Source organism: Phenylobacterium sp. (assembly GCF_030681155.1).
In the GTDB taxonomy this organism is placed as follows: Bacteria; Pseudomonadota; Alphaproteobacteria; order Caulobacterales; family Caulobacteraceae; genus Phenylobacterium.
In genome coordinates this window covers 1-53,445 of the sequence record NZ_JAUXXE010000022.1, presented here as the reverse complement: position 1 = coordinate 53,445, position 53,445 = coordinate 1, and the positions used below count along the sequence as shown (strand labels likewise).

Genomic DNA, 53,445 nt, shown 5'->3' with positions numbered 1-53,445 from the left:
CTCCTTCTCTTGCAGGTCCGGTCTCGCAGCTGGCGCGCCGGGCTTCGGCCGTGGTTGAGAATCTACGGGACAGCGCGCGGGCTGCGCGGTCTAGCGAGCGCCGCGAACCCCTCTTCTCGATCAGCGAAGCGGCCGAGTTGGTGGGCCGCACCCCGGCAGCAATTCGCGACGCTGAAAAAGATGGGCGACTGCCCGAGCCGTCGCGTACTGAAACCAACCGCAGGGTCGGCTACACGTTGGCGCAGGTCAATGACATGCGAGGTGTTTTCGGGACGCGACCTTGGCGCAAGCCTGAGGATCCCTGTGCGGTCATTGCCGTACAGAACTTTAAGGGCGGGGTCGGCAAGTCCACGCTGTCGGTTCACTTGGCGCAGTACATGGCCATCCAAGGTTACCGGGTTGCACTGGTCGACTGCGACAGTCAGGCTTCGAGCACGACCTTGTTCGGCTATGTGCCGGACCTCGATCTGACCGAGGACCAGACACTCTATCCGTTTCTGCGTGAGGACGACATGCGTTCGCTCGACTACGCACTGCTCGATACTCACTTCGATGGGTTGAAGCTGATCCCCGCTAACCTCCATCTGTTCCAATCAGAGTACGAACTTGCCGCGCGGATGGCGCGAGGGAGCGGGCGATTGCTCGATCGGCTTGCTCAGGGCATCGCCTCGATCGCCGACCAATTCGACGTGGTCATCCTCGACCCGCCTCCTGCGCTGGGCGCCATCTCCCTGTCCGTGCTGCGGGCGGCAAACGCACTGGTTATACCGGTCCCGCCGACGGTGATGGATTTCTCCTCGACCGCCGCCTTCCTCACCATGCTCGACGAGACGCTCAATCAGCTGGCTTCGCGCGACCTCGCGCCCGATCTCAATTTTGTGCGGATCGTGGCCTCCAAGGTCGACGAGAACAAGTCGATGCAGAAGGAGTTACTGGCACTGATGCGGCAGGTCTTTGGTCTAGCCATGATCCGTACGCCGATGAAGGATTCGGCTGAGATCGACAACGTCACTGCGCGTTTGATGACCGTGTATGAAATGAACGGCCCGATGACGAGCAAGTCGGTGCGCGACCGGTGTTTGACTTACCTTAACGGAGTCAACGAGGAGATTCTCCTCGACGTGCGGCAGACTTGGCCCAGTCATGTCGAGCGCCTCCGTAGGGAGGGCCACGCGTGACCGACAAGAATGTGAATTGCACCGGTGCAATTCGAGCAAAAAGGGCGCGCTCATGAGCTCCAAGAACCGTTCTTTCGCTGCCGGATTGATGGGGACGCTCGATGAAGTCGCGCCCCAGCCGGAAGCGCCGATCCGTATGCCGGTCGGCATCCTGGCTAACCGCGAAAACCGAATGGCTGAGTTGGCTTCCGGTGCCGTTGTGGGCCGAGCGATTGAGCAGGTCGATCCAGCCCGCTGTCGGCTCTGGAGTGAGCACAATCGTGACTACGCGGCACTGGATGAGACCCGCTGCGGCGATTTGATCGAGAGTTTCAAGGCACAGGGCCGTCAGGAAGTCCCGGCGATTGTGCGCCGTGTCCGTGGAGTGCCGGACGTCGACTTTGAGGTCATCTGCGGTGCCCGCCGACACTGGACCGTGACCTGGTTGCGTGCCCACAACTATTCCGACTTCCGCTTCCTCGTGGAGGTTCGCGACCTTACCGATGAAGAGGCGTTCCGGATTTCCGATTTGGAGAATCGGGCCCGCGAAGATCTCAGCGACATCGAGCGCGCGCGCGACTATCTGAAGGCCCTCGGCCGCCACTACGGGGCTCGCCAGAAGGATATGGCCGCCCGCCTCAATGTGTCGGAGGCCTGGCTTAGTCGCTATCTCGATCTGGCGCGGTTGCCCGTAGATCTTGTGGCTGCGTTCAATGATCCGCACGAGCTGAAGATTAAGCACGTGACGCTGCTGAAGCCGCTGCTCAAGCCCGACGACCGAGCGCGTCGGGTGCTGGCCGAAGCGGGCATCATTTCAAAGCAGCAGGGGGAGGGGGCTTCCTTGAAGCCACAGGATGTCATCCGCCGCCTCGCGATTGCGGCCGACGCCCCCAAGAAGTCAGGACCCCCCAAGAAGTCAGGATCGGCTGATCCGGTCGTCACGGCGTCGGGGGTTCCGATCCTGCGGATCAACGGGCGGAAGGGCAAGGAAGTGACTCTTACTCTGTTGCCGGCTGGAGGCGCTTCGCGCTCCGAGGTGGAAACAGCTCTTGGTGCAGTTCTCGACGCATACTGGCCTAAACCTCCGGTTTGAGTTGACCGGGATCTTGGATCGCTGCTGCCCGCACGTTGTCGTTGCCACCGAGACCGCCTGACGCCTCCGAGACCTGATAGGGGAGGTGACCAGCGCATCCCGCACTGCGCCGTTAGCCAACCGGCGAGTCCCGGCCCGCCGGTCAGGGGGTAGACGCGTAGAGGGCTCGGAAGGTTGGGCGCTAGCGCTATTTCAATGTTAGGCTTGTGCGACATTAAGAGCTTATAGCGTCAATGTGAGATAACATTATGCCAGCCGCGCACCGCCCTTCCATTGCGACTCGTCGAGCCCTTCGCAAGCTGGGTGAGGACATTGGCAATGCGCGTCGACGTCGCCAGCTGACCATGGAGATCTTGGCAGAGCGGGCCTTTACGACGCGCCAGACCCTGCAGAAGGTCGAGGCCGGCGAGCCCATGGTGGCCATGGGAATCTATGCGGCCGTGTTGCAGGCGCTGGGCCTACTGGGTGGCCTCGGCGATCTTGCCGCGCCGGGCAATGACGAAGTAGGGCTGTCTTTGGCCGACGAGGCGCTGCCCAAGCGGGTGCGCTTGCGGGCTCGGAGCCCGCCCCATGCCTAACATTGAGGTCCATATCGATCGGCCGGGCGGCGTCCAGCGCGTCGGAACCCTTCACCGACAGGCCCGGCGCGGCGGAGAGGCCGTGGCCTTTGAATACCATCCCGACTGGCTGACCGATCCAGACCGGTTCTCGCTGGAACCCGCCCTGACCCTGAACCGCGGCGACTTTGCGCCGGCGGCAGGGCTGGCCATGTTCGGCTCGATAGGCGACTCGGCGCCCGATACCTGGGGACGACGTCTGATGCAGCGCGCCGAACGACGCCGGGCCGTACGGGAGGGCAGGGCGGTGCGCACCCTGGCCGAGTCCGACTATCTGATCGGGGTCGCCGATGTGTCGCGGCTGGGCGCCCTGCGCTTCCGCTATACCGGCGGCGAGATGTTCGAGGCGCAGACGGCGCAGGGTGTTCCTGGCTTGGTCGAGCTTGGCCGCCTAATGGCGGTGACCGACCGGATCCTGCGCGATGAGGAGACCGACGCGGATCTGCAGATGATCTTTGCGCCGGGCTCCTCGCTCGGCGGCGCTCGGCCTAAGGCCTCGGTGATCGATCATCACGGCCGTCTGTCGATCGCGAAGTTCCCAAAGCCCGATGACGACTACAGCGTTGAGCGCTGGGAGTCGGTGGCGCTGACCCTGGCAGGGATGGCCGGTGTCCGGGTGGCCGCCCATGAGCTGATCGAGGTGGCCGGCCAGGCGATCCTGCTGTCGAGGCGGTTCGATCGCGAGGGGGAGAGGCGCATCCCGTTTTTGTCGGCCCTGTCGATGATGGGCCTGAAGGACGGGGAGCGGGGGAGTTATCCAGAGCTGGTCGATGTTCTGGTGCAGACCGGCGCCCAGACAAAGCGTGACGCCGCCGACCTCTATCGCCGGATGGTGCTGAACGTCCTGATCTCCAATGTCGACGATCACCTGCGCAACCACGGCTTCTTGTGGCTAGGGCAGGGGGGGTGGACGCTGTCGCCGGCCTACGACCTCAATCCGACGCCGGTGGACGTGAAGGCCCGCATCCTCACCACGACCATCGACCTTGATGATGGCACCTGTGACCTGGCCCTGGTGCTGTCGGTGGCCGGGTTGTTCTCGCTAAGCGCCGCCGACGCCCGGGACATCGTCCGCGAGGTGGCCCAGGTGACCCGACGGTGGCGGGACGTGGCCGCGGCGGCCGGCGCGCGGCCGGCGGAGATCCGGCGCATGGAGAGCGCGTTTGAGCACGACGATCTGGTCAAGGCGTTGGCTCTGTAACGTCTTCTGGCAGAGGATGTGTGGCGTTGTTTGAGGGGAAGGCCTTCCCCTACGCCTGAGCCCCGATCTCGGCTAACCCCTTCCAGCGGGGGCACCCCCCAATTCCCCTCGAATTCGGATAGCGGCCGGCGGCCGTGCTCGGTCCCGCCGCTGTCGTGGCTCCTACGGGCCCGCTACTGACGGGCGCCTTTTGAGGTGTCATCGCCCTCTTCCGCGTCGTCGGTGAATTCCGTAAGGAGGTGCCGGAAACAACGGGAATCGGCATGACCCTCAGTCGCGGCGAAGCGCTCCAGACAGCAAACAAGCTCCGCCGGACGATGGGTAGCGCGCCTGATCCGCGCCGCCAGGCGCAGACGATTTACTCGGAACTGGCCCGGGTAGAGGATTGGTCGGCGTCCGACCAGCGTCACATCCTGGCGTTCGGGCAATGGCTCGCTACGCGACCGCCGCTCAACGCCCTGAAGGCAAAGGCGGAGGGCTTGCTGGAAGGCCTGGGGTGACCCAACGCGCCGGTTCTGGAGCGCGCGGCAGGGTCCCGGACACGATCTTGTTGTGGTCTTCGCGATCTGGTCGTTCGCCGACTTCGTAGCATTGCGCGCCCCTTGGCCGACGATGCGCAGGGTGCTCAATCGTTGGCGAGCGGCCGTAGGCCGCGACGCCCTGAAAGCTAAAACACCTCATTATTGCGGCGGTGCCAGTCCACGACTTCTTCCTCGCGCCGGCTTCGGTCGTCGGCCTGGCGCTTGGCCGTGGCCTTGGCTTTCGCCGCCGCATTGGCGGCCGGCGCTTGCGCCGGCGTCGGGGCCGGCCCGGTCTGCGCAGACCTGGGGCCGAAAAATGCGGACGCCACCAGGGCGACCACGGCAATGAAGCCTGGAAGGATCGCGCCGGCCATGTCGCCGATCGCCACTGAGACGATGGCGACGATCAGGCAGCCGACGCAGATCCAGCCGAAAAGGAGTGACAACAAGCGGCGCATCTAGGGACGTCCTGAAACGGGAAGGCTGGCGAGGGCGGCGACTGTAAGTATCCCCGGCGGGTCTTGGCGCGGACGAGCCGATCGAGCGCGGCCTGGGCTGACGAGGGTTCGTCAAACCACATCTCCAGTCGCTGCCCGCTTGAGCCGATGCGGCCCCAGCGTCGGACCAGGATGGCCTCGCCAAACAGACTGGCGACGATGTCCAGTGCGTAAAATCTGGACATGTTGCGGGCCGGATCGATGCGGCGCAGAATCTGCATGTTCGCCTCCTTGCGATAGGAGGCCGGTAAACTGCGTCGGCGTCAAAATCGGTTCTAGATCGCGGCTTTGTGGTTGTCAGTATTTGACCAAAGCGTCCCCATTCCGTCTGTTTTCTTCGCATCATCTAACAACCCCGACCTGGTCGGCCGACAGCGCGATCCGGGATAAAACGAAGTCCCGGTAGGCGATCTCGGAGAGGCGGCTAGTAGCGAATGGGCTCGCAGGCCAGACCATCGCCATCGCCGTCCATGTGCTCCCGATAGCTTGGGTCCCAACGAGGTATGTCCTCGCGCCCCGCCGCCCGAGCTTCATCGCAGCCTGAAAAGTGCTGATCGGTTGTCCGGTTCTCAACGAAGGTGTTCACCTCCGCGCGCCCAGGCGCTTTCGGAGCGAGCACATAGAGGGTCGCTCCAAGTGCGATCAAGAAAACCATTCCGGCTTCCAACAGCATCCGTCGAGAGCGTGACGCCATTTCCGCTGCGCGATTCGAGCCTCGCCAACGCCTGCCGAACTCGCCCATGTTGCTAGAGAACAACGGAGCCGGTGAACAATCCGCAAACGGCAAGAAGGCCCGCCCCCAGTGACGAGAGCTGGCCGATGTCGAAGATGCCAGAGTGGCTAGTTCCATGTAGGCAACCAGCTTGTTCATCTACGCTGCCCTCCGCTGTACGGCTACGAATGCGGCATTGAACCTAGACGATGGTGATCAGGTCGAAAGCGACAAGCTGGCGCCAAATCGTCAAGCTCTTGGTTGTAATGAGGGCAAATGCTCGAATTGCGGCGTTGAGGGTGGGCCATGAAAAAGCAGATTACCGACTTAGCGGCGAAGGCCAGTTCTGGGTCTTCGAAGGCCATGACCGTGATTGGCGACCTCAATGGTGACGGCAAGGTCGACAAGGCCGACTGGGAGATCGCCCGCCGGCGAACCAAGGAGGCCGCCGGAGATTTGGCGGAAGAAGCGGCGCGCCTCGGCAAGGCGGTCATGAGAGCTGAGATGACACGGGACGTAGCCACCGGCGCGGCGATCGGCGCTGCTGTCGCGATTCCAGTCCCGATTGTGGGGCCCGCCGCCGGCGCGGTTGTGGGCGCAGGGGTTGGACTCTACAAAAACCTCACGAAATCCGGAGAGCGCCATGCCTCAGCGACTGGGCCTGCTCCGGTGCACGACCCAATAGGTGATTTGGCGCGGCTAGATGATCTTCGCCAGCGAGGCATCTTAACGGAAGACGAGTTTCAGACTCAGAAGCGGAAACTGCTGCGGCAATCATAATCGTGGTTCCCTAATCCAGGCACCTTCCTTCCAAAGGGGGCCTTGCCAAGGCCTGGATGCTGGCCTTGAGCTGCGCCTTTTCGGCCGCGTCGCGCCGCACGAAGTGGACAGCGGCGGCCCCGTCCCGCGTGGCCGTGTAGCTGAGGTCGTAGTCGGGCAAATCGTTGGCGGCGACGATGCGCTTGAGCAGATAGGCGAACTGCTTGAGCGGGCTCTCGCTGCCGGTCTTTTCGTGCAGCACGCTCACCCGGCATACCCAGCCCTGGGGCTGGTCGCCGGCATGCTTGCGCGCGATCCGGTAGATCGCCCGTTCGACCCCGCCAGAGAGAGTGAAGTAGTCGGCGTGGAGGGTCAGGAGCGAACGCTCCTTCATCAGTCCCTCATAGACCCAGTTCGACAAGGTCAGGCTCATACCCTTGGACGCGCCGGTGACCGGGTCGGTCTCAAGGGTGAATTCGTCGAGCCAGCCGAACTGGGCGCGCTTGTTGCGCTTGGGCGCGCGGATCGACGTCTCGATCACCGTCGATTGCAGCCGCTCCAATGCCGCCTGCAATTCCTTATAGCCCTTCCCGCCGGTATCGCGCCGGATCGCGCGCAGCAGTTCATAGGTGCTGGTGTGGATTGTCCGCGGCAGGTCGTTCGTCCCGGTCTCGCGCAAATGGTTCAGACGCGACGTCGCCCAGATCAGGATGTCAGCGTCCCAGATGGTGGCGATCCCGAACCGCGGGTTGGCGCTAACATGCACCCACACCTCGCCATCGGGACTGGTGTATTCGATCGGCTTCAGCCGCTTGCGCTTGCTGAGGGCGAAGAACGGCCGCTCCATGACCTCGCGCTGGTCCTTCAGGCGCAGGTCGCCCATGCGCGGGACGAAGAGGTCGAACTCCTGATTGCGAATCGCGCGCTTGGACATGATGGGCGCCATTGTGCTGCATCCGCGCCCGGAAGGGCAGGGGAGGGGAACTTGCCAATTGGCAAGTTCGCTTCACGGCCCGCAAATCCGCCCGTCCGCCTGTCGCCGAAACCCATGGGATCACGCGCGTCTCTGAAACTTGCCAATTGGCAAGTTCCCGTCTCGCCGCGAGCCGGAGGGGTTTACATGACGCCAAATCCGGAGAACTTGCCAATTGGCAAGTTCGGGTCGGGTGGACTGTCAGGACCCTCTTTGACTGCCTCGACGGCCAACCTCAGGGCCACGGTTTTTGAAACTTGCCAATTGGCAAGTTCGCCCGCGGAGGTCCCTGAGGAAGCCACAGTCGCCGCCGCAGCGTTTCCGGAACTTGCCAATTGGCAAGTTCACAGCCGCCAGGCCCGAAACCGGCTTCTGCCGCTGATCTCCACGACGACGGAACCCAGATCCTCCAGGGAGCGCCGCGCACTCTGCTGCGTGATCCCGAGCCGCTGGGCGATCACCGGGGCGGTCACGACGGGGAGCTCCAATAGTAGCATCATGACGTCGGCGACCCGGGCGTGCGCCCGCCGTCCGGCGACCTGCTGCGCCATGACCTGCCGGGCCAATTCCAGCCGCTTGAGCTCCTGTAACCCGTCCTCCGCCGATTGGGCGATCACGGCCAGCCAGAAGCCCAGCCGCCGCACCACGTCGCCGCCCCGAAATTCGGCGCCGCGTCGGGGCAGGGTCCGCAGACCTACCTCAAGCCCGACGACATGGCTGGTCACCCGTCTCTGGCCTGTGAGCCACAGCCCGGCCAAAACGCCGCCGAGGTAGCGCTGCCGAGGCAGAGGATCGATGATCCACCAGGCCTCCACCAATGCGGCCGCACGCAGCACCGCTGGCGCGGCCGCCGGCAGGCTGTCCATGAAGGCGAACCACTCCTGGATCCCGCCGTCGACGCCCGCGCTGTCGCCGCGCTCCAGGGCGATCAGCTGGCCGGCCAGCTGATCGACAATCCCTGGAGCGTCGGGATCATCGGCGGGGAGGGGAGGGCGCCTGGTCACCGATCCCCCGACAGGAGGCTTACGCCGCCGACCGCTCAACCAACCGGCGCCTTCGATGGATAGCAGGCCGGAGCCGCCGATCGTGGCCTTCCGCCGCGCCAGCACCAGGGCGTGGGCGGCCTGAAGTCCCTGGTTCGGGGCGCGAACGTCCATCCCCTGGTCATGCAGCACCAGGTCTTCCAGCGAGGTGACCGCCCCTTGCGTCCAGCTCCAGGCGACCGCCTCGGCGAAGTCGCGGCGGGCGATGTAGCCGCTGCGATAGGCGCAGGCCCGGACCCGCTCATCAAGTCGGCTCAGGGCGTCGTCCGCCCCCGAAAGGCGGATCAAAAGCCGGTCAGACGACATGGCCGACAGCGGCGATTTTCTCTGCATTATCAATGCCCCGCCACCCGCGACGAACAGTAATTAACCCAATCTTTACCTTACCTTGCGCTTGCCGCAAGGCCGCCGCGGGCCGGAGACCCGCGGCGGGGAGGGGGCTATTCCTCGTCGGACTCGGGATTGGCGTCGGGACGGTCGAGCGACTTCAGTTCGTGCTGAGGCTTGGCCACTATCACCTTGGAGAAGAAACGCTCCTGACCGGTCTGGTCGGTGTGCCGGTCGTGCCGGATCTCGCCCTCGACGAAGACCTTGGCGCCCTTGGCCAGCGGCTTGGACGCCAGCCAATTGACGGTCCCCTGGTTCCAGATCTCGACCTGGTGCCAGGTCGTGTAGTCCTTCCGCTCCCCGCCCTTCTTCGTGTAGCGGCTGGTGGCGACCCGCAGGGTGGCGACCTTCTGTCCGCTGGCGATGGTGCGGATCTCAGGTTCGGCGCCGGTGAAACCGATCAGTTGGACCTTGTTCAGCATTATCTTTCTCCATCCGCCGCCGGGAAGAACCCCGACGGCCCGCGGCCCTGCCGCGATCACGCCGCCCGGAGGCGCGGAGCAAAGGGGATGGCCAAGGCTCGCGAACGCCGGAAACCGGCCTGCACGGCGCGCAGCGAAGGAAGGCCGGAGGGTCCGGCGGCCCGCGCCTCGCCACGCGAGGTCGGCTTTGACCAGACCCGTTCCGCGACAAGGTCAGCGTGAGAGATCGCCCAGGGCCCGCGCAGAACGGGCTAAGCCCTAGAGTGCGGGGAAGAGAGCAGCCGCCAGGTCAGCGAGCCCACAGGCGCGCCTACCGCTCCGCCCATTCCCAGTTTGAGCGCCTCCCGGAACGGCGCCCCCAAGACAAGGGGTCGAAGACCAAACGCCGGCGCCACACTCGAACCAGGACGAGGCCTGCTCAACCGGCCGCCGAGTCATCGTCAGCCCACGTCTGTCGCCCGGGAATAACGCCTGCGCCAGCCTGCCAGCCAGGGCGCTTCAAGGACGAGGTGAAGCCGCGCGCCCTGGAGGGCGCGGCTACCGGGCTAGGATCTCGGCAAGGATGAGCTCGACCCCGCCAGACACTGGTCGCGGTCGTCATGAGCGCCGAGTGGTCGACCACCCCGGCGCAAGAAGGGATAGTGCGCCGGATCAAGCTGCGCCCACGCGGCGGCGACACCGGTGACCAAGGCGAGCGAGAGCTTCGGCCTCACGGACCCGCGAATTAGCCGCGTTCTGGGCCGCCACACCCACCGTGTAGTGAACAGGGCCCGGGCGACTACATCAGTAGGGCGCTCCAGGCGGTCACGGTGATGTCCGCTTGCGAGCAATGACGCTCACGCCACCGGGAAACAACAGGGCGGCTTGTTGTAAGCCGCAGTGATCGACGCGCTTGGTCGACCGTCGAAGACACTCAACGCCAGTGAACGTGATCCACCCGCAAAGATGAAACCGAAAGCCGCGCTGCGAATTGCCTAGGGGATCTAGGAGCCACGACACGGTTGAGGAGGCAGATGCTCAAGACAGAAGCCACCGAGCGGCCGATGCTTCACCCCTTGCACGCCGTGCTTCTCGCTTACCCGATCGCGCTTTTCACCGCGGGATTGGCGTCGGACATCGCCTACCTGCGCACCGCCGAGATCCAATGGTCGAACTTCTCGTCTTGGCTGATCGCCGGCGCCCTCGTGATGGGCGGGCTTGTCCTGGCTTGGGCGATTATCGGCTTCGTCTTTCCTGGCCGCGCCAGCCGCATGATGGCCGGGCTCTATTGTGCGCTGATCGTTCTCATGTGGGGGTCCGGCTTGATCAACGCCTTTCAGCACAGCCGTGACGGCTGGAGTTCGGTGGGTCCGACTGGGATCATTCTCTCCATGATTTCGACCGTGGCGGCGCTCTGCGCCGGGTTCATTGGCTTTTCAAGGCGCGGCTCGCCGAGGACACGTGCATGAGGCGGCTCGGCCTTCCCGCAGCGACCGCGGCGCTGCTGCTGACCGCCTGCGGCGGCGGCGACCCGAGTCTGAACCAGACCGGAGCTCAGCCGCAGCTCCCGGAGCGGGATGAAACCCTTCTGCCTCCCATGAAGATCGCCCGCCCGACAGGATGGGAGGGCGCCAGTCCGACGGTTCCGCAAGGGTTCGTGATCACGCCCATGGGGAGCGACCTTAAGATACCGCGCCAGATCCTGATCCTGCCGAACGGCGACATACTTGTTGCAGAAGGGTCCGGCGGCGCGGCGCCTAAGCTGCGGCCCAAGGATGTGATTGCGGGCTATATCAAGAGCCTCGGCAAGACCAAGGTGAAGGGCGGCGACCGCATCACCCTGCTGCGAGACGCAGACGGGGACGGACGAGCGGAGTTGCAGACGACCTTCATCAAGAATCTGGACGCGCCCTACGGGATGGCGTTGGTGGACGGCGCGCTCTACGTCGCCAATCAGGACGCCCTGCTGCGGTTTGTCTATACTGAAGGTCAGACGCAGATCACCGCGCCGGGCGAGGAGCTGACCAAGCTTCCATCGCAAATCAACCACCACTGGACCAAGTCGCTGACTGCGAGCGCTGATGGCGCCCGGCTCTATGTCGGCATCGGCTCCAACAGCAATGTCGGCGAACGTGGCATGGCCGTCGAGGAGGAGAGGGCGGTCGTCTGGGAGGTCGATCGGGCGACCGGGACTCGGCGGACGCTCGCCACCGGCATCCGCAACCCGACCGCCCTGGCGATCGAACCGCTTAGCGGCGCACTCTGGGCCGTCGTCAACGAGCGCGACGAACTAGGGCCGCAACTCGTCCCTGACTATCTGACCGCGGTGCGAGACGGCGGCTTCTATGGCTGGCCTTACAGCTACTGGGGCAAGAACGTCGATCCCAGGGTGCGGCCGCAAAAACCCAAACTGGTGGCTGAGGCGATCACCCCCGACTACGCCCTGGGCTCGCACGTCGCCGCCCTGGGCCTCAGCTTCGTCACGGACGGCGGCTTTGGCGGAGACTTTGCGGAGGGAGCCTTCGTCGGCGAGCACGGAAGCTGGAACCGGCAGGACCTCGCCGGCTACAAGGTCGTCTGGGTTCCGTTCGTCGGCGGCCGGCCGGCCGGCCCCCCGGCCGACTTCGTCACCGGGTTCATCAATGATAAGGGCCAGGCGCGTGGCAGGCCGGTGGGCGTCGCTTTCGATGCGCGACGCCGCATCCTGCTGATCGCCGACGACCTTTCTAACACGGTCTGGCGGGTCGCGCCCGTCGCCGCCCAGTCGCCACCGCCCGGCTAGACGTCCGTTAGGCAACCGTCGCGGCCAGCTCCGCATTGAACCTCCAGCCCCAGCGAAGAGGGACGCCGCCCGTGCAGATCTGGACGCCCTATTGCGGCGCCGCGCCGCTCCCCGCCGAGCTCGTCGTACGCTGGAACTTCGATCCAGTTCTCATTGCAACCCTCGCCCTTGCGGCGTTGATCGTCGCCGAACGCAAGGGGGAGGTGCGGTGGGCGGGGCTTGCTGGTTTGGCCGTTCTCGCCGTCATCTTCGTCTCGCCGCTTTGCGCGCTCAGCTCAGCGCTGTTCTCGGCGCGGACGATTCACCACGTGCTGCTGGTGGCTCTGGCCGCACCGCTTCTGGCCTGGAGCCTACCGATGTGGCGCAACCAGCGGCTCGCCGGCGCCACCATCGTCCAGACCGTTGTCTTCTGGGCGTGGCACGCACCGACCGCCTACGCCGCGGCGATGGACAGCGACAGCGTCTACTGGCTCATGCAGGCGAGCCTGCTGGCCGCTGCGATCGGGTTCTGGTGCGCGGTCAGATCCGCGCGCGGACCGGCGGCGGCGGCGGGCCTGTTGGCGGCGATGGTCGGTATGGGCCTGCTGGGCGCCATCCTCACCTTCGCAGAGGCACCCCTTTACGCCCCGCACCAGGATTCGACCCTCGCCTGGGGGCTCACGGCCCTGGAGGATCAGCAGGCAGCTGGCCTGATCATGTGGGCCCCTGCGGCCGCGGTCTATCTGCTGGCCTCCCTCGCGACGATGTACAGGTCGCTGGCGCCCGCCCGCCAGGCATCTTCGGCATGATCGATCGGCTGATCGTCAATGTGCTCGCCTGGGCGGCGGGTCATGCCGATGAGGGCCGCTACTCGCCGGTCGCTATTCTGTTCCACTGGACCATGGCCGGCCTGGCGGCTGGGCAGCTCGTCCTGGGCTGGTGGATGGGACGCCTGCCGGTCGGCGCGAGCAAGGTCGGCGCGCACGACCTGCACTACGGCGTCGGCGTCCTGATGCTGGTGCTCATCATCGGTCGGGCCGCCTGGCGGTTGTTCGCCCCGCCGGTCATCAACGACGCTGACAAACCGGGGTGGGAGAGCCTGGCCGCTCATGTCACCCACTACGTATTCTACGCCTGCCTCTTCGGTCTGCCACTGACGGGGTGGGCGATGATCTCGGCCACCGCCCGCGAACAGCAGCTGACGCTGTTTGGCGCGGCGCCGTGGCCGCTTCTTCCGTTTCAGGACCTGGTCGCCGAACGGCGCTGGCAGATCGAGGCGGTGGCGGAGTGGCTGCACTTCGGGTTGGTGGTGGCCCTGGTGCTGCTTATCCCCATCCATGTCGTGGCCGCGCTGAAGCATCACTTCATCGACCGGGACGACGTGTTCCACGGGATGCTGCCAATTGTTCCGCAGCGGCCGCGGCGGCGGACAATCTGGCAGCGTCGCTATAGGGCTTTGGAGAAGCAGGCTGACGCTCTGACCAAACGGCTATTGCGCGCGCTTCGCTCTCCGTCAGACGGGCGATCGCGACCGACATGATCCCGCGCGGGTCATTGCGGCGCGCGCCCGTTCGCCAGCGTTCCATCTGGTCCAGGTGATAGGCTGCAGGTTGTCCCGCCAGGGATGGTGAACCGGGACCAACGCCGCGCCCGTCATCGCCATGGCAGGTGGCGCAGGCGATCAGTCCGCGGGCTGGATCGCCGCGCAGCCAGATCGATGGAGGCGGCGCGGCCCGCCGATCGGCGGGCGGCGGGGTGAGGGCGGCGTAGTAGGTCGCGACCGCGCGGCGATCTTCATGCGAGAGCCAGCGCGTCGCCGCTTGCATGCTTGCGTCCTTACGCAGTCCCGAGGCGTAGTCGTCCAATTGCTTTTGCATGTAGCCCGCGCTCAATCCCGCCAGACGCGGCGCGCTCTGACCGTCGCCTTCTCCTGACAGACCGTGGCAGGCGAAACAGGCGTTAGCCGGTCCGCCGCGGCCACCGCTCATGGCGATCACCTGGCCGTCGGCTGTGAAGGCGTCCTTGCGAGGTTCGGGAAGGGCGCCGCAGGCCGCGATCAGGCCGCTGAGCGGCAGCAAGGCGAAGGCGAAGCGCACGTCATCCTCAACACCGATCGCGCTAAGTGGGTTCCGAAACGGAACCTGAGCCGCCGGCTGATGTTTTCAGGACGGCAAGGGAGGCGAGATGAATGGGCGTGCGACATCGCCTTGGCGGATGGGGATGATGGCGGCCCTGATCGCCTTCCTCTCCGCCTGCTCGGACAAAAGCCGGCCAGCGCGCCAGATTGCGGGCGCCGATCCAAGCCGCGGCCTTGAATTGATCGATCAGGTGGGCTGCGGCGCCTGCCACGTTATTCCAGGTCTGGCCTGGCCGCAGGGGAGGACCGGGGGGTCGCTGGAGGGCTTCGGCGAGCGGCCCTTGATCGCCGGCCGTTTCCCCAACCAACCTGGAACCCTGGTCGCGTGGCTGCGGGATCCGCCAAGCCTGTCGCCCAACACCGCCATGCCCCCGACGCCGCTCAGCGAAGCGCAGGCTCGGGATGTCGCGGCCTACCTCTACAGCCTCGATGAGCGCTGACCCACGAGCTGTCGCGGGCCTGGAAGGATGGCCGCCGCCGGCCCTCGATCCGGCCGGCCCCTTCGCCGAGCCGGTGAGCGTGCTTTCCTGGGTGCTGTTGGCCATGGGCGGGGCGGTGCTTCTCACCGTTCTCCTGGCCTTGGGCTTGGCGTTGTTCGGACCAAGGCGGTGGCGCCGGCGGCTCGGGGGCCCTTGGCTGGTCTGGATCGGCGGCTTGGCGTTCCCCGTGGTCGTCTTGAGCGCACTGCTCATCTACGGCCTCAGCCTCACGGGCGTCCTCAGCCAGGCCCCGGCGCCTGGCGAGATGCGGGTGCGCGTCACCGGAGAGATGTGGTGGTGGCGCGTGGCCTACCTTAACGCCGACGGCCGCGAAGTCATGCAGGACGCGAACGAGGTGCACATTCCAGTCGGTCGGCCGGTCGTCTTCGAACTGGACGCCGCTGACGTGATTCACAGCTTCTGGGTCCCACGCCTGGGCGGGAAGCGGGACATGATCCCGGGCCGGCGGAATGTCCTGCGTCTGCAGGCTGATGCGCCCGGAGTTTATGCCGGCCAGTGCGCTGAGTACTGCGGCGGGCCCCATGCGCTTATGGGGTTCGTGGTCGTGGCGCACACGCCGGAGGCGTTCGAGGCTTGGCGGGCTCAACGTGCGGCGCCGGCTCGTGCGCCGGTCGGGCCGCTGGCCATGCGGGGGGCCGAAGTCTTCGCCTCAGCCGGATGCGGGGCCTGCCACACAGTTCGCGGCTCGGTCGCAAACGGCCTGGCCGGTCCCGACCTCACCCATGTCGGATCGCGTCGCACTCTGGGCGCAGGCATTTTGCCGAACAACCGCGGGACCCTGGCTGGCTGGATCTCCGACAGCCAGGCAATCAAGCCCGGCAATCGCATGCCGGCATATCCGGTGCTGCAGGGGCGGGATCTACAGGCGTTGGCGGCCTATCTTGAGGGGCTCCGATGACGTTGAGGAGGATCCCCATCAGCCTCCTCGACGAGCGGTTCCCCACTAAGAGCCGGCGGCCGGCGGGCGAACTTCCCGAACTGGAAGAGATCTGGTGCCGCCCCAAGGGCTGGGGCTGGTTCACCGCCATCAACAACAACTTCGTCGGCGTCTATTATGTGGGCGCCGCCATGCTGTTCTTCGTACTGGCCGGGGCCCTCGCCCTCCTCATGCGCACACAGCTCGCCCTGCCGCTGAACGGGGTTCTCGGTCAGGAGACCTACAACCAGATCTTCACCGTGCATGGCACCATGATGATGTTCCTCTTCGCGGTCCCCGCGGTGGAAGCGCTGGGCGTCCTCCTGTTGCCGCAGATGCTGGGCGCCCGCGACCTGCCGTTTCCGCGGCTGAGCGCCTATGCCTTCTGGGCCTATCTGATCGGCGGCCTGGCTTTCTTCGCCTCGCTGTTCTTCGGCCTCGCGCCCAGCGGGGGCTGGTTCATGTATCCGCCATTGAGCAGCTCCACCTGGTCTCCGGGCATCAACGCCGATTTCTGGCTGCTCGGCATAGGGTTCATCGAAATCTCCGCAATCGCCGGCGCGATCGAGATCATCGTCGGGGTCCTGCGCACCCGCGCGCCCGGCATGACCCTCGACAAGCTGCCGGTGTTCGCCTGGGCGATGCTGATCTTCGCGGTGATGATTATTGTCGCCTTCCCATCGGTGATCCTGGCGACCACCCTGATGGAGCTGGAGCGGGCTCTGAACTGGCCGTTCTTCGATCCGGCGCGGGGCGGCGATCCGCTGCTGTGGCAGCACCTTTTCTGGTTCTTCGGGCACCCGGAGGTCTACATCATCTTCCTGCCGGCGGCCGGGGCGATGTCGACCATTATTCCAGCGGTCGCCCGGACCCCTCTGGTGGCCTATCCGCTCGTCGTTCTGGCCATGCTCGCGACCGGCTTCATCAGCTTTGGCGTTTGGGCGCACCACATGTTCACGACCGGCATGCCGCGCCTGTCGATCAACGTCTTTTCCGCCGCCTCCATGGCCGTCTCGATCCCGGCGGGAATCCAGGTCTTCGCCTGGATCGCGACCCTGGCCGACGGCCGCCCGCGCTTCACCACGACGGGCCTCTTCATCATCGGCTCCGTCATCATCTTCACGATGGGCGGCCTGACCGGCGTGATGGTGGCCATGGTCCCATTCGACTGGCAGGCCCACGACACGTACTTCGTGGTCGCGCATCTGCACTATGTGCTGATCGGCGGCATGGTTTTCCCGATGTTTGCGGCCATCTACTACTGGCTGCCGATGGTGAGCGCCCGGCCGTTGAGCGAGAGGCTCGGCCGGTGGGTGTTCGCCCTGATGTTCACGGGCGTGCACGTCACCTTCCTGCCCATGCATCTGACCGGGCTGATGGGGATGCCCAGGCGCGTCTACACCTATCTTCCCGGGCGTGACTGGGAGCTCCCGAACCTGATCTCCACTCTGGGCGCTTTCATCTTCGGGATCGCGGTCGCGCTGTGGATCTTCGACATGATCCGCAATTTCCGGCCCTTCGGTGACCGCGAGGCTGGCGATCTGCACCAGAGCCCCGGCCTGGAATGGGTTCCAGCGGGCCTCTACTCCCTTCGATCCATTCCTATTGTCAAAAGCCTCTATCCGCTTTGGGACCAACCCGACCTGAAGGCCGACGTGGTGGCCGGTCGTTACCTCTTGCCGGGTTCAGCAATGGGAGGTCGCGAGACGATCCTGACGAGCGCCATCGAGGCGGAGCCGCAGGCTCTGCTGCGTATGCCCGCCCCCTCTCCGTGGCCCATTTGGGCGGCGGTGTTCACCGCCGGATTCTTCCTGCTGTTGACCGTCCAGGCCTACGCAGCTTGCGTGGTGAGCGGGGTCCTAGGCGTCTACTGCATCATGCAGTGGTGCTGGTCGCTCGACCTGCCCGTCGAGGCGGAGGTCGCCCATATCGGCGGCCACATCCGTGTGCCCACCTATGTCGCCGGGCCGGCCGGTCACGGATGGTGGGCGATGGTGATCACCCTCATCGTCGCGGCCATGGTGTTTGTGATGATGGCGTTCAGCTACGTGTTTCTCTGGAGCCGCAACCCCGCCATCTGGTCGCCGCCGCCCGCGCACGGGGTCCTCTACGTGGGGATCGGCCTCTACGCCGGCGCCGCGCTCGCCGCGCTGACGGCCTGCCGACTGGCGCGCCTCGGCCGCGCATGCGCGCGCTGGAGCGTTGCGGGTCTGGTGCTCGCCGCGGATCTCGTCGCCGGCGCCTGGATACTGGACTTCCAAGCTTGGCGCGACGCCGGTCTGCGCGGCGAGGCGAGCGCCCATGGCGCCATCGTCTACGCCTTCCTGGTGTGGCAGTCGCTGTTCGTCGGCGTGGCTGCGTTGATGGCGATCTACGCCATCCTACGTCTGTTCTTTGGGCTTGTCGCACCCGAGCGTCCGACGACCGGCGACCTGATCGGTCTCTTCCTGATCTACAGCGCAGGGCAGGGGGGCGCTTCGATGCTGATCACCCACCTGTTCCCGGGAGCCTGATCCCATGAGGCCCTGGCTCCTGATGTTGGCGGGCCTTGGAATCTGGGCGCTCCACTTCACGGGCGTCTATGTCGTCGTCAGCCTGCAAGATCTTGCCTGGCCCGAAGAGTCTGGTCGGTGGCGTCTCATCGCTGTGCTGTTCACCGGGTTCTGCGCGGCTATGTGCGCCGCCGCCTTGGCGCTGGCCTTGCGCTACGCGGCCGATCTCGCGCCGGGGCCGCACCAGTTCATGGGATACCTGGGCGCGGCCGGCGCAGCCCTCGCCTTGACGGCCGTCACATGGCAGGGCCTCGCCGTCCTGTTTGCCTAAGGGCTTCGATCGGGCGTGAGCACCATGATGTTTCCCTCGACGCGCCAACTCGCGAGGCGTGTGAGGAAGTTCATGCCCAGAATATCGACCCCGCCAAGCCCCGGTGAGATCACGACCTTCAAATCAGACGCGGTCATCGCCCCAAGCTCGAGTTGTTCCACCGTAGCGGGCCGAGCCTGCACGATTCCGTTTGCGGTCCTCGCGAAGATCGGAGCCACTCCGGCGTCCGGACGCACGCCGGCTTGCTTGGCGGTCTCTACCGAAAGGCCGGTGACGGTCGCGCCGCTATCGACCAACATACGTGTCTCCACGCCATTGACCGTGACCCGAACCCAGAAATGGCCATCCGGCGACATCCGGATCCGAATCTCATCGCCGCTGACTTGCTGGCGTTCGAGCCCGGTGTGCTCCAGGAGCGGCGCCAGCCAAGGCTGAAAAGGCGCCTGCTGCAGGAAGAAGAAGAGGCACAGCGCCAGGATGCCGAAGGAGACCACGCCGCGCAGGGCCTGACCCACATAGGGCAGCCGGAAGAGCAGGGACAGAACGAGGGCGGACCCCAGCGCGTAGAGGGCCAACTGCTGCCAGGATGGTATCGTGCTAAGCATCTTCTCTATCAACGGTTCACTGACTTACGCAGCCTCGTCTCCGAGGCGCCGTGTCAGAAGATTTCTCCGCCGCCCTGCGCCAGATGACCACAACGACCGCAACAAGGCGGACGCCCCATACAGTCTTGGAGGCGTCTTCAGCGAGCTGCGGGCGACCACGTCCCAGGCCAAGCCCCCGCTGACCAGGAGGACGGCGGTGGCGGCGAAAACCGCGAAACTGCGTCTAGTCGTCACGGCCAAGCTTGCGGACACGGCTGATGCCGCCGCCTGTCCGACCAGCGCGCGCCGCGAGGCTGCGATCTTTGGAAAATGCCCGTTCCTGGGGTTCGACGCTCATACCACCCTTGGCGGCGATCTCCCGCCGTCGGTCGGGAGACAGCTTGGCAAACCCACGTAGCTTCTTCGGTTCGTCGGTCATTGAGCGCCTACAGAGCAAAGGATTTTCAGAGCGAGGCTATACAACGCTGGGCTTCGGCCGCTGATCCGATCGCGCCAACGATGGCCCTCAAACCTACCACTTCAGCCTCCAACTGAGCCTTCACTATTCCAACAAGCGCGCAGTGTCGGGAGTGCTCGCGTCTGCGGCGCTGGTGAGCCCAGCGTCTGCCGATCCCGTAAAGCCATCCCCGACCGCGACCCGATGCCGACCTATCTCGTCAAGGGAAGACCTTTAGCGCCCCTTCCGAGCCCGATCCCCGGCCAAAAGCGGCGACAGGTCCGCCTCGCTGACCTCCTCGTCATCGAGGAAATTCACCCGAGCCTCCGGATGCCAGGTCACGGTTTCCCAATCCAACGGCGGGTCCTGCGCCAGTATCGCGGGCTGACCAAAACCGTGAACCAGCAGCGTGTTCATTCCGACGCTGAGCGCCCACCCCCAACGGCCATGGGCGGGGCCGGCGTCACGGGCGATCACCTCGGTCATCTCCAAGTGGAGGACGTGGTAGATCCCGCTCGGCTCACGGCGGGCGAAGGCGAACAGGCCCGCAAGCCGAATGAAGCGCCCGTCACGGTGCGAGAGCGCCAGAAACGGGACGCCGCCAATCAGAATGTCGCTCATGTTAATATCTCCAGTCCGGAACATAAGCAGAACATATGAAGCTTGTGGAGTCCGGATTGACCCCAAGGCGCGAAACGCTGCCGGGCAGCTGTCAGGCAGGACCGGCAGCTAGATTGATCGGCGAGCGGGCAGGGGGCTCTGTGGCGCCCAACTCTTTCTAAAACCTGGCTCACGCGCCCAAATGCCAGAGCCGGGACGTTGCGCGAAGACCCGGCTAGGGCGGGGGCCCGGGCTTGTCCATGCGTTCTCGCCAGCGAAGCTCCCGGCGCCGGTCGAACTCCTGTTTCCAAGACGGGACCTTCTGGCTGCTCGGATCGAACCACAGGATGGCGACGCTCCACCGTGATATCTTGCAGGCCTTGCACACGCCTTTGAGCAGTCCCGCCAAGTCGCTGACCTTGGTGAGCCCGTCGCCCCGGCCGGCCGCCTTAAGCTTGGCGACCACACCTTCGGCATTGGTGACGTGGCTGCGGCCGCACCCCGCACAGCGGATCTCGACCCCGACATAGTCGCGCCGGCACAACTCCCCGATCGTAAGGGGATGCTCCGGCCTCTCTTCGAAAAAGAGCGCGCAGCTGTCCAGGCGCGCGCACCGCAAGGTGTGCTGAATGGTCCTGACGGGAAGCGCGCCCATGCCCTTGGCGATCAGTTCCCCGAGATCGAGATGGCAGGTGCGCCGGCAGTCGCGGGTGTGGCAGCGGCCGCGCACATCGACACGCCGCGCCAGATAGCCGGCCACGGTCGGAATTTCCTCAAGTCGGCCGGAGGTGATGGTCCATCCGGCCGCAGGACGATGACCAGACCCGAACATGCCTCCGGTGAACATATCAAGAACATCAGAGTCAAGCAGCTTAACCAAGGTGCCGAAATCGCCGGTGGACGCCGCCAGCGTTCGGCCGTTCCGCGCCTGGACCGCTAGGGCCGCGTCTTCAAGGCGTGGTGCAGGATCGCGGCCTCGGCGGCCTTGTGTCCGAGATGAGCGCAGGCCAGAAACTATGCCGGTCCATCACTTTAGGTAATATATACTGTACAATATCAAACATCACGTTTGATACGCTGCACGACATCATTTTGTGGGTGCAGATTGAAAATATCATGTGGTGCAATATATCAAGCGAAGAAATAAATGCGCTTGAGAACATCGAATGGAAAATCGAACGGAAAGTCTCATCGCAACGCTCCGCGAGGCGCGGGGCCGAAAAGGTTGGTCTCAACGCGACCTGAGCCAAAGGGCTGGCATGACACAGGCGCATATCTCAAGGATCGAGAACGGCGCGGTTGACCTCAAGCTCTCCACCTTCCTGGAGCTCGCTCGACTGCTGGACCTGGAACCCATCCTTGCCCCCAGATCGGCCCTGTCGGCGCTCAACGCTGTGATCCGGGAGGCTGACGCCAATCGCGAAGCTCGCTCGGTGCGTGGCGCCGCCAATTCGCTGCAACAACTGGTTCGCATCGCCAGGCTCCAGCACCCTAAGGAACCGGCTGTCGAGCGCTTGAGTGAACTGCTCCGGGACCTTCATCCTCTTGAGCCGCTTTTCCGCACGCCGTCTGAGCTTGCCGAGCTCCAGGACATCACCGACCAACTGCAGTCTGCAGGTCGGCATGCGGATCTTGCCAACCTTAAGAAGGCGGTCGACCGCCTTGCCCAGCTGCGTAACCGCCTGGTCCATTCGCAGCCCAAGACCGGGCGCCCCGCCTACAGCCTGGACGATGAGGACTAGCCATGGTCGACATCCTTCGCGTCCGTCTCGGCGAGCGCGCCGTGGGATCCATCACTGGCCTTGGTGGGGATCGCTCGATCTTCACGTTTGACGACGACTACGCGGCAGATCCGCAGCGTCCAACCGTGAGCCTTTCGTTCAAGAGCGCGACCGGTCACCTCATCGACGAGCCGAGAAGCACCCAGACGCGGCTGATGCCGTTCTTCTCAAACCTGCTGCCTGAAGGCCCCCTGCGGAACTATCTGGCCGAACGGGCTGGCTTAACGCCAGCCCGGGAGTTCTTCCTGCTCTGGGCCCTGGGCCCTGACCTGCCAGGTGCGATCACCGTCGCCACCCAGGATGGTCAGCCACTCCCGCCGGGCGCTGGGCCAGCCGGTGAGGACGCTTCCGCAAGACAGTCCAACACGGTTCTGCGATTCTCGCTGGCCGGCGTACAGCTCAAGTTCTCCGCCGTGGAAAAGGCCTCGGGCGGTCTGACCGTGCCAGCGAGAGGTGTCGGCGGCGATTGGATCGTGAAGTTGCCCTCGACCAGGTTCGCCGGCGTTTCCGAGAATGAGTTCTCGATGATGACGCTCGCCCGTCACGTCGGGATAAACGTTCCCGACATCCAACTGCTTGATCTCGATCAGATCGGAGATTTGCCCGACGGCGTAGGAAAACTCGAAGGCGCGGCCTATGCGATCAAACGGTTCGATCGTCTGGCGACCGGCGAGCGAATTCACATGGAGGACTTCGCTCAGGTCTTTGGCGTCTATCCCGAGGAAAAGTACGAGCGCGCCTCTTACAAGAACATCGCACAGGTCGTCTGGCGTGAAACGGGGGAGGCCGGGATCGTCGAGTTCATTCGGCGCATCGTGTTCAATGCTCTCATCGGCAATGCGGACATGCATCTGAAGAACTGGTCGCTGTTGTATGGCGACGGACTCAGCGCGACTCTGGCTCCGGCCTACGATTTTGTCTCCACCATGGCCTATATCCCAGACGACAAGGCCGCGCTGAAAGTCGTCCGCAGCAAGTTCTGGACGGATTTCGATCGGGAGGAACTCGTCACCCTCGCGCGAAGAGCCGGGCTGCCGGAGGCCATTGTTCTCGAGACCGGCGCCCAGACGGTCGCCGCCTTCCGCGCAGCCTGGGCCAGCGAACGCGCCCACCTCCCCGTATCGAAGGACGTCGGCGAGGTCGTCGAAAAACAGCTCAAAGTCATCCCGCTTGCGCAGGTCTGATCACCTGCGGCCTACGAGCCCAAGGATGGCGCTGACGTAAGTCCCGCGCCTGGCTACCGGCTACAAGCGGCTATATTCGCGAAGGTCAGTTCTTCAAGGATGAAGGCTGCAGGGAGCCGCGCACCGCGCGGCGGGACGCGCCGTCGAGCAGCCGGCGACGCCCAAAGGCGCGCCCAGCGGCGCACCCGCAGGAGCAGCGCAGCTGCGGGACCGAGTGCGATCGTCGGCGGCTCTCCACAAGTTTTGAACCAATGGCCACGATCAAAACGACGCCCACCACAATCCATGCGGATCTGATGGATGTGAGGAGCGGATCAAAATAGGGCTGCGGGTCAATGGCGAAGTCGCCCGCCGGTTCGGATATACGGCTCAGGGTTTGATAGACGCAGCAGGCGCGACAGGGCGGGAGACAACCATTTTCATCGAACTCATGGGCGCTTCTGGCGCGAGCTATCGCTTCCGGGCCTGGTCCGACCTCGACCAATCTGCAATGGCGGGGAACTTCGTTGTCGCCGAACCCGGGCGCGATGGGATCAAAGTCCTACTGGCAGGGGTCACCAATGATCTCTCCAAGGCTAACGTCTATGCTCGGGAAGCCGGACTAGCCGATAGACCGCTATTTACCCGCCTCAACGTCGCCAGGCTCACACGCCGTCAGGAGCACGACGACATCCTGGCCCAATACGCTTCGGCCAAGGCGCTCGCCGCCGAAGCTTGAAAGCTCCGGCGGCGCCCTAGGCGCCTAGGGCTCAGCTTGCGCCAATTCCTGCAGCCAAATCGAAGCCTGCGAAGCCTTGCTCGCTGCGGTGAAAATTGCGCGTTTGTCGCTCTTTAGGACCGTGAGCCAGGACTGAATATAGGCCGCGTGGTCACGCCGCGGTTCGGAACAAACGCCTAGATCTGCGCAAAGGAACGCCGCGCCAAGTTCGGCGACAAGTTCCTCCATAGCGTAGGCATGCGAACCAAATCGGCCGCCGAGGTCGCGATTGAGGCGCAGGCTTGCACCGCTCCAATGCACCAGTTCGTGGCAGAGGGTCGCGTAGAAGCTTTCGGTAGGCGAACAGGTCGAACTCCCGACGAAACGCTCGCGGCTCGGCATGAGGATTATGTCCTGGGTCGGAAGATAGCAGGCCATATCCGCGCCTTCCCGGATGTTGGCGCCCACACCGCGCAGCAGGACTTCGGCTCGTGCGAGGGGTTCAAACGTCGTTTCGCTCGCCGGCAGCTCAGCCGTCGGCTCAAAGCCTTCGATCTGGCAGGCGTTGAAGACCCTACTGGCGCGCGCGAACATTCGCCTGCGGCCAGGATCTTCTTCATGATCTTCATCGCGTTCACCCGTCATCTTGTAGAAGACGATGAGTGAGGAGCTCTCGCCTTTGCGCACCTGCGCGCCGCGCGCCTGCCATTGGCGATATGTGCCCCAGACGCCTGAGGTGAAGCCCTGGGCGAGGGCCTCTATCCAGAGCACCAAGACATTGACGCCATTGTAGGGTGCTGACGAGGCGACATTGATCGGCCGGGTCAGGGTCCGACCTGAGCTCTCAATCCAAGGAAGCTTAAAGGCGCCGGCTCCCTCTTCGATGGCGGTGATGATCTTCCTGGTGACTGCTGCATGGACGTCGAAGTGTTCGATGGAAGTTTTGCTGGGCATGTCCGGGTTCCTTTCGCTGATCCTTGAGGACGCGAAGGGCCGGGCTGGGCGGCAGGCGGAAGGTCAGCGCCGCAGGCGCGAAACCGGCGACACGGATAGCGAAGCGATCGGAGCGGGCGGCCGGTTGACCAAACGCCGAGCTCAGACAGCCTCAGCGTCACATCTCAAGGAACGGCGAAGGCGGCCGGTCCCCCACAACGGGATCGATTGTTCACGTTCAGTGATCAGCCAACACAGCGCCAAGAGGCGGACGAGCACCCAGCTGCATGCGCGAGCATGACCGCCGCTAACTGCGCTCCCGGTCTCGCCGTCTTGGATTATGTCGCTCCTTCAGGCCGAACAGGCTCGGCAACAGGTGCAGATCGCCAGTTCGTTCGCGCTCGCACATGGCGCGTAGATAGCCCCCGGCGCTCTTAACCTCGCCGCTGCGCCAGCGGGCCAGCACCGTGGCCACGGCGATCGCCGCCCGGTTTCGCCCGAGGGTTTCGCGCGCTTCGCGCCAGGCGGTCAGATTGATCCCAAGCAGGAGGGCGGCCTTGTAGGCGGCCTCCACGAACTCCTCCCAATCGGCCGCGCCCGGATCGTCGAGATGGTGATGGATCTCGGGCACCGCCTCCAGCACCAGGGAGAGCGGGATCACCTCCTCATTGAACGGCGGCTCCGTATCGCCGTGGAGATCATCTGACCTCGGCCGATCCGCAACTACTTCCCCACGCCAAGCAGGATACGTTGCTGTTTCAGCTTTTGGATCGGTTGTAGGTTCTTTGTGGGCTCGGCTTTCAGAGCCCGTGGGCTCCGATTCATCTGCTTTCCGAGCCACAGTCCAAGCCTTGTCCACAGCCGCGAGCAGCGATCCAAACTCGATTTCAAGCGCCATCAGCTCGGCGAGGCTTGGCGTGCGGGGCAGCCGCCCGCTGGCGCGCTCGATCGCCGCTTCCCAGTCGTATCCCTCGAAGTCACGCTCCAACGCATCGGCGCAGACCGTGCGGATCTCCCGACGGATCTCGCCGACCTTGCGCCTCAGATGGCGCCTCTGGGCCTGCTCGAGGCCGCGGGCTGCGGCGAGGTCGGCGAATTCGTCCCAACGGACCGCGAGCGGCGACAGATCAAAACCGAACGCCTCGACGATCTCGCCGGCGTCGCCCCGATAGCCGTAGCGCTTGCCGTTGCCGCTATCGCGCATGTGCACCAGGCCGGCCTTCACGGCCGCCCGGATCAAACCCTGCACCACGGTGCGCGAGCGTTGCAGTTCTTCACCCAGCATGTAGTTGGACGGCCAGGCGATCGGCCGGGTCCTTCCGATCCAGTCGCGCTCATGGGTGACGCGCACAAGCGCGCGTATCAGGCGCACGAGTCCGTCGCCGATCCCCAGCCGGGGCGCGGCCCGCTCGAACCTGTCGAGCAGCATCGCCTTCGAGACGCCTTCCGGCAGTCCTTCATAGGCCTCGGCGATCCGCGCGGTCGCCCATTGGGCGTCCGCCATGCGGCGCACGTCTCCAGTTCCGTCCTGGACGGTCTGCATTTCTCCGCTCCTCCAAGGAGGCCGCGGGCACACAGGTTCCCGTCACGCGAACGCGCGTTTTTGGATTGCAGCGATGTGGGTGATTCGATAGAAAGAGCGGGACTTCTGTGCTCGGTCGGGTTTGCAGACCCGTCTAGCGAATGACCTGGATGAACCCGGCGCGTTTACGCGAGCCGGGTTTTTCTATGTGTCCACGGCGGGTTTCCTTTCGTGTCCGCCATGACCAAAGAACTCGTTCAACAAGGCGGTCAGCGCCGCGTCGCGATTGGTCAGCCCGCGGGTCCGCTTCAGCTCATCCAGCTCGGCGATGAGGTGGCAGGGGACAGCCGCGTGCAGTGGACGCAATCCCTCGGCGCGCGCCTTGGCGCGCCGCTCACGCTGGTATTGCGCTTGATATTGAAGGTCGCGATCGCTCGTCATGGCGACGCTGATAAGAAGGCGATTCCGACGCCGACAATTAATAAAGGTGAACGGCGCCGGCGGCCGACACTGAAATAACGGGCTTGCTCTGCAGAAGAATCGAGGTGCTAACGGCCATCAAGAGGGGAGACTGGGAGGGCTCCTATGGACAGCGATACGCCGACATCTGTGTGTCCTGTGACAGCTCCTTGCATGGTCTACTCGAGGGCGTGGTCTCGCAGAAGGGTGAGATCTTCGCGTCGAAAAGCGGCCCGCTACTTGCGCCTATGCAGGCCTGAATCGACCGTTCTATCGAGGGGAGCGGATTCCAGTTTGATCTTGGTGCTTGGCAAGCGGGTGTTGACGGACTCAAGGCCAGCGTCCTTAGCAAGATTGCTACTGCAACGCAGGATCATGGGTGATGAGCTGCGCGCGGCAGAGCGCTCCGCGTGGATTTTTGCTGAGAAGTCTTTTTGCACTCCGAAAACCGAGCGTGCTTCGCGTTCTTGAGGATCGTCTTAAGGATAGTCCCTGCGCTGAGAGGGTTGGTGGTTCTAGCGTAGGGAGTCGCGGATTTCTTAGCGTTAGTTTTATCGTAGGTCTCAATCGTACGCCTTTCCGTTCCCAATTGGACGGACCTAAAATAACTTTTGAACGCTATGTCGCTAATAGATTGGACGCTATAAAATCCGCTTTTAGAACTGGCAGGCGAAAATGCATCCACGTTTTGTCGAAGGCCGAATTCGCGAGGCGCTTAAGGATACGCCTGTCGTCGCGCTAAACGGGCCTAGACAGTCGGGCAAGACCACGTTGGCGCGGCTGGTCGCGGAGCAAGACCGAACCTATCTCACGCTCGATGACGCCACTACCCTGGAAGCGGCGCGATCAGATCCTGCGGGGTTCGTCAGGGGGTTAGACACCGCGATCATCGATGAGGTGCAGCGGGCGCCAGATCTGATGTTGGCCTTGAAACGGTCTGTCGATGAGGATCGCCGGCCAGGCCGCTTCTTAATCACGGGATCGGCCAATCTCCTGACCATAAAGGCGGCGCGCGAATCCTTGGCCGGCCGCATGGAGGTCATCACTCTGCTTCCGCTGGCCCAGGCCGAAGTGCTCGAGGCGGCCGAGCCGCTATTCCTGACCCAGGCCTTCACCGGAAAACTCCCGAAGGCGGCCCGACCTCCGCTCGGGGCAGACCTAGTCAACATCGTGCTGACGGGCGGCTATCCTGACGTCCTGGCGCGCGAGAGCGCGCGACGGCGGCGTGATTGGTGCCGAGCCTATATTGACGCCATCGCTGAACGGGACGTCCGCGACATTTCCACGATCGAGAAACCTAGCGAGATCCCGAATCTGATCAGGGTTGCCGCCCACCATTCCGGGCAACTCCTGAATTTCACCACGATCAGCACCGACCTGCGTCTCGCGCGCAAGACCGTCGAGAGCTATCTTGACGTGCTCGAACAGCTCTTCTTGGTTCGCCGGCTCGAGCCATGGCACCGCAACGACCTTAGCCGGCTCATCAAGACACCCAAGCTCCACTTCATGGACAGCGCCTTACTAGCCGCCGCGAGGGGGGTGACGGCCGAAAGAATAACGGCCGAGCGCGCGCTATTTGGTCCGATCCTTGAGACGTTTGTCTTCGCCGAGTTGCAAAGGCTGGCGTCCTGGTCAGAGAGCCGCATGCGGTTCTCCCACTATCGCGACAAGGATCAGTTGGAGGTCGACATTGTCCTCGAGAACGAAGAGGGCGGCATGGTTGGCATAGAAGTGAAGGCCGCAGCCACCGTTACGGCCGCCGACTTCAAGGGCCTCAAACGCCTGGCCGATATCGCTGGCGAAACCTTCCGCCTGGGGGTCGTTCTCTATGACGGCGATCAGACGGTTAGCTTTGGCGACAACCTGCTCGCCGCGCCGATCGCGAGTCTCTGGGCGCATTAGGGGAAAAGGCCGGCGTCCGCTCCTCGCAAGCAGGGTCATTCTTGGATAAGAGCGCGCCGGCGCCGACAATGCCGGCGGGCGTGCAGCTTCAACTAAACCGCTTGAACTACTTGAGAATCGAGGCGCGCGGCGAGTTCTATTCGCGGTCGCGCTGGAAGCCAGCCACTGGATTCGACTAGGCCTCGCCCGCTCGGGAGATTGGACGAGGCCCGCGCCGAGCTCTGGCGTGTCGCCCTGCGACAGGAGGCGATCCCTCGCGGGCTGACCGGCTCAAAACTCACTGCCGGGCCGCCGGTTCCATCCTCTCTGACGTGCGCACGCTCGCCGGCAAACTCGCGCCATGAAGCTCACCCTGGATGGCTGCGGCGCGAACGTGGACAGGGGTTCAATGGTGTGAGACCTCTCCGCTTCCATCGGTTGGAAACACCTGGCCCGCCCAGGCGCAGCGGCCGAGGCGGTAGCCGGCAGTAGGCTGGGCATGGCCGGGTCAGCTAGTCGAAGTTCATGGCGGCGGCGAAAGGCTTCCGAGCCCGCCAAAGCCTTCCTCGCCTTGGCGTCATCGGTCTTTGCTCAGCACCCGCGTACCCGCAGATGCACCTTATGATGTCCGGGCCCGCTGTCGTCGCAGATTCTATATGGCGTCAGGACGCCCCAGAAAAATCGCGACGGCCACCGGTTGCGGGCCCACCTTCTCGATGGCCTCGGCTAGCTCTTCGTGCGTCGCGTCTAAGGCTTGGGCGACTTGCTTGACCTGGGCCGCATCGGCGAGGTCGATGGGCTCGTGCGGGTCGAAATTCTTCGGCTCGTCGGGTCGCATGGCGATCTCCCGGTGATGTCCCCAGCGCCATTGATAGCGCGTGGACGCTTGGGCCGTTCCGACAGGTTGAAGACAAGCATCTTGCTCACCCGCAGGACGCGCTCTGCTTCAAAGGCGGGGAGGGGCTGGTGGCCCGGCGCTTCATGGTGGAAGACCGCAGCCAGGTCTCTTTTGTCCACCGCCTGGCCGCAAGCCTTACAGGCGTAGAGATGAGCGCTCTCCAGGGCCGGCTCGCCGCGCAAGCGCTGACCGACATGACCAAATCTGGGATCGAGCACGGTTCGCTCCTCTTGCTGGGCGATTCGACGCTCGGCGAAGCGATATGGTTCCGAGCATGGAGTTTGCGGAGGGTCGCCCGGCGTGGGACGGTGAGTATGGATCTCAAACAAGGTGCGCCATGAAACCGCGAGAGCCAGACATCCTCGCCAACGTCGTCCCGCACAATGTGGAGTTTTGGCGGAGCCAGCCTCTTGTCGAGAAGGTGGAGGTGCTTCGCCGCGACGTCGGCGCGGACGGCTCGAAAGTTGAACTGGCCATCCGGCTCCGACCAGGCGCGGTCGATGAGCCCTTTGAGATGTCGGTTAGGTCGACTCCGCCAGCCCGAGAGGCTGATCTATCACTCGGCGCTGATGGGCTCTGCGAGGCGAGTTGGTTGTGGGATCGGCTCAAGGGCGTGGAGCACAGCATCTACATGGAGGACTTCGGTCCTGAATGGTGGGCCGTTGAGCTCTGGCTCGATCAGCCAGCGCTGCTTCGCTGACAGCCTCGAAAGTCTCGGTCGATGAGATGGCCGCCGCTCCGGGAGGTGCGGCGGCCCAGGTTTCTATATGGGACGTGAACCGCCCAACTCATCGCGAGCCGCATCAACGCCCGAACGAATGACCGACTCGGCCTTCTCGACGAGAGTGGCTTGCCCCTCCGCGGCGAGGCCTTGGCGATCAGCTTCGCCCTTGGCCGCCTCGAAGGCGGCGTGCCCGGAAGCGTTCAGAGCCTGACCCACGTCGGCTAGCTTCTTTTCTCCAGCGTCGACGAGACTGTCGCGGGCGGCGCCGAAGGTTTTGTCTTCCAACGCGGTGGAGGGGAAGGCCGCGCCAAGCGCGACGCCCGCGGCGAGACCTAACGCGCCAAAGATCAAGGGCTCCTGCTGAAGGATGTCCTCGAAGGAGCGTACGGCTTTTCGCCCGGCGGATCCGGCCTGGGCTCCAAGGTCATGGAGGCCTTGGGACGCGTGATCGGCGGCGCCGCTAGCGGCGTCCCTCACGCCCCCGGCGACTTCACCAACCTTCGCCTTCAGGTTCCCGACGGCGTCGGATAGGTCCCCCGTGCCCGTGCCCGTGCTGGTCGCCGGCGCTACGCCAAGGTCTGAGTTTGTCTGATAGACGCTTGCGGCGGTGTCGGTCGCAGAGCGATCGCTCTTTCCCATCATCAACCAGGCCATCCCGGCCCCGATCATGGCCAACGCCATCGGGTTTTCCCGGACCTGTACGCCGAGGTTTCCCATCAACTCACCGGCCCCGCCGCCCTTAAAGGTTCGGCCCAGTTCGTCGATCAGCTGGCCAGGCGTCATCTTGTCTTTTAGCGCCTCCACTGTGCGATCGAGGTCCTCGCGGGCGGCTTCAACTTCGCGTTCGACGTCTTCGGAAGATCGGGTCATGTGACTTGTTCCTTGGCCAGGTGAGCATCCTTCTCGACCTGCCGAATGCTGCGTTCAGGGGTCAGATGGCTCGGCGCTGCGGCCTTGGCGCCGGCTCGAACAAGCACGACGCCGAGGATCGCCACGGCCACGCCGACGATCAGAGAGGCCCATCCAGCTCCGACCAATTTGGCCAGGGCGATGACGACGGCCTGCAACAGGATGAGCAGAGCGGCCATCAGGCAGATGGCCCCGGCCGCCATCTCACCAGACGCCTTGGCCAACTGCCCCGCCTTCTCCGAAACCTCGGTGCGGATGAGCTCCGATTCCTTGCGCAAAAGACTGGTCAGGTCGTTCGATAGGTCGCCGATGAGTTGAGGTAGGGATCTGTTCTCCACATCAGCCACGGTTAGATCTCCCCGTTGAAGGCGGCGCCAGATTGAGGCGCGCCGCTATCGGAGGCCCTCAAGGCTTCTCCAGTCTGCGAGCTGTCGGCCGGCTGCGAACTGCTTTTGCTCTGGCCGTGCTCGGCCGAACTGCGCGCGAAGCGTCCAATCGCTACGCCAGCGAGGATTGCGCCGGCGAACAAGGCCGTGGGATTGGTACGCCCCAGGTCGCGCGCCGCGTGGAGCATGTCCTCGGGGCTTTTGCTGGCAAGGTTGCGCGTGAACGACTGCAGGCCATCGGCTGCTTGGCTCGCGAGTTTGGCGGCGTAGGTCTGATCTTGTCCGCTAAGCTCGTCGCCCGCCTTACGGATCGCGTCGGCGAATACGCTGAGCGCGTCCGTCACCGTTTCGGTCTTGGTCTCGATCTGGCTGGCGACCTCTTCGCGCGTTCGCTCGGCGAAATGCGCGGCCTCGCCGCGCACGGCCGCGCCGGCTTCTCCTAGCTTCTCACGCGCTTGGGCGACCGGACTGGGGGCCGGTTCACGTTCTGGCCCAGATGAGGGGACCCCGCCCAAGCCGCTTTCAGGATAACTCGACATTTGACTGCTCCGATGGGGGAATTCCTAGGCCAAGCCCAGGAACGAGAGGATCACGAGCACGACCACCACAAGTCCGACGAGGTAGATGATGCTATTCATGCGCACGGCTCCAAACTGACGGAGGTCTCAAGCGATAACAGGGGTTTGGGTTCCTAAGGCCAGGCTTCGGAGTTTCTGATTTTTGGCGGAGCGAAAAGGCCCGCTTAGCTGGATCTCCAGAAGCGATCCGCGAGGCGCCGAAAAGCGGCTTTCCGGCCGAGCTGGCTAGCCCGCCTCCACCGGCCCGGCCCCGCCCACCGGCGAGCGGGAGGATAGAGCGGGCGTACTTTGCCGGTCTTGCGGCGCCTCTGATGAAGAGCGCTCGACGGATACTTGATGCGGATAGGGGAAGCTGAGCCCGCGAGCTTCAAAGCGTTCCTTGATGGCCTTGAGCAGGTCGAAGCGGGTGTTCATCCAATCATCGGACGTGGCCCAGCACCGCAAAGTGACGCTAACGGCGCTGTCGGCGAGAGCGGTCACCCTGGCCCATGGCTTCGGCTCAGCGAGTACGCGGCTATCGCCCGCCGCGATCTCGGTCATGAGCGCCAGGGCGAGGTCGAGGTCGTCGTCGTAATCGACGCCAACCGTAAGCTCGATCCGGCGGCGGCCGGCCTCGGTGATGTTGACGATCAGCTCGCCGAAAATCTTGCCGTTGGGCTGGTAGAGGGTGAGCCCATCGTAGTCGAGAAGCTTGGTGTTGAAGAGATCAACGCCCGTGACCACGCCCTGGCGACCATTGAGCTCGACCTTGTCCCCCACCCGGTAGGGACGCTGCAGCAAGATCATGACGCCGGCGGCCACGTTTCCGAGCGTGCCTTGGAGCGCCAGCCCGATCGCGAGAGAGGCGGCCCCCAGCACGGCCAAGACCGATGTCGCCTGCACGCCGAGCTGCTGAAGCACCGCGATCAGGCCGATCGCGACAATGAGATAGCGCACCAAGGCTGCGGTGAATGTTGCGAGCGTTCGGTCGGCGGGGTGGTGACGGTGGATCTTCTCGACCCCGTGCTCGGCGGCGCGAGCAAGGCGCTTGGCCGCCCAAAGGGTGACCGCGAGGATTAGGCCCGCGACCAGCACTCGCACTGAGAAGGCGACGGCGACGGCGGCGAGGTCGCCAAGCATGACCTGGTCGCCCGAGAACGCGAGCGCCAGGGACTCGCTAACAGCGGGGGAGGGGGCGAGGGGTGTCGACATCGTGATGCTCCGACGACGGGCAGACACAACGGCGCAGGCCTCACTTGGTTCGTCCGGCGGCGGGAAGTCTCCCGCCAAGAACGACGGGCCCATAGGCTACGGCCCACCTCAAAAATGGAGTTGTCTAATCGCCTGGAGCGGAACGGCGCGGGTTTGGAAGCCTTCTGAGCGTATGACCCAGCACCCTGTCACCCCGGATGGTCGCTACTTTGTCGTCCGTGGACGTCTGTGGCGGATGGCGAACCCTGAATTGCCCGAAGATCAGCGCCTGACGCTGGTGAAGGGCTTGATGTCTGCGCGGCGCGCGGTTCGGTCGGCGAAGTTGGCTGGCGACCTCGATACTGAAGACCAGGCGCATCGGCAGGTGGATCATTTCAAGCGGGCCCTGGGCGAACGCGGCCCCGTCTGGTGGACGGATGGCGCCGCAGATCTGAACCGCCATATGGCGCGCACAACCCCGTATGCCGATTGGTTCGCAGCACTGACTAAGAGATCTGCGGGGCGTTCCCCTTGCGTTCATGAGCCCGATTGTTGAGGCGACCGCAGTCTTTCCACAGGATCGGCCGTCGCCATGAAGCGTTCAGCCCCGCACACCTTGCAAAGGATCCCCATGCCAGACCCCGAGATTCTCCCAGACCCCAACGAGGACAACCCGCCCAAGCCCGAGCTTCCCGATGAGGCGCCGGACGGGGATATCCCCGAACTGCCTGGTCCTCGCGATCCGTTGGGAAACGACGTCACCGACGGACCAGATGGTCTGGACATCGGTCCCCAATGACCTGACCCCACAGCCGAAAGTCTGCGCGCCGGCGCATGCTCGGGGCCACTTCGGGGCTCAGGCTGACCCTTGGCGTTGAAGCAAAAAGAAACGCCCGGCCGCCCTCGGCAAGCGCATCGAGCGTCAGCGACCCTGCGCGGAACTGACGGGCGCCGGCGCCGTTCGACTGCAACCATGGCGAACCTTTCCACCCCCCAACGCGCCCGCCTCGCCAAGGCTCTGGCGGACGGCGGCGTCAAGCATGTCACCCACCGGGGCGACGCTAAGCTGGGCGGCGGCCGCGAGGATTTCCATCAGCTGGAGCGGCTCTGCATCGATGGATATCTTCGGCTCAGTCGCATCAGAAGCGACCGATACGACCTGAGTGGAGAGCGCGCGTTTGAGTACCAGCTCACCGAGAAGGGCAAGCGCGAGGCCCGGCGTTCTTGAGCTCATTCTTCGAGCGAATTGCGCAGAGGGTCGGGCGTCCGACAGACGACCAATAGAATTCAACGTCCCATAGCTCAGCCAGTCCGTTGCTGGCGCAGTCCCCCAAGAGCCCCCGTCCAGGCCCGATACTGGACGGGGGAGTTGGTTGGAGATGATGGACCGACCTGATCGCAATCAACGCTCTGAAGGTGCGGACGCGGACGCTCGACTGCGACGCGTGCAGAACCGATGTCAGCGAGCGCGAAGTCGCCAACGCCGGGCTGAATCCAAGCTGCGTTATTTGGGCTCGGTGGCGATAGGCTTCGCCGCGATGCTGATCGGGACGCTTTTCATCGTCGACATCGCCGGACGATGACCAGACGAGCCCTGAAAGGGAACGGCAGGTCCCGGCGGTCGTTGAAAGGGCGCCGGCATGAGCCCGTCGGCGGAAGTCCAAAGGTCCCGTCTCGATGAGTGTCCAGGCGGGACCTGCGGGTCACGGAGGACACATGGCGGACGATAAGAATAACCGCGGCGAGCCCGATCGAAGCCGCGTCTCCGGCGAAGAACCCTACGAGGTGAAGTACTTCGCCGAGAAGCACGGTCTGAGCGTCGCCGAAGCCGAGAAGCTGATCCGAGACCACGGAAATGACCGCGCGACCCTGGATGCGGCGGCCGCTCGGCTTCGCTCATCTTAGCGCCCGCTTATAGCTCCGAGGCTCAGGCGTGCGAGGGGGACTCGGCTGCGACCCCGATGGCTATCCAACTGACAGAGACTAGTTTCGGTACTGGTTCGCCAAGCGTCTGCTCTCGCGCTCGGTGACATGGGCGGGATATGCGAGGTGGGTGCTCCAGTGCCTGCCCCGGCACTTTGGACAGAGGTGCTTCACCGAGCGCGCGACATCGGCCACCGGAGTCTGAAATCCTCCGTCGCGTAACTCGTAGAGGCGGCTGATGATCTTGGCGACGTCATAGCCCTTGACCCATCCGCAGATTTCGCAACCCAGCATGAGTACGCATCCGGGAAACCGCCGGGCGTCTTCGAGCTTGGCCTGGCTCAGGTCGATCTTGTGTATCGGAAGGTCAGGGCTCGGCGTCATCGGCGACCTGCGATGATGAAACTTGGTCTAGCGCCCTTAGCAGACGAGGCCGAGGCTTTGGGCCCACGCTCTAGCCTTGCGAGAACGAACCAAGAACATATCGTCGCGCTGCTCGGGGCGCAAGTCGATGCGCCGCCGGCTCAGGCGATAAACAGGAGGTCCTTGTCGACGATGATTTTCAAAGGCCAGCCGGACCGGACCCTCAGGGTCGGCGCTCTTTGCAGGTCGCGCTCGACGACACGTTGACCTGTCTGGCTGGCGCTCGCCGCCACGCCGCCCGCGGCGTCTTGCAGGACGAGGTTATCGGAACTGCGGGCCAGGCTGTTTTGAGCCGCCGCGCCGCCGATGGAAATCAGCGTCGAAAGCCCGATCGCGCGTGCAAGCCTGGGCAGATGGTCGTCCACCTGATCGGCGAGGCCGACCGCGCCGGCCGCGTCGGCGCCGCTCATGGCCCCGATGCTCAAGCTGCGGCCATCGGGGAAGACGATCCGGGTCCAGACCACCAAGGCTCGATCCTGGCCATGGCTCACCTGGCTGTCATAACGCCCGATCAGGCGGGCTCCCTGCGGAATGAGGATGCGCCGGCCGGTCGCGTGATCGAACACCGGCTCGGTGACCTGTGCGATCACCGGCCCCGGCAGATCCGAACTCAGCCCCGTCACCAGGGCCGCTGAGATCAGGGTTCCGGCCTTGATCTCGAAGGCGGACAACGGAGGGGTCACCAGATGCGGCGACAGGTGCTGCTCGGCCGCGGCCCTGGCGATGAAGCGTTCCTTCGCGCTCCGTCCCTCAAGCTCCGGAGCGCTCGCCTCGACCCGCGGCAAGTCCGGCTGCGCAGCCGGCGTCAACGCCGCGACCGGACCGCCAAAGAACAGCGCGGAGGCGTTGGCGGCGCGGACTTCTTCGAGCCGGCGCGTCTGCTCCGGAGCCGGACCTGCGGCGGGCGTGGGCGGCGCCTGCTGCGCCGCCCCTTCGGCGACCGGGGCCTCGACCCTCTCGGCTGAGCGCAGGGCCAGCGGATCGTCATAGGTCGAGGGCAGGCGCCGATCCAGATCGGCGGCCGCCGCGGCGTTCTCCACCTCGGGCGGCGGCGCGGGCTCCGCGGCCGTCTGGGTCTTCGGGCGCAATCCGACCATGAAGCCGAGCCCGACCAGCAGCAACACGCCCCCCAAGGCAAGGGCGATAACCCACGGCCGGTAGCGCGCGATCGGTCGCTGCGGCGCCGCCAGCAGGCCGACGGCGCGAGACTTGGGAGCGCGGTCGCTCATGAGCGCGCTCGGGTGCGCGTGATCCGCACGATGGTCTGCCGCTTTTCGCCCAGCCGCAGCTCGGCGCGCTCGATCAGCCGATCGACCACATAGTGCCCGCCTTGCAGGCGATAGTTCACCAACTCGGCCTGTCCTTCCGCGCCGACAAGGAACAGTGGCGGGGCCTCGGACGTCGCCAGGTCCGGCGGAAAGGCGATGAAGGTCTTGGCGCCGTCGTCGAACGCCCGGAGCGGCAGCCAGCGAGGCGACCTGCCCCTGATCAGGTCGATGCGGTAGTTGAAGTCGAGGTGATCGAGCAGGACCTCGCCGCCGGCCGGCTTGGCCTCCGCGGCGAGGTGAGCCGCGCGCTGGGCGGCGGCCGCCAGGGCCTGTTCCTGTGGATAATTCCAGCTCAGCACGCTGGTGAAGGTGGGGCTGGCGCTGCTCACCGCGTCCAGCAAATAGGTCCGCTGATCGGTCGTCAGCACTATGTTGGTGCGCAGGTCCGGCCGGATGGGCTTGACGAAGATAATGACCTGCTCCCCCGCTCCGGCGCCGGCCTGTGTCTCCCCCAGCACCCAACGAACGGTGTCGCCCGCGGCCTTGGATATCAGCCGCTCGCCCGGCCGCAGGGCGATGGTGGTCAGGAACCGAGGACTGGTCTGGATCGTGTAGATCCGGCCCGGCTCGTAATCATAGTAGATCGCCGAATTGACGTAGGAGCCTGGACTTGGCCAATCGCGCGCCTGGGCGTTGGCGCGATCGATGGTGTCGAGCGCCTGAATGGCGCCGGGGCCGCGGCGGCCCGACGGCCGCGGCTTGGGCGCGGCGGGCGCCGCAATGGTGACCGGCTTGGGAGCAGCTCGCAGCGGAGCGCCCGCGGCTGGCGGCGCCGGGCCAGGCGCGGACGCAGACGCCGGCGCCTGAGCGCGCGTTTGAGATGAAGCCGGCGCGGTCACGCAGAGACCGATCGCCAGGCTGACGGCAAGCAGGCGGCTCACAGTTCGCGGCTCCATTGAAACGAGGTGATGAGAAGGCCGAGCGGGTTGGCGCGCAGCTGTTCCTCGGTGCGCGGCTGGCGCAGGGTGGTGGTGAACAGCCCGGTCCAGCGGGTCGGCGGGCCGGCGACGCCGTGCTCGAACGTCGTCTCGCGCCACTGCACCTGGTAGCTGTCGCCGCCGCGCGGCAGGACCGAGACGATCTCCACCGTCACCGCCTGCTGACCCAGCCGCGCGAAGGGGTCGTTCTCCCGGGCGTGCCGGTTCAACATCGCCTGGGCGTCGCCGCCGACGAAGCCATAAGCCTTGAGCCAGTTCTGCCGCAACACGACCGGATCGGTGCTCTTGGAACGGATCAGCTGGACGAAGTCGGCGACGAAATAGCCCTTCTCAGCGTCGGCGGGCGCGTAGATGCGATCAGCCGCCTCGATCCGCCCTGGCCGGCCATAACGATCGACGGGCACGATATAGGTCGCGATCTTCGTATTCTGCTGGGCGTAGATCAGCCCGCCGATCGCCACCGCCGCCAGGCCCGCGCAGGCGAAGGCCATCATTCGCCAGTTGCGCGCCTGAACGCGCGCCGAGCCTAACCGGTCATCCCAGGCCTGGGCGGCGCGCTGGTAGGGCGTCTCGATTGGCGTTGAATCGCCATAGCGGTCCTGCCGACGCCGGAAGGCGTTGAACATTGGGGCCTCCTCGATGGATCAGGCGCCGTCCTCGCGTGGAGGACCGCCAGGGGGTTTGGGGTTGGTCGGGGCCGCGCCGGACCCGGGGCGAAACGAGGCCCGCGCCTGGGCCACGAGGCTTGCGACTGGGGCGCGGCGATAGCCGGCGACGCCTGGTCCGCCGGCCGGACCCGGCGAGCGGCCGGGCCCGCCGCCGGCGCTGGAGGCGGCCGAACCGGAGGGAGAAGGATTGGAGGCCTGCAAAGCGGCGCTTGCCTTGACGCCGGCGCCGCCCAGTCCGGCCATCCGCCCGGCGAGCGCCACGCCGCCGACCGCGGCGGCCAGACCCGCGGCGCCGGAGACCGCCGAACCGGTGCTCAATTGAGGACCGCCGGTGATCAAGGCCGCGGCGATGCTCGGAATCTTGAGCGCCAGCATGACCATCACCAGAGCCGCGAGCAGCAGGCCGCAGGCCTCCTCCCAGGTGGGATCGGCGGAGACGGTGTAGCTGGTGAACACGCTCTCACCGATCGAAACGATGAGCGCGAGCGCCATCAATTTCAGTCCCGCCGAGACGACGTAGCCGATCGCCCGCTCGGACAGAAAGGCGGTCTGGGTGAGGATTCCGAACGGCACCGTCACGAAGGCGATGAGGGTGACGATGTGAAACTCGATGATCGTGATGGCGATTTCGACCGCCAGGATCAGGAAGGCCAGCATGATGCCGACCGCCGCGATAGCGGCGACCAGGATGGCGTCGAAGTGAGTGAAGAAGCCGGTGCCCAACCCCTCACCCGACAGACGGCCGATGTACTTGAGGAGTTCGAAGGCCACGGACAGGCCGTCGGACACAATCGTCGACGGCGCTTGCATCAGATCGGCGAGACCAAGTCCGCCGCCGCCGGCCTTCAGACCGAGCGCCGCGAACCCATTGACGACGGTCAAGCTCAGGGAACGCCAGCCGGTTATCAGCCACGCAAAGAAGCCGAAGAGTAGGATTTTGCGGATCAATGCGGCGGGCACGTTGTGGCCGTCGTCTAGCGCCCAGAGCAGCGCCGACAGTCCGATACTGATCACCATCAGGGTGGCAAAAACCCCCTGCACATCACCCTGGATCAGCCCGAAACCGCTTCCGACTTAGGTCGTAAATCGGTCCAGGAATTCATCGATCGCGGCGGGAGAGGCCGTGGCCATGCTCAGAGGCTCTCGTCGGTGAAACGGCGCTTTGGCCGGGTGACCTTAGAGTTGCGCTCTCGAGCTTCCTGCGCACGTTCCACCAGGGCCTGCGCCTCGGCGTCACTTATGCGGGTTTCATGAGCCCGCCCGGCATCTGAGGCTGACGGCCCGCAACTGCCGAGCAAGCCGCACAGCGAAACGAAGACCAACCGCAAAATCACTAGAGGGTCTCCTTCGTGAACCGACGGGGCGGGCGGGTCACGACTGAGTTGCGTTGACGATCAGCCTCGGCCTTAGCCACCAGCGCTCTCCTCTCGGCTTCTGCCGTCTCGCCCTGGCGGGCCTGGGTGATGAGCAGGGTCTGGAGCTGCATGAACTGGGTGGAGAGCACGGCCAGGAGCTGGTTGGTGGCCTGGACCGCGGCGGTCTGACCCGCAGCATTCTGGCTGGCCGTGACCGCCGCGCTAACGGCGCCCGCGGTCGCGGGCTGGGCCTGGGCGATCTGGCTCTGCACCTGCATCGCCTCTTGCAGGGTCTGGCGGCTCGCCTGGCTCCAGGCGGCGAGCCGCGCGGCGATGTTGCTCGCCGACATCTTCGATAAGTCATCGGGATACATGGCGGCGAAGGCCTTGGTGAGATCAGCCGCCTGGTAGCCGAGCCCCTGAGCCTGTTGCAGTAGGCCGGTCGCCTCCGAAACGATCTGGCCCAAGGGGCCGGTCACATCGACGCCAAGCCTGGCGATCATCTGGGCCTGTTGGGTCAACTGATCCTTCAGGGCCTGGATCTGCTGCAATCCCTGCGACACCTGCCGTAGAGCCTGGGCCACCGCGGCGGCGTCATAGACCGCCACTTGAGCCTCGACCGGCAAGCCGGACGAGGCGGCGACGAGGGCCATCGCACCGGCGAGCAGGAACTTGCGTCGATCAAAGGCCATTGGATTGATCCTCCACGCCGGCGACCGGGGAGCCTTGAGCCTCCATGGCGGGAAGGCGCGGCTCGAAGAGGCGACGCCCGATCAACGGCCCGATCGAAAGAAGCAGCCCCAGGCCAAGCCATGCGGGGTCCTGCGAAACCTGCGGCGCCAATGCGACGATCAAGACGCCCGGCGACATCGCGCCGACCAAGGTCAGACGCCGCCTCTTGCGGGGCGATACCAACAGGCGCTTGGCCCAGGCGCGCGCTTGACGGGCGGGGCTCACGCCCGAGCCTCGGCGATGTAGTCGGCGACTTCCGGCAATTGCTTGGCGCGGAAAAAACCAGCCGCGAACCCGCTCGGTCCCTCGCTGCGCAACAGCTGGTCCATCAGCGCCTGATCGCCGGGCGAGGCCGAGGCGACAACGGCGAGCGCGACGGGTCCCAGGGCGAGCTCAAAGAGCCGGTCGCCGCCCGCGCTCCGATAGTAGTAGTCGTGCTTGGGCGCCGCGCCGGCGAGGATTTCAATCTGGCGATCGCTGAGCCCGAAGCGACGGTAGAAGTCCGCGATCCGCGGGCTCTGGGCGTCGGGATTGGGCAGGAAGATGGAGGTTGGACATCCCTCTATCAGGGCCGCGGAAATCGAAGACTCGTCGATGTCGGCCAGGCTCTGGGTGGCGAAGACCACGCTGACATTGAGCTTGCGAAGGGTCTTGAGCCACTCGCGGATCTTGCGGGCGAAGGTGGTCGATTCCAGGAACAGCCAGGCTTCATCCAGGATCAGGAGGGTCGGGCGGCCGTCGAACCGACGTTCCAGGTTTCGGAAGAGATAGGTCAGGACCGGCGCGACTGCTCTGGGGCTCGCCATCAGTCGCCCCATCTCAAAGGCCTGCCAGTCTGCGTCGGTCAGGGTGTCCGCGGCGGCGTCGAGCAGGCTTCCATACGGGCCGCCGAGTCCATATGGGGCCAGGGCGGCCTTGACCGCCTGATCCTGGACGGTGGCCGAGAGCATGGTGAGGGTGCGCTGGGCGACAGGGCCGGCGGCGAGGTTGCACAACGCCGACCACAGTTCCTCCTTCACACTGGCGGTGACCGTCAGGTGCTCGGCGTTCAGAAGATCGATGACCCAATCCTGGGCCCAGGCGCGCTGATCGGGACTGTCGATGTCGGCGAGCGGTTGAAAAGCGAGCTCGCTGTGCTCGGCGCCGAGGTCATAGTGACGCCCGCCGACCAGCAAGGTCGGCGCCCGAGCGCTGCGACCCTTGTCGGACATCACCACCTGGGCGTCTGGATATCGCAGCCACTGAAGCGCCAGGGTGTTGATCAGGACCGACTTGCCCGATCCCGTCGGGCCGACAATCATCGTGTGGCCGACATCCCCCTGATGGAGATCGAGCCGGAAAGGCGTCGACCCGCCCGTGCTCGCATGCATCAGCGCCGGCTGAGTCCCGCGATGGCCGCGCTTGGCGCATTCGGTCGAGAGGTGGGCGTTTTCGAGAGGCCCCGGCCAGACCGCCGATAACGGCAGCATGTCGCAAAGGTTCAGGGTGCTGACCAAGGGCCGGCGCAGATCTGCGTAGGCCTGGCCGGGCAATCCTCCGAGCCAGGCTTCGACCGCGTTCACATCCTCGGTCTTGGCCACGAAGCCGGCCCGATTGATCACGGCTTCGGCTTCACGGGCCTTGATCGCCAGCCGATCGGGGTCGGTGTCCATAAGGGTGAGGGTGGGGGTGAAGTAGCCGAGGCTGGCGGCGTCGCCGCCAAGCACCATCAAGGCCGCGTCAGCGTCCTCGGTCTTCACCAGGGCGTCTGGATCCTCCAGCGCCGACAGCTCATGGGTCACCGCTTCCTTCAAGAGCGCCATGACGCCCTTGCGCTTGGCGAACCAGCGCTTGCGCAGCGCTGTCACCGCCCGGCGCGCGTCCTCCTTGTCGAGCGGCAGGAACCGGCAGCTCCAACGATAGGAGGTCCCCAGCAGGTTCAGCTCATCAAGCAGCCCCGGCCAGGAATTTGCGGGATAGGTCCTGATGGAGAGGGTGCGCAGATAGTGGTCGCCCAGCCGGGGATAGAGTCCGCCGTGGAAGTCGTCGTCGGTCAGAAGCGCGTCCAGATAGGCCGGCGTCGACGGCGCTTCGACGCGATGGGGCTTTGTCGAGACACAGGCGTGGAGAAAGCTCAGGGTCTCGGCGTCGTCTAGAAAGTGAACCTCCGCCATCAGGCCGGCCATGATGTCGGCCACGCCCGCCACCGCCGCGGCAAAGTCCTCAAGCGCGGCGCGGTAGAGCGCCTCGGCCCCCCGCCCCGTCGGAAGGTTTTCCACCAGCAGGCTTTCGGCCCGGCCGATCGCGTGCTCGGGCGGAAGATAGGTGAAGGTCAGGTAGTAGCGGCTCTCATGATGGGCGGCGACTCGCTCGAAGACCGATCGGCGTTCCTCATCGACGAGGTGGCTGACGGGATCTGGATAGGCGGCGAGCGGATAGGAGCGGGACGGCGCGCGCGCCGCCTCGAAATGGAGGCACCAGCGCGAGCCCAGGCGGCGCAGAGCGTTGTTGAGCTGTCCTCGCGCGGCGACCAGGCTCGTCTCCGAGGCGCTCGCCAGGTCCGGGCCCCTGTACTCCAGCGTCTGTTGGAAAGAGCCGTCCTTATTCAGGACCACACCGGGGGCGACCATGATCGCCCAGGGCAGATGGTCGAACAACCTCGCCGACCGAGCTCGATACTCCCGCAGGAACAACATGGCGACCGCTCACCCGTTCAAGTACGCAGGCTGGCGCAAATGCCGCGCCAGCACCTGCAGAGCGTAGGGATCGCGCTTGGTCGCCCACAGCGCCGCGCCGTAGAGAGCCGCACCCAGGGGCGCGCCGATCAGAGGGGCCTGCAGTCCAAGGGACAGCACAGCCGTCAGGGTGCCGATGAGTATGACCGCGGTCCGGGGCGCCCCGGCGATGGTTATGGGCTCCGCCAAGGCTCCGTGGAGGGGGATCTCAAATCCGGGAACCGGCATCTAGAAGCCCGCCCCGCCCGTGAACCCGAAAAAGCTCGCCGCGAATGAGGACGCGGTGAACGCGATCGCCAGGCCAAACACTATGCCCAGGCCGCGTCGCACCCACGATCCTCCCTCGGCGAAGGCCACGCCGAGCCCGGTGACAGCGATCGCGATGACCCCGACCGCCTTGGCCACCGGCCCGGTGATGGAATCGGCGATCGTCTGTAGGGGACCATCCCAGGGCATTGCGGTCCCGCCGCCAGCGGCATGAGCCCCGCTGGCCACCGCCGCGAACGCGACGACGAGAATTCCAATCCTCGCCACTGAAGCCGAACGGCCAACCGGCCGCTGATGATGTCCCATCGCCATTGTGATCCCCGATCCCTTGCAGCTGCCTGATGCTGCCCTGGGCGAGAGAGGCCCGACAATTCGGAGGAAACGTCGAGCGAAGAAGTACGGAGCTAGCCCTCTCGGGCGCGGCTCAAATCTCGCCGCGCATCACCGCCTCGGCCACGGCCTGGGCGCGGTTGCGCGCGCCCAGGCGCTTGCACGCATCGCCGATATATTGATCGACGGTGCGCGGTGAAATTCCAAGCGCGCAGCCGATCTGCTGGGAGGTCTTGCCGCTGCGGGCGAGAGAAAGGCTTTCGCGCTGGCGCGGGGTGAGGAGGTTAGCGTTCATCAGCGGCTCCAGGGCCAAATTCAGCGGCCCGCGATCGACGGCCTTTGGCCTTCCGCATCGCCGACCGCCTGCTCAATCGGGCCCCCCGGAGACCGCTAATCTGAGGAGAAAGGAGTCTGACCTCTCCCAAGAATTGCAGCGAACTTCGTGACTTCCTTTTCCGTCATGCCAAGATTGCATGACGGCCTGCTTTGGAATGAGAACCCGTACGACAGGCGCGAGTTTTGAGCTTCTGCTCGCCCCAGCACGCCCACCACCCATGCGAGTGGAACACAACCATCCGTGCTACCTGGCCGTTGAGCAAGACCGCAAAAACCCTACGGGATTAATACAGTACTGCCCCTATCGCCCGGGCGTGCTCGGGCCGCAGTCTCTCTCGACCCTCTGTCTGGACCTACCCGGGCGGCCGGGTCATTCGAACGCATGGACTGCGCGCAGGAGGCGACACGCAAAGCACAGCAAATGTCTGCCTACGAACGTCTATACCGCTGTTGCTCGGTGAATGTTCGGCCGCCGGTCAAGCCGGGTTCCAGATAGACCAGCAGGCCGCGGCCGATGGATTCCGAGCCTGCTCCCCTAGGTCACTCGCTAGCCTCGCGAAGCGCAGCGATCAGTCATGGCGTCTGTTCGTCTATTGGCGCGCCACGCGCCATCTCGTCTGCTCTGGTCTGAAAAGACCGCTAGGCTCGCTCGGCGTTCACGCCGAACGAGCCCGCAGCTGGCGACCGACGGGGACATGCGGTCGCCAGCTGATGGTGTCGATTGTGGCCATAGCCGCCGGGCGATGACGGATTGGCGTGCGTCAGTGGGCGGGCGTAGCGCCGGACTGCAGGGTTTTGACGTGGTCCAGGTGGGCCTGAATCTTCGGCACGGCCTTGGCCGCCCCGGCCTTCAATCCGGCGTCGTCGCCGTTGTCGGCATAGCCCTTCATCAGCGTCAGCGCCTCGCCATGCGCAGCTTCCTGTTGGCCGAGATACACCTTGTCGAAGTCCGCGGCGGGGGTCGCGTTAAGATTGTCGATAAGGCCTTTGCGGCGCTCGTCCAGACCCGTCGGCGCGGTCTTACCGGCGGCCACGATCAACGGCTTCATCTCCGACGACATCGCGGTGTGGTCGAGGACCATCATCTTGCCGAAGTCCTTCACCGCCTTGGTGGGACTCTTGGCCTGCGCGATCTTGCCGGCTTCAATTTCGTACATGTCGCTGATCGCGGCGTTGGTGATGAAGGCGTCGGTCGAAACCTGGCCGACCGTCGCGGCCGAAGTGGCGCCGACGGCGGCGGAGGTCGCGTCTTGGACCGCGTTCACGGCGCTGTTCGAGGTGCCAGGATCGGCGGCCGACGCCGTTTCGTCCTTCTTTTGGCAGGCGGCCAAGGCCAGCACGGCGACGGTCGCGATAAGGGCTGTGCGGATCATTTGGATTTAGCTCCCCAGGTTGAGACCCCTGCGAAACGAGGCGGAGCTTCTGCAGTTCCCCTCTGTCGTCGCAGCCCCTAGGCGATCTGATCCATCTGGCACTGGCGCGGCGCCTTGTCCGGACGAAAGCGAACGAGCTTGGCGCCGTGACGCAGCCGTCCCGCGGACACGTGATCGAAGGACACTTCGACCACCATGTCCGGCTTCAACGGCGTCCATGTGTTGGAGCGCTCGGTGGACCAGCGACTTGGCCCCCCGGGCGCATCCCCGGTGAAACCCGGCCCGCCCGCCAGGTCCTCAAGCCGGCGAGTAAGCTCGCTCTTGTCGACGCCGGCCAAGCCCGATGTGAACCCCACATGGTTCAGTCGCCCCGCGTCGTCGTAGAGCCCCAGCAGCAGCGAGCCGACCAGCTTGTTATCCTTGCCGTAGCGAAAGCCGCCCACGACGCAGTCAGCCGTGCGGCGGCGCTTGACCTTGATCATCGCCCGCTCACCCTCGGCGTAGGGTTCATCGCGCCGCTTTGCGACGATCCCCTCAAGCTTGCCCTCGTCCAGCCATCCTTGAGCGGTCGCCAGATCCTCGGTTCCGGGCGTAAGGCACAGGCCCGGACGGGCGCGACGCTTGACGAACGCCTCAAGCGCCTGGTGACGGCGTCGATGGGGGAGGGCGCGCAGGTCCGCGCCGTCGGGCGCCTGCAGCATGTCGAACACCGCCAGCTGCGCCGGCGTCTCCGCGGACAGTCGCTGGATGCGGCTCTGCGCGGGGTGCAACCGCATTTGCAGGGCCTCGAACGAAAACCTGCCGGCGATCGCTATCAACAGTTCGCCGTCGAGAACAAATTGCGGCTCGCCGATCGCTTCCAGCAAGGCGACCACTTCAGGAAAATACCGTGTGAGCGATTTGCCGGACTTGGCGCGTAAACTCACCTCGCCGCCCTGGCCAAACGCCAGGCAACGAAACCCATCCCACTTGGGTTCAAACCACCAACCCGGGTCGGTAGGCAGTTGGTCGGCGGCGCGGGCTTCCATGGCCTGCGCTGAGATCAAGGGGGTCGGAGGCGTGGCCATGCCTTCGCTGGGGGCGCGGCGCCTAGTCGGCCACGCCGCCTCTGAGCGGGTCCGCGCCGTCGAGCATCCGCAGGTGTTCGCGCTGGCGACGCACGCCCTCGACGATTTCGCTGAACTTTCGCTGGCGTGGGCGCGATGGGCTCTCGGCCCTCTCGTCGTTTCGAGGCGAGGGAGATGAAGCGGTCATTGGGGTCATGGTGTCTCCTTTCGCGGGCAGCTCTGCAGCTGATTTCAGAGCAAAGCGCGGAAACGGCCGGCCGGTTCCGCGCCCTGAGTGGCGCTCGGCGATACGGTGAGCGGTCCGGCTGGCGCGCGGTCTGTAGGCATGGGCCGCGGCCCGTTTCTGGCGTCCATCCGACCAGGTTTCGGTCGGAACTCCGACATTGAAACCCGCTGTTGGGCGGCACGTTGGGCGTGGGCAATGGAGGCCAAGTGATGACCCAAGCTAGCGACCAGGCGACCCAGATCTATACGGCGCCCGCCATCTGCGATCCCGTTGGACTTCACCAGGACCTGGCGCAGTGGAACCATCGCCGCCTGGCGCCTTCAGCTCCGAGCCCCAATTGGGAGGCGGACTTGAGGGAAGACGCCCGCATGCGCTGGCTCGAGGGCGTCTGGGTGGAAAATCTTCGTGAACAGGTCGCCGCCGAGGTGGCCGCCGCGCCTTCCGACGTCGAGGGGTTCATCGCTTGGTTCGAGGCTCTCAAGCAGGCCGGGCCAGGCCAGGGCGATCCGCTGTTCGACTGGTTGGCCACTCAGGCCCAGCTTGAGGACATGAAGTGGTTCCTGACTCAGGAAGCCGCCGGCGAGGCCGGTTTCGACGATCTCGTGGCCCTGGCGCAGGTCAAGGCGCCGACCACCGCTAAGCTGGAACTGGCCCGCAACTACTGGGACGAGATGGGCCGGGGAAACGAAGGCGGGATGCACGGTCCGATGCTTGATCGCGCCGTGCAGGCGCTTGAGCTCACCCCGACGATCGAAGGCACCGTCTGGCAGTCGCTGGCGCTGGCGAACACCCTGACCGCCTTCTCCACGACGCGCCGCTACGCCTGGCACGCTATTGGCGCGCTTGGGGTTGTCGAACTGACCGCCCCGACGCGGGTGTCGCGCGTGGCGCAAGGACTGAAGCGCCTGCAGACGCCTGTGGCCGTTCGCAAGTACTTCGAGCTGCACGCGGCCCTCGACGTCAAACACGCCGAGGACTGGATCGCCAATGTCCTGCGCCCGCTGGTCGCCGAAGACCCTTCGCGCGCGCGCTTCCTGGCCGAGGGCGCCTTGATCCGACTGAACTGCGGACTTCAGTGCTTCGAAGCCTATCGCTCGCACCTGTGGGCCGCCGCGCCGTTCAGAATGGCGGCGGAATAGGTTCGGGCAAGCGCCGCAGATCTGTCGAATTCCACCCACCAGCAGAGAAATTTTCATGGCGAAAGCTGCACAGGCCAAGACCAAGACCCGCGCGCCCAAGGCGAGCGGCCAGGACGCAATCGCCCTCCTGGAGGCCGACCACCGCGAGGTGGAACGCCTTTTCGAAGCTTATGAGGGCCTCTCGAACGACGCTGACAAGAAAGCGCTCGCCGCTCAGATCTGCCTGGCCCTGAAGGTGCACGCTCAGATCGAGGAAGAGATCTTCTATCCGCAGGCGCGCGCCAAGACCGGCGACACCGATCTGCTCGATGAGGCGCTCGTCGAGCATATGGGCGCCAAGACCCTGATTGTGCAGATCGAGGCGATGGCTCCAGGCCAGCCTCTCTACGACGCGCGGGTGACGGTGCTGGGCGAGCAAGTCCGCCACCACGTGGAGGAGGAGGAGGGGGTGCTCTTCCCCAAGGTGCGCGACGCCAAGATCAACCTCGATGAGATCGGCGCGAAGCTGGCCGCACGGAAGGCCGAGCTTCTCAAGCAGCTCTCGCCTGGCGACGCCTAGCCAGGCCCAAGACCTTTTCCAATTTCCTCACGCCCCCGGAGCCGAAATGGCCAAGTCCCCGACCGCCGCCGTTCCAGAGACATCTCAACCCGCCGACCCGAAAGCCGCCCGGCTGAAGACCGAGGGCCAAACACCCGCGACGCAGGCCGCCATCCCGGCGGGCGACGGCGGGGAATTGCATCAACAGGCCCAGTCAGCAAACGAACAGCTCACCACAAATCAGGGCGTGCCGATCAGCGACAATCAGAACTCGCTGAAGGCCGGCGCCCGCGGGCCGGTTTTGCTGCAGGACTTCATCCTGCGTGAAAAGATCATGCACTTCGACCATGAGCGCATTCCCGAGCGCGTGGTCCATGCGCGAGGCTCGGCCGCTCACGGGTTCTTCGAATGCCTGGAGTCCTGCGCCGACATCACCAGCGCGGCCTTCCTGCAGCGGGTCGGCGAGCGAACGCCGGTGTTCACCCGGTTTTCGACGGTCGCGGGCAATAAGGGATCATTCGATGTGGCCCGCGACGTGCGGGGCTTTGCGGTGAAATTCTACACTCAGGAAGGCAATTTCGATCTCGTCGGCAACAACATCCCGGTGTTCTTCATCCAGGACGCCATCAAGTTTCCAGACCTGATCCACGCCGCCAAGCAGGATCCCGACCGGGAGTTCCCCCAGGCGCAGACCGCCCACGACACGTTCTGGGACTACATCTCTCTCACGCCGGAAAGCCTGCACATGATCATGTGGATCATGTCCGATCGAGCGATCCCGCGGAGCTATCGGATGATGGAGGGCTTCGGCGTCCACACCTTCCGCCTGGTGAACGCCGACGGCGCCTCCACCTTCGTGAAGTTCCACTGGCGACCTAAGCTCGGCATGCAGTCGGTTGTTTGGGACGAGGCGGTCAAGATCAACGGCGCCGATCCCGACTTTCACCGTCGCGACCTTTGGGAAGCCATCGAAGGCGGGGATTTCCCGGAGTGGGAGTTCTGCCTGCAGACCTTCACCCAGGAGCAGGCCGACAGCTTCGACTTCGACGTGCTCGACCCGACCAAGGTCATTCCCGAAGAGATCATCCCTCTGCGGGTCGTCGGCCGGATGGTGCTCGATCGCAACCCCGACAATTTCTTCGCTGAGACTGAGCAGGTTGCGTTCTGCGCCGCCAACGTGGTCCCAGGCATCGACTTCACCAATGATCCCCTGCTTCAGGGACGGCTCTTCTCCTATCTGGACACCCAGCTAAAGCGCCTGGGCGGGCCTAACTTCCATCAGATCCCGATCAACCAGCCCAAGTGCCCGTTCCACAATCTCCAACGCGACGGCCACATGCAGATGGGCGTCCCGAAGGGGCAGGTGAACTACGAGCCTTCCAGCCTTGGCGCCGACATCGCCCGCGAGTCCGCCGAAAACGGCTATCGAACCTTCCCCGCCAGCGAGGCCGGAGAGCAGCTGCGGGTGAGGCCCGAGAGCTTCGCCGACCACTACACCCAAGCGCGCATGTTCCTCGCCAGCCAGACCGCGCCCGAGCAGAACCACATTGTCTCGGCCCTGGTCTTCGAGCTTTCCAAGTGCATCAATCCTCCGGTGCGCGAGGCGATGTTGGCCAGGCTCGTGCATGTCGACGAAAACCTCGCGCTCCGCGTCGCCGCCGGCCTGGGGATGCGCAAGGCGATCGTGCCGGCCGTGGCGCCGGTCGAGGCCCGGCAGATGGAGCCTTCGCCGATGCTCAGCATCCTGGCGAAGGCCGTGGCGACCTTGCAGGGCCGCAAGATCGGCTGCCTTGTCAGCGACGGTTGCGACGGAGAGCTGATTGGGAAGCTACAGGCCGCGGTGACCGCCGCGGGCGCTAAATTCCAGATCATCGCGCCGACGGTCGGCGGCGTCGTCACCTCCGCGGGCGAGCTGCTCGCCGCCGATCATAAGATCGAGGGCGGTCCTTCGGTCCTGTTCGACGCGGTTGTGCTGGCCCCGTCTCTCGAAGGGGCGGCGGCGCTCACGCTCTCGGCCGAAGCGGTCAATTTCCTTCGGGATGCGTACGGACACCTGAAGGTGATCGGCTACCTGCCGACCATCGGTCCGATGCTGGTCAAGGCCGGGATAGACGCCAACCCCGACAATGACCGCGGCCTGATCTCGTTCGAGACAGCTTCGATCGACGCCTTCATCGCTCAAGCCGCGGACGGGCGGATCTGGGAACGCGAGGCTTGGGTGCGCCTGACGCCGTAGGTGGCGCCAGGCCCAGGCCAACCCAGGAGGCAGTCCCCCAGGAGCAATCATGTCCATACTCGACAGGGCCATCGCGGCCATCAGCCCGCCGGTCACCGATGAGAAGCGCGCTGAAGCTCATGCCAGAGCGCGTGAGGCGGCCGAGCCGGGCGACTGGCTCTCCCTGGTTCTCGACCACCACGAAGGCATCGACGCCGCGTTCGCCGCGGTGAAAGCCGCCTCCACGGTCGAGGACCGCCGGAAGGCGGAGAAGACGCTCGGCACGCTGCTCACCGGCCACTCCATGGCCGAGGAGGCGGTGATCTATCCGGCCCTGGCCCAGACAGGAGAACAAGGCCACGCCAACACCGCCTACAGCGAACAAGCCGCGGCCAAAATGCAGATGGCGGCGCTCGAGCTGATGGACGCGATGAGCCAGGACTATATCGACAAGCTGGGTCACCTGGAGGGCGCGGTGAAGACCCACGTGTTCCAGGAAGAGAGCGACTGGTTTCTCGCCATGAAAAAGGACGCCCCGGCCGATGCTCAATCGCGTGCGACCGCGCGCTACCGCGAGGAGTACGCCCGTTACATCGACGGAAATGCGCAGCAGCCTTCCGCGGGCGCGCGCCAGTCCGCTGTCTGAGACGCCCGGCGCTGTTGAGGCGCGGAGCGGCTTGGCGAGGCTTCCCGTCTCCTTGGCTTAGGCGACGGAGAGGCCGGCCCAGTACGAGTTGTGAGAAATCTCGGGGTGAGAGAACCCCAAAAAAAGAGGGCCGGGGAATCCGGCCCTCTTTGCGCGATAGGTGCGCCAGCTACGGTTGTTGGCGGCCCGGATCTGCCTGTCCACGCCCACCGTTGTCCGTCGGACTGGTGTCGTTCGGATCGGGCGTACGACCATCGCCATCAGTATCAATCCGCTCGCCCTCGCCGCCGTTGTTGGCGTCTCTCGGCTCGCCTTGCTGATTTTGCTGATTTTGGGCGTTCTGCTGCGGATTATTTTGCTGTTGATCCTGCGCACGATCACTTTCGCCGCCAGTATTGGTGTTCTCGGTCATCATGTTCTCCACTCAGGTTTGGTTACCCTGAAAAACGCCAACTCGACCGCGCCGTTCCTGCGGTAAAGGTTTATTTATTCAAATGGCTAAGCCGGATCCTTCTCACAGAATCCGCGTTGGAATCCGTCGATCCTTCGGCGGCGGCGAGCCGATCGCGAATGCGGTTCGGCGAATGTGATTACTTGCGCCATACTTTGGCACTCACGGAATACTGATCGTCATGCGCCGCGCCTATCGGACGGCCAACCGGCCCTGCTGCCCACAGCCAACGCCTGGGTATAGACAGTCGAAGGATCGAGGTGCCTCGCCCGCGCGAACAAGCTCGCTGCAATCAAGGTCGGCGACGCGACTTGGAAGCCGGATCCTCGGAAATCTCCTCTTAGCAACGCGGCGAGCTCCGTCGGAAGGCACAACCTATCCACAGGTTGAATCCCGCACCTTCAGATGGCATTGTGCGCGGCGATCGCGGCTCTCGGGGGAGGGCGGATCGGCCGCCGCCTTACAAGCCAAAATAGTATCGAAGCATTGTGAGCTTGCTTATGGATTCCCCCGGCGCACCCAACAAATTCGACGCCGAGATTGGAGCGCGTGTTCGTGCGCTCCGCGAGATGCAACAGATCTCGCAGGATGACCTCGGCTCGGCGCTTGGCGTGAGCAGCGAGAACATTCAGCGATATGAGAGCGGCGCGACCTGCATCTCCGGCTCCTGCTTGATCGCCCTGGCCAAGACGCTCGGCGTGAGGCTTTCGCTCATTCTTGGAGGCGCGAAAGACCCCCTCGAAGTGGAGCTTATCGATGCAATTGGAGGTCCGTCACGGCAAGCGACCGGCGTCGCCATGGCCTTTGATCGCATCGCAGATCCGGCCATTCGCGACGATATCGCGCGATTGATTGAGACGCTTGGCGCGCCCGGTCGCGCCGCGCGAAGGTTCACCGCCTCAATGTCGCCGGAGCCGATGAACGGCTGACGATCGCCAGGACGTGGCGGAGAGCCGGCGCGATGCCCTGCGCCTCGGCGACGATCCGGATCAGACCGGCGAACTGGCGATGGTTGTACAGGAAATCACGCGGCATCCTGGGCTCCGACCTCGGCCCCAACCTCAGCAAGCGCGCGGGCGAAGAACTTCTTGGCCCGCTCTGAGCCGTAGGACTGGGCGGCCTTTTTTACGCGCGCCCGGTCACCGGCGGCCAGTCGCGCCTTGAGGCGCTCGAGCACGTCTTTGGCGCTTTCGCCCAGCTGATCGAGGTTGTTGACCAGGTCGACCATTAGAAACTCAGCCGTGAGCTTCTTGGGGAAGGCGGGCTTCATGCGAAAATCGTAGGTGCGGCCGCCGAGTGTGAATTTGCCGTGGCGCTTGTGGTTATAGACCACGGTCTTGTTGTGCAGCTGGGTCGTGCCAACCCCAAGGGCATTGTAGGCGTTGGGCGACGCCAGCAGGAACGGGCCGCCCTTGAGGAAGGTCGACACAAGGGTGTCGTCCTCAGGCGGGGCCTTCCCAAACGCCGTCTGTTTGGGCGCATAGTAGAGGCCGCCGGCCAGCTTGGTCAGCACGC

Annotated in this window: 63 protein-coding genes and 1 pseudogene (1 of these 64 only partly in view); 30 read left to right on the top strand and 34 right to left on the bottom strand. The window is 65.0% G+C overall.

Going from position 1 to position 53,445, the window contains the following annotated elements; translation table 11 throughout:
• The 5 genes from Q8M13_RS05320 to Q8M13_RS05300 all read left to right on the top strand — a co-directional run.
• A protein-coding gene (locus tag Q8M13_RS05320) for an AAA family ATPase (protein ID WP_305298694.1) crosses the window boundary here: on the top strand, positions 1–1,178 show its 3' portion. 25 nt of this gene lie to the left of the window's left edge; the window shows 1,178 of its 1,203 coding nt (coding positions 26–1,203); its start codon lies off the left edge, out of view; it ends in the stop codon at positions 1,176–1,178.
• A 52-nt stretch (positions 1,179–1,230) separates the two neighbouring features.
• On the top strand, positions 1,231–2,250 hold the full coding sequence (locus Q8M13_RS05315) for a ParB/RepB/Spo0J family partition protein (RefSeq protein WP_305298692.1): 1,020 nt from the start codon (positions 1,231–1,233) through the stop codon (positions 2,248–2,250).
• Positions 2,251–2,594: 344 nt separating this feature from the next.
• Complete coding sequence (locus tag Q8M13_RS05310) at positions 2,595–2,828, top strand: hypothetical protein (RefSeq protein ID WP_305298690.1); 234 nt, start codon at positions 2,595–2,597, stop codon at positions 2,826–2,828.
• The gene (locus tag Q8M13_RS05305; protein WP_305298689.1) at positions 2,821–4,068 is read left to right on the top strand and encodes a type II toxin-antitoxin system HipA family toxin; all 1,248 of its coding nucleotides are present in this window, start codon (positions 2,821–2,823) and stop codon (positions 4,066–4,068) included. Before Q8M13_RS05310 ends, Q8M13_RS05305 begins: the two co-directional genes overlap by 8 nt.
• A 263-nt stretch (positions 4,069–4,331) precedes the next feature.
• On the top strand, positions 4,332–4,568 hold the full coding sequence (locus Q8M13_RS05300; RefSeq protein ID WP_305298688.1) for a hypothetical protein: 237 nt from the start codon (positions 4,332–4,334) through the stop codon (positions 4,566–4,568).
• A gap of 167 nt (positions 4,569–4,735) precedes the next feature.
• Here the strand turns inward: Q8M13_RS05300 and Q8M13_RS05295 are convergent, their stop codons facing one another.
• The 3 genes from Q8M13_RS05295 to Q8M13_RS05285 all read right to left on the bottom strand — a co-directional run bounded on the left by Q8M13_RS05295 (position 4,736) and on the right by Q8M13_RS05285 (position 5,741).
• Positions 4,736–5,038, bottom strand: coding sequence for a hypothetical protein (locus Q8M13_RS05295; RefSeq protein WP_305298687.1), 303 nt, complete (start codon positions 5,036–5,038; stop codon positions 4,736–4,738).
• Entirely contained in the window at positions 4,996–5,307 is a 312-nt protein-coding gene (locus Q8M13_RS05290; RefSeq protein ID WP_305298686.1) for a WGR domain-containing protein, read from the bottom strand. Before Q8M13_RS05290 ends, Q8M13_RS05295 begins: the two co-directional genes overlap by 43 nt.
• A 203-nt stretch (positions 5,308–5,510) precedes the next feature.
• Positions 5,511–5,741 carry an excalibur calcium-binding domain-containing protein gene (locus Q8M13_RS05285; RefSeq protein ID WP_305298685.1) on the bottom strand — a complete coding sequence of 77 codons (231 nt, stop codon included), beginning with the start codon at positions 5,739–5,741 and terminating at the stop codon, positions 5,511–5,513.
• Between the two features lie 363 nt (positions 5,742–6,104).
• Between Q8M13_RS05285 and Q8M13_RS05280 the strand changes: the two genes are divergently transcribed.
• Positions 6,105–6,578, top strand: coding sequence for an SHOCT domain-containing protein (locus tag Q8M13_RS05280; RefSeq protein ID WP_305298683.1), 474 nt, complete (start codon positions 6,105–6,107; stop codon positions 6,576–6,578).
• Between the two features lie 10 nt (positions 6,579–6,588).
• Here the strand turns inward: Q8M13_RS05280 and Q8M13_RS05275 are convergent, their stop codons facing one another.
• The 3 genes from Q8M13_RS05275 to Q8M13_RS05265 all read right to left on the bottom strand — a co-directional run bounded on the left by Q8M13_RS05275 (position 6,589) and on the right by Q8M13_RS05265 (position 9,382).
• Positions 6,589–7,491 carry a replication initiator protein A gene (locus Q8M13_RS05275; protein ID WP_305298682.1) on the bottom strand — a complete coding sequence of 301 codons (903 nt, stop codon included), beginning with the start codon at positions 7,489–7,491 and terminating at the stop codon, positions 6,589–6,591.
• Positions 7,492–7,874: 383 nt separating this feature from the next.
• A complete protein-coding gene (locus Q8M13_RS05270) occupies positions 7,875–8,906 on the bottom strand; it encodes a DUF1612 domain-containing protein (RefSeq protein ID WP_305298681.1) in 1,032 nt (343 codons plus the stop codon).
• 107 nt (positions 8,907–9,013) lie between these two features.
• Entirely contained in the window at positions 9,014–9,382 is a 369-nt protein-coding gene (locus Q8M13_RS05265; protein WP_305298680.1) for a single-stranded DNA-binding protein, read from the bottom strand.
• A gap of 1,013 nt (positions 9,383–10,395) precedes the next feature.
• On the opposite strand from Q8M13_RS05265, the gene Q8M13_RS05260 reads away from it, so the two are divergent.
• The 4 genes from Q8M13_RS05260 to Q8M13_RS05245 all read left to right on the top strand — a co-directional run bounded on the left by Q8M13_RS05260 (position 10,396) and on the right by Q8M13_RS05245 (position 13,662).
• Positions 10,396–10,830 (top strand): DUF2231 domain-containing protein, encoded by a 435-nt coding sequence (locus Q8M13_RS05260; protein ID WP_305298678.1) that lies wholly within the window; start codon positions 10,396–10,398, stop codon positions 10,828–10,830.
• A complete protein-coding gene (locus Q8M13_RS05255; protein ID WP_305298677.1) occupies positions 10,827–12,143 on the top strand; it encodes a sorbosone dehydrogenase family protein in 1,317 nt (438 codons plus the stop codon). Before Q8M13_RS05260 ends, Q8M13_RS05255 begins: the two co-directional genes overlap by 4 nt.
• A gap of 71 nt (positions 12,144–12,214) precedes the next feature.
• Positions 12,215–12,931, top strand: coding sequence for a cytochrome c oxidase assembly protein (locus tag Q8M13_RS05250; RefSeq protein ID WP_305298675.1), 717 nt, complete (start codon positions 12,215–12,217; stop codon positions 12,929–12,931).
• Entirely contained in the window at positions 12,928–13,662 is a 735-nt protein-coding gene (locus tag Q8M13_RS05245) for a cytochrome b (protein WP_305298674.1), read from the top strand. Before Q8M13_RS05250 ends, Q8M13_RS05245 begins: the two co-directional genes overlap by 4 nt.
• A gap of 10 nt (positions 13,663–13,672) precedes the next feature.
• Here Q8M13_RS05245 and Q8M13_RS20970 read toward each other — a convergent pair.
• Positions 13,673–14,110 (bottom strand): annotated as a pseudogene (locus Q8M13_RS20970) (cytochrome c); the annotation flags it as partial.
• 196 nt (positions 14,111–14,306) lie between these two features.
• Between Q8M13_RS20970 and Q8M13_RS05240 the strand changes: the two are divergent.
• The 4 genes from Q8M13_RS05240 to Q8M13_RS05225 are packed head-to-tail and all read left to right on the top strand — an operon-like array spanning position 14,307 to position 18,498.
• Positions 14,307–14,699 (top strand): cytochrome c family protein, encoded by a 393-nt coding sequence (locus Q8M13_RS05240; protein ID WP_305298672.1) that lies wholly within the window; start codon positions 14,307–14,309, stop codon positions 14,697–14,699.
• The gene (gene coxB, locus Q8M13_RS05235) at positions 14,689–15,657 is read left to right on the top strand and encodes a cytochrome c oxidase subunit II (protein WP_305298670.1); all 969 of its coding nucleotides are present in this window, start codon (positions 14,689–14,691) and stop codon (positions 15,655–15,657) included. The genes Q8M13_RS05240 and coxB overlap by 11 nt, the downstream gene beginning before the upstream one ends.
• Positions 15,654–18,188 carry a cbb3-type cytochrome c oxidase subunit I gene (locus Q8M13_RS05230; protein ID WP_305298669.1) on the top strand — a complete coding sequence of 845 codons (2,535 nt, stop codon included), beginning with the start codon at positions 15,654–15,656 and terminating at the stop codon, positions 18,186–18,188. The genes coxB and Q8M13_RS05230 overlap by 4 nt, the downstream gene beginning before the upstream one ends.
• A gap of 4 nt (positions 18,189–18,192) precedes the next feature.
• The gene (locus tag Q8M13_RS05225) at positions 18,193–18,498 is read left to right on the top strand and encodes a hypothetical protein (RefSeq protein WP_305298667.1); all 306 of its coding nucleotides are present in this window, start codon (positions 18,193–18,195) and stop codon (positions 18,496–18,498) included.
• Here the strand turns inward: Q8M13_RS05225 and Q8M13_RS05220 are convergent.
• The 4 genes from Q8M13_RS05220 to Q8M13_RS05205 all read right to left on the bottom strand — a co-directional run bounded on the left by Q8M13_RS05220 (position 18,495) and on the right by Q8M13_RS05205 (position 20,971).
• Entirely contained in the window at positions 18,495–19,103 is a 609-nt protein-coding gene (locus Q8M13_RS05220) for a TIGR02281 family clan AA aspartic protease (protein ID WP_305298665.1), read from the bottom strand. The genes Q8M13_RS05225 and Q8M13_RS05220 overlap by 4 nt on opposite strands.
• A 223-nt stretch (positions 19,104–19,326) precedes the next feature.
• Positions 19,327–19,521, bottom strand: coding sequence for a KGG domain-containing protein (locus tag Q8M13_RS05215; protein ID WP_305298663.1), 195 nt, complete (start codon positions 19,519–19,521; stop codon positions 19,327–19,329).
• A gap of 252 nt (positions 19,522–19,773) precedes the next feature.
• A complete protein-coding gene (locus Q8M13_RS05210; protein ID WP_305298661.1) occupies positions 19,774–20,160 on the bottom strand; it encodes a hypothetical protein in 387 nt (128 codons plus the stop codon).
• Between the two features lie 214 nt (positions 20,161–20,374).
• Positions 20,375–20,971, bottom strand: coding sequence for a hypothetical protein (locus Q8M13_RS05205; RefSeq protein ID WP_305298660.1), 597 nt, complete (start codon positions 20,969–20,971; stop codon positions 20,375–20,377).
• Between the two features lie 334 nt (positions 20,972–21,305).
• Between Q8M13_RS05205 and Q8M13_RS05200 the strand changes: the two genes are divergently transcribed.
• The 3 genes from Q8M13_RS05200 (at position 21,306) to Q8M13_RS05190 (ending at position 23,822) form a co-directional block, all read left to right on the top strand.
• Complete coding sequence (locus Q8M13_RS05200; protein ID WP_305298658.1) at positions 21,306–21,881, top strand: helix-turn-helix domain-containing protein; 576 nt, start codon at positions 21,306–21,308, stop codon at positions 21,879–21,881.
• A gap of 2 nt (positions 21,882–21,883) precedes the next feature.
• Entirely contained in the window at positions 21,884–23,104 is a 1,221-nt protein-coding gene (locus Q8M13_RS05195) for a type II toxin-antitoxin system HipA family toxin (protein ID WP_305298656.1), read from the top strand.
• A 430-nt stretch (positions 23,105–23,534) separates the two neighbouring features.
• The gene (locus tag Q8M13_RS05190; RefSeq protein WP_305298654.1) at positions 23,535–23,822 is read left to right on the top strand and encodes a hypothetical protein; all 288 of its coding nucleotides are present in this window, start codon (positions 23,535–23,537) and stop codon (positions 23,820–23,822) included.
• A gap of 24 nt (positions 23,823–23,846) precedes the next feature.
• Here Q8M13_RS05190 and Q8M13_RS05185 read toward each other — a convergent pair whose 3' ends face one another.
• Complete coding sequence (locus tag Q8M13_RS05185; protein WP_305298653.1) at positions 23,847–24,755, bottom strand: ArdC family protein; 909 nt, start codon at positions 24,753–24,755, stop codon at positions 23,847–23,849.
• A 286-nt stretch (positions 24,756–25,041) separates the two neighbouring features.
• Positions 25,042–26,277, bottom strand: coding sequence for a plasmid replication protein RepC (gene repC, locus Q8M13_RS05180; RefSeq protein ID WP_305298651.1), 1,236 nt, complete (start codon positions 26,275–26,277; stop codon positions 25,042–25,044).
• A 219-nt stretch (positions 26,278–26,496) separates the two neighbouring features.
• On the opposite strand from repC, the gene Q8M13_RS05175 reads away from it, so the two are divergent.
• Together Q8M13_RS05175 and Q8M13_RS05170 are read left to right on the top strand one after the other, a co-directional pair.
• Entirely contained in the window at positions 26,497–26,775 is a 279-nt protein-coding gene (locus tag Q8M13_RS05175) for a hypothetical protein (protein WP_305298649.1), read from the top strand.
• Positions 26,776–27,390: 615 nt separating this feature from the next.
• Positions 27,391–28,617, top strand: a complete 1,227-nt coding sequence (locus Q8M13_RS05170; RefSeq protein WP_305298648.1) for an ATP-binding protein — start codon at positions 27,391–27,393, stop codon at positions 28,615–28,617.
• A 631-nt stretch (positions 28,618–29,248) separates the two neighbouring features.
• Here Q8M13_RS05170 and Q8M13_RS05165 read toward each other — a convergent pair.
• Positions 29,249–29,434, bottom strand: a complete 186-nt coding sequence (locus tag Q8M13_RS05165; RefSeq protein ID WP_305298647.1) for a DUF3606 domain-containing protein — start codon at positions 29,432–29,434, stop codon at positions 29,249–29,251.
• A gap of 128 nt (positions 29,435–29,562) precedes the next feature.
• Between Q8M13_RS05165 and Q8M13_RS05160 the strand changes: the two genes are divergently transcribed.
• Together Q8M13_RS05160 and Q8M13_RS05155 are read left to right on the top strand one after the other, a co-directional pair.
• Entirely contained in the window at positions 29,563–29,835 is a 273-nt protein-coding gene (locus Q8M13_RS05160; protein ID WP_305298646.1) for a hypothetical protein, read from the top strand.
• A complete protein-coding gene (locus Q8M13_RS05155; protein ID WP_305298644.1) occupies positions 29,832–30,194 on the top strand; it encodes a hypothetical protein in 363 nt (120 codons plus the stop codon). Before Q8M13_RS05160 ends, Q8M13_RS05155 begins: the two co-directional genes overlap by 4 nt.
• Before the next feature lie 63 nt (positions 30,195–30,257).
• Here Q8M13_RS05155 and Q8M13_RS05150 read toward each other — a convergent pair whose 3' ends face one another.
• From Q8M13_RS05150 to Q8M13_RS05135, 4 genes are all read right to left on the bottom strand, one after another.
• On the bottom strand, positions 30,258–31,088 hold the full coding sequence (locus Q8M13_RS05150) for a DUF3618 domain-containing protein (protein ID WP_305298642.1): 831 nt from the start codon (positions 31,086–31,088) through the stop codon (positions 30,258–30,260).
• Positions 31,085–31,474, bottom strand: coding sequence for a phage holin family protein (locus Q8M13_RS05145; protein WP_305298641.1), 390 nt, complete (start codon positions 31,472–31,474; stop codon positions 31,085–31,087). Before Q8M13_RS05145 ends, Q8M13_RS05150 begins: the two co-directional genes overlap by 4 nt.
• Before the next feature lie 2 nt (positions 31,475–31,476).
• Positions 31,477–32,052 carry a hypothetical protein gene (locus Q8M13_RS05140; RefSeq protein WP_305298639.1) on the bottom strand — a complete coding sequence of 192 codons (576 nt, stop codon included), beginning with the start codon at positions 32,050–32,052 and terminating at the stop codon, positions 31,477–31,479.
• Between the two features lie 264 nt (positions 32,053–32,316).
• Complete coding sequence (locus tag Q8M13_RS05135; RefSeq protein WP_305298638.1) at positions 32,317–33,282, bottom strand: mechanosensitive ion channel family protein; 966 nt, start codon at positions 33,280–33,282, stop codon at positions 32,317–32,319.
• Between the two features lie 172 nt (positions 33,283–33,454).
• On the opposite strand from Q8M13_RS05135, the gene Q8M13_RS05130 reads away from it, so the two are divergent.
• The 4 genes from Q8M13_RS05130 to Q8M13_RS05115 all read left to right on the top strand — a co-directional run bounded on the left by Q8M13_RS05130 (position 33,455) and on the right by Q8M13_RS05115 (position 35,166).
• Positions 33,455–33,817 (top strand): hypothetical protein, encoded by a 363-nt coding sequence (locus Q8M13_RS05130; protein ID WP_305298637.1) that lies wholly within the window; start codon positions 33,455–33,457, stop codon positions 33,815–33,817.
• 36 nt (positions 33,818–33,853) lie between these two features.
• Positions 33,854–34,060, top strand: coding sequence for a hypothetical protein (locus tag Q8M13_RS05125; protein WP_305298636.1), 207 nt, complete (start codon positions 33,854–33,856; stop codon positions 34,058–34,060).
• A gap of 174 nt (positions 34,061–34,234) precedes the next feature.
• A complete protein-coding gene (locus Q8M13_RS05120) occupies positions 34,235–34,489 on the top strand; it encodes a hypothetical protein (RefSeq protein ID WP_305298634.1) in 255 nt (84 codons plus the stop codon).
• Positions 34,490–34,977: 488 nt separating this feature from the next.
• Positions 34,978–35,166 carry a DUF3606 domain-containing protein gene (locus tag Q8M13_RS05115; protein ID WP_305298633.1) on the top strand — a complete coding sequence of 63 codons (189 nt, stop codon included), beginning with the start codon at positions 34,978–34,980 and terminating at the stop codon, positions 35,164–35,166.
• A 78-nt stretch (positions 35,167–35,244) separates the two neighbouring features.
• Here Q8M13_RS05115 and Q8M13_RS05110 read toward each other — a convergent pair whose 3' ends face one another.
• From Q8M13_RS05110 to Q8M13_RS05045, 14 genes are all read right to left on the bottom strand, one after another.
• Positions 35,245–35,568: a hypothetical protein gene (locus Q8M13_RS05110; protein WP_305298631.1), complete on the bottom strand. Its 324-nt coding sequence runs from the start codon at positions 35,566–35,568 to the stop codon at positions 35,245–35,247.
• A gap of 140 nt (positions 35,569–35,708) precedes the next feature.
• Positions 35,709–36,836, bottom strand: a complete 1,128-nt coding sequence (locus Q8M13_RS05105) for a TrbI/VirB10 family protein (protein ID WP_305298630.1) — start codon at positions 36,834–36,836, stop codon at positions 35,709–35,711.
• A complete protein-coding gene (gene trbG, locus Q8M13_RS05100; RefSeq protein ID WP_305298628.1) occupies positions 36,833–37,816 on the bottom strand; it encodes a P-type conjugative transfer protein TrbG in 984 nt (327 codons plus the stop codon). Before trbG ends, Q8M13_RS05105 begins: the two co-directional genes overlap by 4 nt.
• On the bottom strand, positions 37,813–38,499 hold the full coding sequence (trbF, locus tag Q8M13_RS05095; protein WP_305298627.1) for a conjugal transfer protein TrbF: 687 nt from the start codon (positions 38,497–38,499) through the stop codon (positions 37,813–37,815). Before trbF ends, trbG begins: the two co-directional genes overlap by 4 nt.
• A gap of 18 nt (positions 38,500–38,517) precedes the next feature.
• The gene (gene trbL, locus Q8M13_RS05090) at positions 38,518–39,594 is read right to left on the bottom strand and encodes a P-type conjugative transfer protein TrbL (RefSeq protein WP_305298707.1); all 1,077 of its coding nucleotides are present in this window, start codon (positions 39,592–39,594) and stop codon (positions 38,518–38,520) included.
• A 280-nt stretch (positions 39,595–39,874) separates the two neighbouring features.
• Complete coding sequence (locus tag Q8M13_RS05085; RefSeq protein ID WP_305298626.1) at positions 39,875–40,588, bottom strand: conjugal transfer protein TrbJ; 714 nt, start codon at positions 40,586–40,588, stop codon at positions 39,875–39,877.
• On the bottom strand, positions 40,578–40,853 hold the full coding sequence (locus Q8M13_RS05080) for a hypothetical protein (protein WP_305298625.1): 276 nt from the start codon (positions 40,851–40,853) through the stop codon (positions 40,578–40,580). The genes Q8M13_RS05085 and Q8M13_RS05080 overlap by 11 nt, the downstream gene beginning before the upstream one ends.
• Positions 40,850–43,303, bottom strand: coding sequence for a conjugal transfer protein TrbE (gene trbE, locus Q8M13_RS05075; RefSeq protein WP_305298624.1), 2,454 nt, complete (start codon positions 43,301–43,303; stop codon positions 40,850–40,852). Before trbE ends, Q8M13_RS05080 begins: the two co-directional genes overlap by 4 nt.
• 9 nt (positions 43,304–43,312) lie before the next feature.
• Positions 43,313–43,570 (bottom strand): VirB3 family type IV secretion system protein, encoded by a 258-nt coding sequence (locus Q8M13_RS05070; RefSeq protein WP_305298623.1) that lies wholly within the window; start codon positions 43,568–43,570, stop codon positions 43,313–43,315.
• Entirely contained in the window at positions 43,571–43,921 is a 351-nt protein-coding gene (locus Q8M13_RS05065; RefSeq protein WP_305298621.1) for a TrbC/VirB2 family protein, read from the bottom strand.
• A gap of 112 nt (positions 43,922–44,033) precedes the next feature.
• Positions 44,034–44,234: a helix-turn-helix transcriptional regulator gene (locus Q8M13_RS05060; protein WP_305298620.1), complete on the bottom strand. Its 201-nt coding sequence runs from the start codon at positions 44,232–44,234 to the stop codon at positions 44,034–44,036.
• Between the two features lie 802 nt (positions 44,235–45,036).
• Entirely contained in the window at positions 45,037–45,648 is a 612-nt protein-coding gene (locus tag Q8M13_RS05055; RefSeq protein ID WP_305298618.1) for a DUF4142 domain-containing protein, read from the bottom strand.
• A gap of 77 nt (positions 45,649–45,725) precedes the next feature.
• Positions 45,726–46,715: an ATP-dependent DNA ligase gene (locus tag Q8M13_RS05050; protein ID WP_305298617.1), complete on the bottom strand. Its 990-nt coding sequence runs from the start codon at positions 46,713–46,715 to the stop codon at positions 45,726–45,728.
• Between the two features lie 22 nt (positions 46,716–46,737).
• The gene (locus Q8M13_RS05045; RefSeq protein ID WP_305298616.1) at positions 46,738–46,911 is read right to left on the bottom strand and encodes a hypothetical protein; all 174 of its coding nucleotides are present in this window, start codon (positions 46,909–46,911) and stop codon (positions 46,738–46,740) included.
• A 239-nt stretch (positions 46,912–47,150) separates the two neighbouring features.
• Here Q8M13_RS05045 and Q8M13_RS05040 point away from each other — a divergent pair, with 239 nt between their 5' ends.
• Genes Q8M13_RS05040 through Q8M13_RS05025 form a run of 4 tightly spaced genes read left to right on the top strand, consistent with a single transcriptional unit; the run spans position 47,151 to position 51,479 of the window.
• Positions 47,151–48,080, top strand: a complete 930-nt coding sequence (locus Q8M13_RS05040) for an iron-containing redox enzyme family protein (RefSeq protein ID WP_305298615.1) — start codon at positions 47,151–47,153, stop codon at positions 48,078–48,080.
• A 55-nt stretch (positions 48,081–48,135) separates the two neighbouring features.
• Positions 48,136–48,639, top strand: a complete 504-nt coding sequence (locus Q8M13_RS05035; RefSeq protein ID WP_305298613.1) for a hemerythrin domain-containing protein — start codon at positions 48,136–48,138, stop codon at positions 48,637–48,639.
• Positions 48,640–48,685: 46 nt separating this feature from the next.
• Positions 48,686–50,854, top strand: a complete 2,169-nt coding sequence (locus Q8M13_RS05030) for a catalase (RefSeq protein ID WP_305298612.1) — start codon at positions 48,686–48,688, stop codon at positions 50,852–50,854.
• A gap of 49 nt (positions 50,855–50,903) precedes the next feature.
• Positions 50,904–51,479, top strand: coding sequence for a hemerythrin domain-containing protein (locus tag Q8M13_RS05025; RefSeq protein WP_305298610.1), 576 nt, complete (start codon positions 50,904–50,906; stop codon positions 51,477–51,479).
• A gap of 169 nt (positions 51,480–51,648) precedes the next feature.
• Here Q8M13_RS05025 and Q8M13_RS05020 read toward each other — a convergent pair whose 3' ends face one another.
• On the bottom strand, positions 51,649–51,891 hold the full coding sequence (locus tag Q8M13_RS05020) for a hypothetical protein (RefSeq protein ID WP_305298609.1): 243 nt from the start codon (positions 51,889–51,891) through the stop codon (positions 51,649–51,651).
• A 539-nt stretch (positions 51,892–52,430) separates the two neighbouring features.
• Here Q8M13_RS05020 and Q8M13_RS05015 point away from each other — a divergent pair.
• Positions 52,431–52,859 (top strand): helix-turn-helix domain-containing protein, encoded by a 429-nt coding sequence (locus Q8M13_RS05015; RefSeq protein ID WP_305298608.1) that lies wholly within the window; start codon positions 52,431–52,433, stop codon positions 52,857–52,859.
• 95 nt (positions 52,860–52,954) lie between these two features.
• Here Q8M13_RS05015 and Q8M13_RS05010 read toward each other — a convergent pair.
• The coding region (locus tag Q8M13_RS05010; protein WP_305298606.1) for a hypothetical protein at positions 52,955–53,445 on the bottom strand (491 nt) is incomplete at its 5' end.

Bases quoted from the DNA above. Each gene is read 5' to 3' on its own strand.
- trbF (WP_305298627.1), bottom strand. From the start codon at position 38,499: ATGTTCAACGCCTTCCGGCGTCGGCAGGACCGCTATGGCGATTCAACG.
- Q8M13_RS05085 (WP_305298626.1), bottom strand. From the start codon at position 40,588: ATGGCCTTTGATCGACGCAAGTTCCTGCTCGCCGGTGCGATGGCCCTC.
- Q8M13_RS05135 (WP_305298638.1), bottom strand. From the start codon at position 33,282: ATGTCGACACCCCTCGCCCCCTCCCCCGCTGTTAGCGAGTCCCTGGCG.
- Q8M13_RS05275 (WP_305298682.1), bottom strand. From the start codon at position 7,491: ATGTCCAAGCGCGCGATTCGCAATCAGGAGTTCGACCTCTTCGTCCCG.
- Q8M13_RS05055 (WP_305298618.1), bottom strand. From the start codon at position 45,648: ATGATCCGCACAGCCCTTATCGCGACCGTCGCCGTGCTGGCCTTGGCC.
- Q8M13_RS05280 (WP_305298683.1), top strand. From the start codon at position 6,105: ATGAAAAAGCAGATTACCGACTTAGCGGCGAAGGCCAGTTCTGGGTCT.
- Q8M13_RS05215 (WP_305298663.1), bottom strand. From the start codon at position 19,521: ATGACCGACGAACCGAAGAAGCTACGTGGGTTTGCCAAGCTGTCTCCC.
- Q8M13_RS05030 (WP_305298612.1), top strand. From the start codon at position 48,686: ATGGCCAAGTCCCCGACCGCCGCCGTTCCAGAGACATCTCAACCCGCC.
- Q8M13_RS05035 (WP_305298613.1), top strand. From the start codon at position 48,136: ATGGCGAAAGCTGCACAGGCCAAGACCAAGACCCGCGCGCCCAAGGCG.
- Q8M13_RS05200 (WP_305298658.1), top strand. From the start codon at position 21,306: ATGGAAAATCGAACGGAAAGTCTCATCGCAACGCTCCGCGAGGCGCGG.
- Q8M13_RS05265 (WP_305298680.1), bottom strand. From the start codon at position 9,382: ATGCTGAACAAGGTCCAACTGATCGGTTTCACCGGCGCCGAACCTGAG.
- Q8M13_RS05315 (WP_305298692.1), top strand. From the start codon at position 1,231: ATGAGCTCCAAGAACCGTTCTTTCGCTGCCGGATTGATGGGGACGCTC.
- Q8M13_RS05015 (WP_305298608.1), top strand. From the start codon at position 52,431: ATGGATTCCCCCGGCGCACCCAACAAATTCGACGCCGAGATTGGAGCG.
- Q8M13_RS05060 (WP_305298620.1), bottom strand. From the start codon at position 44,234: ATGAACGCTAACCTCCTCACCCCGCGCCAGCGCGAAAGCCTTTCTCTC.
- Q8M13_RS05205 (WP_305298660.1), bottom strand. From the start codon at position 20,971: ATGTTCGGGTCTGGTCATCGTCCTGCGGCCGGATGGACCATCACCTCC.
- Q8M13_RS05050 (WP_305298617.1), bottom strand. From the start codon at position 46,715: ATGGCCACGCCTCCGACCCCCTTGATCTCAGCGCAGGCCATGGAAGCC.
- Q8M13_RS05210 (WP_305298661.1), bottom strand. From the start codon at position 20,160: ATGAGCGACATTCTGATTGGCGGCGTCCCGTTTCTGGCGCTCTCGCAC.
- Q8M13_RS05245 (WP_305298674.1), top strand. From the start codon at position 12,928: ATGATCGATCGGCTGATCGTCAATGTGCTCGCCTGGGCGGCGGGTCAT.
- Q8M13_RS05290 (WP_305298686.1), bottom strand. From the start codon at position 5,307: ATGCAGATTCTGCGCCGCATCGATCCGGCCCGCAACATGTCCAGATTT.
- Q8M13_RS05025 (WP_305298610.1), top strand. From the start codon at position 50,904: ATGTCCATACTCGACAGGGCCATCGCGGCCATCAGCCCGCCGGTCACC.
- Q8M13_RS05150 (WP_305298642.1), bottom strand. From the start codon at position 31,088: ATGACCCGATCTTCCGAAGACGTCGAACGCGAAGTTGAAGCCGCCCGC.
- Q8M13_RS05185 (WP_305298653.1), bottom strand. From the start codon at position 24,755: ATGCCCAGCAAAACTTCCATCGAACACTTCGACGTCCATGCAGCAGTC.
- Q8M13_RS05045 (WP_305298616.1), bottom strand. From the start codon at position 46,911: ATGACCCCAATGACCGCTTCATCTCCCTCGCCTCGAAACGACGAGAGG.
- Q8M13_RS05065 (WP_305298621.1), bottom strand. From the start codon at position 43,921: ATGGCGATGGGACATCATCAGCGGCCGGTTGGCCGTTCGGCTTCAGTG.
- repC (WP_305298651.1), bottom strand. From the start codon at position 26,277: ATGCAGACCGTCCAGGACGGAACTGGAGACGTGCGCCGCATGGCGGAC.
- Q8M13_RS05240 (WP_305298672.1), top strand. From the start codon at position 14,307: ATGAATGGGCGTGCGACATCGCCTTGGCGGATGGGGATGATGGCGGCC.
- Q8M13_RS05120 (WP_305298634.1), top strand. From the start codon at position 34,235: ATGGCGAACCTTTCCACCCCCCAACGCGCCCGCCTCGCCAAGGCTCTG.
- Q8M13_RS05255 (WP_305298677.1), top strand. From the start codon at position 10,827: ATGAGGCGGCTCGGCCTTCCCGCAGCGACCGCGGCGCTGCTGCTGACC.
- Q8M13_RS05300 (WP_305298688.1), top strand. From the start codon at position 4,332: ATGACCCTCAGTCGCGGCGAAGCGCTCCAGACAGCAAACAAGCTCCGC.
- Q8M13_RS05260 (WP_305298678.1), top strand. From the start codon at position 10,396: ATGCTCAAGACAGAAGCCACCGAGCGGCCGATGCTTCACCCCTTGCAC.
- Q8M13_RS05165 (WP_305298647.1), bottom strand. From the start codon at position 29,434: ATGCGACCCGACGAGCCGAAGAATTTCGACCCGCACGAGCCCATCGAC.
- Q8M13_RS05220 (WP_305298665.1), bottom strand. From the start codon at position 19,103: ATGCTTAGCACGATACCATCCTGGCAGCAGTTGGCCCTCTACGCGCTG.
- Q8M13_RS05305 (WP_305298689.1), top strand. From the start codon at position 2,821: ATGCCTAACATTGAGGTCCATATCGATCGGCCGGGCGGCGTCCAGCGC.
- Q8M13_RS05225 (WP_305298667.1), top strand. From the start codon at position 18,193: ATGAGGCCCTGGCTCCTGATGTTGGCGGGCCTTGGAATCTGGGCGCTC.
- Q8M13_RS05110 (WP_305298631.1), bottom strand. From the start codon at position 35,568: ATGACGCCGAGCCCTGACCTTCCGATACACAAGATCGACCTGAGCCAG.
- Q8M13_RS05170 (WP_305298648.1), top strand. From the start codon at position 27,391: ATGCATCCACGTTTTGTCGAAGGCCGAATTCGCGAGGCGCTTAAGGAT.
- Q8M13_RS05175 (WP_305298649.1), top strand. From the start codon at position 26,497: ATGACCAAAGAACTCGTTCAACAAGGCGGTCAGCGCCGCGTCGCGATT.
- Q8M13_RS05285 (WP_305298685.1), bottom strand. From the start codon at position 5,741: ATGGTTTTCTTGATCGCACTTGGAGCGACCCTCTATGTGCTCGCTCCG.
- trbE (WP_305298624.1), bottom strand. From the start codon at position 43,303: ATGTTGTTCCTGCGGGAGTATCGAGCTCGGTCGGCGAGGTTGTTCGAC.
- Q8M13_RS05190 (WP_305298654.1), top strand. From the start codon at position 23,535: ATGGGCGCTTCTGGCGCGAGCTATCGCTTCCGGGCCTGGTCCGACCTC.
- Q8M13_RS05130 (WP_305298637.1), top strand. From the start codon at position 33,455: ATGACCCAGCACCCTGTCACCCCGGATGGTCGCTACTTTGTCGTCCGT.
- Q8M13_RS05270 (WP_305298681.1), bottom strand. From the start codon at position 8,906: ATGCAGAGAAAATCGCCGCTGTCGGCCATGTCGTCTGACCGGCTTTTG.
- Q8M13_RS05020 (WP_305298609.1), bottom strand. From the start codon at position 51,891: ATGACCGAGAACACCAATACTGGCGGCGAAAGTGATCGTGCGCAGGAT.
- Q8M13_RS05140 (WP_305298639.1), bottom strand. From the start codon at position 32,052: ATGTCGAGTTATCCTGAAAGCGGCTTGGGCGGGGTCCCCTCATCTGGG.
- Q8M13_RS05115 (WP_305298633.1), top strand. From the start codon at position 34,978: ATGGCGGACGATAAGAATAACCGCGGCGAGCCCGATCGAAGCCGCGTC.
- Q8M13_RS05125 (WP_305298636.1), top strand. From the start codon at position 33,854: ATGAAGCGTTCAGCCCCGCACACCTTGCAAAGGATCCCCATGCCAGAC.
- Q8M13_RS05310 (WP_305298690.1), top strand. From the start codon at position 2,595: ATGGAGATCTTGGCAGAGCGGGCCTTTACGACGCGCCAGACCCTGCAG.
- Q8M13_RS05105 (WP_305298630.1), bottom strand. From the start codon at position 36,836: ATGAGCGACCGCGCTCCCAAGTCTCGCGCCGTCGGCCTGCTGGCGGCG.
- Q8M13_RS05155 (WP_305298644.1), top strand. From the start codon at position 29,832: ATGAAACCGCGAGAGCCAGACATCCTCGCCAACGTCGTCCCGCACAAT.
- Q8M13_RS05230 (WP_305298669.1), top strand. From the start codon at position 15,654: ATGACGTTGAGGAGGATCCCCATCAGCCTCCTCGACGAGCGGTTCCCC.
- Q8M13_RS05070 (WP_305298623.1), bottom strand. From the start codon at position 43,570: ATGCCGGTTCCCGGATTTGAGATCCCCCTCCACGGAGCCTTGGCGGAG.
- Q8M13_RS05040 (WP_305298615.1), top strand. From the start codon at position 47,151: ATGACCCAAGCTAGCGACCAGGCGACCCAGATCTATACGGCGCCCGCC.
- coxB (WP_305298670.1), top strand. From the start codon at position 14,689: ATGAGCGCTGACCCACGAGCTGTCGCGGGCCTGGAAGGATGGCCGCCG.
- Q8M13_RS05195 (WP_305298656.1), top strand. From the start codon at position 21,884: ATGGTCGACATCCTTCGCGTCCGTCTCGGCGAGCGCGCCGTGGGATCC.